Origin of the sequence: Paraburkholderia nemoris (assembly GCF_905221015.1) — a bacterium.
GTDB classification, from domain to species: domain Bacteria; phylum Pseudomonadota; class Gammaproteobacteria; order Burkholderiales; family Burkholderiaceae; genus Paraburkholderia; species Paraburkholderia nemoris.
Genome location: NZ_CAJNBO010000003.1, coordinates 55,204 through 112,424, shown reverse-complemented (window position 1 = coordinate 112,424; position 57,221 = coordinate 55,204). Strand labels below are relative to the sequence as shown.

Sequence of the window (57,221 nt, the reverse complement as noted above, 5' to 3'; positions counted from 1 at the left end):
GGGAAGGGGATCGACAGGTCGAAAGTCGTGCCCTCGATTTTGGTGGCCCAGCCGGCCATGTAACGGAGCCATTGGACGCTGCCTGAAACTTCCAGCATCTTGGAGAAGGCTATTAGTTTTCCCTGGTTTAGCGTTTCTAATGTGGCTAGTTCGTCGGTGTGTTGTTCTACCAGGTCGGCTAGTTTTAGTAGCAGGCGCTCACGAGTGGCTGGCGGCATTCTGCGCCAGGTGTCTGACTCGAAGGCTGCTTTTGAGGTTTTTACTGCGTGGTCGATGTCGGGTTCTGATGCGTCTGGGAGGTGGGATAGTTCTTCGCCTGTTGCTGGGTTGTAGATGGGGAAGGTTTTGCCTGCGGCGCTTGGGGTTTTTTCGCCGTTGATGAACATGGTGGTTGGCAGCTTTGCTGGGATTTTCTGTTCGGGCATGGTTTGTCTCCGACGGGGTGATGGTGGTGGTGCTGTTTGGTTGGCGCTTTTGCGGTCTGTTTTGCTGTTTGCCTGCGGCGGTGCCTTTCCTTGTTTTGTTTGTGGTCTATTAGCGTTGCCCCTGTGCGGGGCGGCACCTACTTTTCTTTGCCGCCGCAAAGAAAAGTAGGCAAAAGAAAGCGGCTCAAAACCACGCCTGCTAAGTGGGCACTGTGGTTTGCTTCGGGTAGTGGTGCATCTGGAATCTGTGTTCTCCCACATTCGGCGTTCGTGACAAGGGAGTCATACTTCCCGACTTGCACCTTGTGCTCGTCGGAAGAGTCTGCCTGGCGGGAGTGATGGTTTAGATGCTTGCTGAGCACCTTTTTCTCGAACCAGTTGGTTGCTAATGTGCCGGCGCATATCAGGTTCGCAATCGCGCTTAGCGCATACAGCACGATGAATCCGTCGCCGAAAAAGTAGGGCGTTGTCGACAATGTTGCGCCCAATACCATCCCGATGTGGTGGGCGGCTCCAGGACAACCCGCGCTCAATGCGCCGCGCGATTTTCTCCGCAGTTTCATGAGCGCCGGAATCGTCAGGCAGTCGAGAATCAGAAATATCTTTGCTGCGAGTAGTGCCAGTGTTGGACTGTCGGCAGAAGCGAGGGCCCCAATTAACACCGCTCGTAGCACGTACAGCAAATTCAATATTCGGTTGTTGTTGCCGGATCGGTCGGCGATGAACGCCAGTGCGCAAACGGTACCCACAGAAAGCAAGATCTGCAACATCGGTTGTGTGCCACTCATGCCGCAAATCGCATACAACTGGAAACGCGCGAGACTGCCGCTCGATAAGCCCGCAAACAATGCGAGCAGCACCGTCGCGCCAGTCACGCGGATGGTTCTGGGCGACTGATCCGTGTTTTGATCCGCGTACTGATTTCGATCGAAATCCTCAGGAGGCAAGGCTTGCGCGCCAACAAGATGCTGTCCGTACAACAGCGCCACGCCACCCACCACCACAAACAACCCCGCTATCGCGGTTGAATGCTCCAATCCGGCCGCATACGCCGGTACGACGCCCATCGCACTCATCGTGGCAATCAACGTCACCGCCGTCGCAAGCGTGCTGTGTGTCCTGGATACCCGCGACATCAACAGCGGCACGATCACCATCGTTGCTAATGCCAACGCGCTCATCCACAACGCGCTGGCTCGTTGGCCAAGGCCGGCTTGTGTCACCAGCGTCGCGGCACCGCTTGCGAGCAGCACACACGCCGCACCACTCATGCTCGCCGTCAGCTCGCGTGCTGCGCCACCCATGCTCGCCATCAACGCACATGCTGCCCAACCCACGCTCGCCATTAATCCGCGTACCGTGCCCGCGCACGCGATCAGCCCGTGTACCGCAGCGCCCGCGCCCGCAATCAGCATGCGTGCCACGCCGCCTTCGCTCGAAGTCAGCCGGCGTACCACGCTGCACGCGATCGCGGGACGTACGTATGCCGTGTCGGTCACGCGTGCAGCACTGGGCTGCGCGTCGCGCGTCATCGAATCACCGCTTGCAGCAGCCATGATCCGCAAACTTTCCATCCTCGACGCTGTTCTGATCCCGCTCGGACGGTAAGTCCATCGTCGGGTTGGCGGAGAAGAAGTTGTTCGGCTTGAGCATGAAGCCGGCGTATTCCACCGGCATCACGGGGAAGTCCTCGGGTTTGCACACGTGCGTGTGGCCGAAGCTGTGCCACAAGACGATGTCCTCGTTCTCGATGTTGCGGTTCGCCTCAATGTAGCGCGGCAAGCCGTCACCGCCCGCGTGCTGGTTCGGATAGTCGCCGCTCGCGTAGCGCTCGGCCGGATCGAATGGCGTGACCCACACGTGACGTGTCGCAAAGCCGCCGCGTTGGCGGACCTTCGAGCGTTCGTCGGCGAGCATCAGCGGGGAGTCGTTCACGATCAGCTTGTAGCCAGGATTCGCGCCGACGGCGTTCTTCACGTTCGGGTTGGTCACTTTCCAGTAACGTCCGGTGCGGCCGTTTGCAAGGCGTGCGGCTTCGCTCTCGGTCTTGAATACGTGTTTGGTGGTGTCGAAGACGTTGCCGTACGGATTCGTTTCGCCCATCGGACGCGGCACGAATTCGTGTTCGGTCACCGTGTTGCGTTCGCCGTCCACCATCATGTGCATCCGTGCATTGAAGAAGTGCTGATGGGTCGGGCCGCCGAGGTTCTCGGTGATCATGCCGCCCCACGGATACGTGTCGCCGTCAGCCACCGCCGAGGTTTGTACGATGCCGGTCAGCTTGCATTCGAGCTGGACGGTGCCGTCCTGATACAGGTACCAGTAGAAGCCGTAGTCGTAGTTGCCGACTGTCGCGAAGAAAGAGATCACGAGGCGTCGCGAGCGGCGCATTTCGAAAACGCCGGTGCGAAACTCGTAGTGCTTCCACAAGGTGCCGTAGTCCTCTTCGTGCATGCATACGGCGTTCTTCATCATGAACGCATTGCCGAAATCGTCGGCGGAAGGAATGTCGAAATAACGGATTGTGCCAAGGCAATCGCAACCGAGTTCAAGCTGATTCGCCAGTTTGCCGAGGCCGTACTCACCGGCATCGAAGGCACTCTTCCAGTAGTGATTCGTGCTCGGGTCGGAGTAGGGCACGCACATCTCCGTTACGCTCGCACGGTAGATGATCGGCCGCGCGTTCTTGCCGTCGTCCCATGACAGCTGATGCAACACCAGGCCTTCGCGCGGCGTGAAGCCGACGCGGAAGCTCCAGTTCTGCCAGCTCACGTGCCAGCCGTCGATCTTGAAGCTCGGGCCCTCGGGTTGGCTGATCGACAGCGGTTTGAGCGTGTTGCGCGGCTCGCCGAGGCTCGGTGTGTCGTAGTTGTGCTTCGCGCGCGGAATCGGAATGATGCGGCCGTCGTCCACCAGTTCGATCACTCTCTTCTCGAGCAGATCGACCACCGCCACCACGCCTTCGATCGGATGCGCATAGCCGTTGTCGGTCACGGTTTCGCGGTAGTAACTCACGCAACGCACGAGGCGCCGGCCATTCTCGTTCTCGCGGTCGAAGCAGCCGGCGGAAAACGGATCGACCTGGACGCGCTCCAGATCCTTCTCAGTCAAACCGCGCTTCATGACCGCAACGCGCCATGCGTCGTCGCTCTTGACGATCTGCTCGGCGTTCATGAAGTCTTCGATCATGATCGGCGGCTGGCCATATGGCGCCTGATCGAACGGCAGCACGTTGCGCGAGGCGATTTTTTTCTCTCTCAGGTCCACATGGAATTCGGTGGTCGTGCCATTCGTGCGATCGATTGCGAGGACGAACGCCGTGCGCGAAAAATATTCGCCGGTCTTGAATGCGATCACTTCGGCCTTCGGCGGCTCGCGCAATTCGACCATCGGAAAGCGCACGTGCCCGTCGAGGTTTTCAGCGGCCTTCACGAGATCGCAGGCAAGCTGCATTTCGTCCGGACTCAGCGGATCGAGCGGATGAACGGGGGCGTGTGCGGTTTTCGTGGCATTCGTGTTCATAAGGTTCCCGTAAGGAGTGTGCTGGACCGGACTGCGTGCGAGGCTGCGTGAAACGCGTCGAACGCTGAGTCGATGGCAAATCGTAGGAACCCAATAATATTTTCGCGCTTGCTTATCGCGCCAAATGAACGATAAAGTGCGCCAGGAGGAAAGACACTGCAGCACATCAGCGAAGACTTGAGAGGAGACGCTCAGCATGAAAAAAGTCACGCTCAACGGTAGTTTCCCTATGATCCGCGCCGCGGTCATGGGGCCGGTTGTGCGCGCACTCGATGCATCAGGCGCTAATTGCGACGCGCTGCTCGAAGCGTTCGGCATGAGCCGCAAGCTCCTGTCGAATCCCTATGAAATCCTGCCGCTGACGCGTTACGTGACGGCCTTCGAGCGCGCGGCCGAAGTACTCGGCGAACCGTCGCTCGGCCTGCGTCTAGGCAGCGAATTGCAGGTGACGGAGCTCGGGCCGGCGGGTCTCGTGTTTCTATCGTCGCCGACCTTGAATGCGGCAGTGCGCAAGTTCTCGCTCGCGCTCGCGTCGTGGCAGAACACCACGACCTGCGAGTTGTTGCGCGATGGCGAATGGCCGGTATGGACCTATCAGATCGCCAATCCGCAGATCTGGCCGCGCCGGCAGGACGCGGAATACAGCCTCTCGACAATGTGCCATATGATCCGGGCCGTGCGAGGAGCCGCGTGGAATCCTGCCGAAGTGCATTTCGAACATGCCGCGCCAGCTGACCTCAAACCGTATGCACGCATTTTCCGCGTACCGGTGCGCTTTCAGCAGCCTTTCAATGGCGTGATCCTGCGTCCATCGGATCTCGATGCGCCGCTCAAAAGCGCCGACACGCAAATGGCGCGCATGATGGAGCGCCATGCCACCGATCTGATTGCGCGCGATGCGGTGCCCCACAGCATCGCTGACCAGGTTCGCGATCTGGTGACGCGGCGGCTCGCGCACGAAAAGCTGATCGTTGCCGACATTGCGAAAGATCTCGGGCTCTCGCATCGCTCATTGCAGCGGCACCTGGCCGAGGCGGGGACTTCCGTGCGGCAGATCGTGCGCGAAGAACGGCAGCGTAGTGTAGAAGGACTGCTTGAACGTGAAGGGCTCACCAATGCGGCGATCGCTCGCGCCGTGGGTTATGCCGACGCAACTGTGTTGTGGCGCGCCACGCGCAACTGGAAAAAACAATAGATGGTGATGGCGCTGCAATTGCTTTCATTCTGAAAGAACTTGAAGGCGCAATCCTCACACGAAAAAACTTCCGTTTCCTAACTATTCACGGCGAACCGCATTGCTTGAGACGCTCGCGAGCATTGGCGCAATTTATCGAAAATTTGGCGCAGTTCGCGAAGTCGTTTTATTTTTTAGCTACCTACCATGCGCTCACACCGAAACTTCGAACGTCGGTCAAGCGAGCGTCTGGACCAGTATTTCCAGGGTTTAGGCGAGTTCCAGACTAGCCAACAAAATAGAGGCAGCGATGAATGAACCCTACTCTCCGACCCGTCTGGTCGACGCGGAGAATCCCGTGGAACTGAAGGGCAATACGTTGGGCCTGTGGCAGATCGTGTTTCTTGTGATTTCCGCGGCCGCGCCGCTGACCGGCATGCTCGGTGCGGTGCCGCCCGCGATCAGCTTGGGCAATGGCGCCGGCATTCCGGGCGCGTTCGTGATTGCCGGCGTCGTGCTGCTGATCTTTAGCGTGGGCTTCGCGTCGATGAGCCGACATGTGGTGCGCGCCGGTGCGTTTTACGCGTACATCACCGCCGGACTTGGACGGCCATTGGGCATGGCCGGCGCACTCGTCGCGCTGATGTCGTACACCTTCATCCAGATCGCGCTATACGGGCTGTTTGGATTTTTCTGCACGGTGATTCTTTCTCCACTTCTGCACACGGCGATGCCCTGGTACGGCTATTCGCTGATCTGCGTGGCGGTGGTGCAATTCACCGGCATCCGCGGTATCGATCTGAATAGCCGGCTGCTCGGCGTGCTGATGTGTCTGGAACTGGGCATCCTGTTGCTGCTTGCGATTGCAATCGTCGTGCATGGTGGTGGCCCGAACGGCCTCACGCTCGCGCCGTTCACGCCGGAGCATGTGTTCAGCGGCCACCTGGGCATTGCGGTGATGTTCGCCTTTGCGTCGTTTATCGGTTTCGAAGCGACGGCGATTTACGGCAAGGAATGCCGGGACCCGAAAGTGACTGTGCCACGCGCGACGTACGTGTCGGTGATGCTGATTCTCGTATTCTTCGCTTTCGTCACGTGGACGATTGTTTGTGCGTATGGACTGAACGACGTGGTGGCAGTCGCGACGAAGCAGCCGGGCGATTTCTGGTTCATTCAATCCGGCAAGTATCTGGGCGGTGCGGTGACGACGGTGATGAGCTTCCTGTTGCTCAGCAGTATCTTCGCGAGCCTGTTGTCGTTTCATAACACGCTGGTGCGTTATATCCACGCGCTGAGCCTGGAGGGAATCCTGCCGCAAGCGTTGAACCGCGTGCACGAAAAATACCGTTCACCGTATGTGGCGAGCTATCTGCAAACGCTCTCCGTGTGCGTTCTGCTCGGACTCTTCATTGCGGCAGGCAGCGACGCGTTCAACATCGTGTTCAGCTGGAGTTCGGCGCTCGGCACGATCGGCATCGTGATGCTTCAGGCAGTGACGAGTTTTTCCGTCATCGCGTTCTTCCGCAAGACGCGCAAGGATACGCGCGTATGGCACTCGTTCGTTGCGCCTCTCGTCGGTGGCATCGGCCTGCTGTATATCGGCGTGATTCTGGTGCGCAATCTCGATGCGCTCAGCGGCTCCGATAGCCCGATCGTCAAGTCTTTCCCCTGGATCGTATTCGCGGTGGCGCTCTCCGGCGTCGTGATCGGTCTCATCTTGCGTAAGAAGCGACCGGATATCTACGCGCGCTTCGGGCAGTAATCGAACAGCGCGCAAGACACTCAGCGCGCGCTAGCTCACCACGTTCTAACGATCGACTGTTGCCGTTCATTCCTGAGCGGCGGCGGAGTGGTGTCGTTCGTTCGGGGCGTCCAGTTTGTTCTTGCTGATTTCACCACTCAACTTCCGGCTAAAAAATATGGCAGACACATTCGTCAAGCGCTCAGCGCTTGCGCTGGCCGCGTGCGGCCTCGCGATGGGCGCACATGCGCAATCTTCGGTGACGCTCTATGGCACGGTCGACGCCGGCGTCGTGTACACCACCAACCAGCAGACGACGCTCGCCGATGGCAGCACCAACGGCCACGCGAATTATCAGCTGGCGGGCGGCAATCTGGTGCCGTCGCGGTGGGGTTTGACAGGCGCTGAAGATATTGGTGGCGGCACCACGGTGAACTTCACGTTGGAGAACAGCTTTCTGATCGGCAACGGCGCGATGCTGCAATCGAACACGCTGTTCAACCGTAACGCATGGGTCGGTTTGAACAACGGCACGTACGGCGCGCTGACGTTCGGCCGTCAATACGATCCGTTCTCCGACTACATGGGGGCGTACGCATCGAGCAATAACTGGGCGACGCTGTACGGCTCGCATTTCGGCGACGTCGACAATCTCAACGAAGCGTTCAACTTCAACAACTCGATCAAATACATCAGCCCGAGCTTCGGTGGTTTGACGGTGGGTGGGTTGTTCAGCCTGGGTGGCGTGGCGGGGAATTTCTCGCAGAACAAGGGCTGGGCACTGGCGGCGAATTACGCGCAGGGGCCGTTGTCGCTGAGCGCGGGGTATCTCGAGTTGAATCAGCCGTTGCAGGCGGCCTTGGGCGGCACTACCGGGTATATCGGCGATTTCAGTTGCGCGAACGCCGACGCGTCGTATTGTCTGCTGCAGCAGGCGAGCAAGGTGAGGATTTTCGGAGCAGGGGGCTCGTATGCATTCGGCAAGGCGGGCGTGGCGCTCACCTATACGCATACGCGCCTATCACAGAGCCAGTATTTCGCGAGTGCGGCAAGGCCCGCTGGGGAAGATATTTCTTTCGACATTGCCGAGTTGAATACGACCTATATGGTCGCGCCGGATTTGCAGCTTGGTGTGGCCTATATTTTCAACGACGCCAAACCGAGCGGCAGCGCTTCGACCCGTGTGCACCAGATCAACCTTGGCGCGGTGTATAGCCTGTCGAAGCGGACGGCGGTTTATGCGGTGGCGATCGGGCAGAAATCGTCCGGCGCCGGGCTGGGGATCAATCCCTCGACGGGGCAGACGGAAAATCTGGCGCAGATTCCGAATATCGTCAATTCGGACACGGACAAACAACTCTCCGTGATCGTGGGTTTGCGGCACAATTTTTAATCTGCCTGCGCGGCGCTGGCAAACCGATCAACGGAGCCAACGCCGCGTCCCGACTCACTCAACGTGCCGCGTGGGAAAAAATTAATCTGCGAGGCGCTTGTCCGAAAGTGCGTTCTGGCAATCCGCCAGCACCTGCTTCACCAGTCGTGCCTGAGGGTCGAGCTCGTCTGTATCGAGAATTTCCTCGACCGCGTCCCGCGCCCAATCGGCCTCGACAAATTTCGCGTGCCGCTGCGCAATCTCCAGTGCGGTTGCGGACAACCTGGCGATACTCAACCAGTCTGCTTCCCGGGACCGATAGTCGAGCCACTTATGAGCGGCCTGCACGTGAAACGCCGCGTCAGGCCAGTCCTCATTCAGGTAATAAGCGCCCAGGCAGCCGCAGGTGAGCCAGCACAACAGCTCCAAACGGTCCCGTGGACTCAGATGATGGCGTACATCACTCATGGCGACGCTCGCTGCTGAAATTTGCGTTCCGGTGAGGGCGGCAAGCCGCCCTCCGCTTACGTTACACAATATCACGCAGAATTCACGAGCGGCAATGCCTGACTGACCCTGGCGACTCCGGCACCACAAACATCACGGGGTAACCCGCAGGCGACCTGACTCCGCTAGCGCGTAGCGACGATAAACAGCCGCGGGAACGGCAGCAGCACGGTGCCGTCAGCCTGGGCCGGATAAGCGCGCGCGATCGCATCCCGGTAGCGCGCGAGGAAGACGCCTTGCTCGCTGTCGTCGAGCTCGGCGAGGAACGGTCTCAGCGCGCTGCCTTTGAACCACTCGACCACCGCGTCCGCGCCGCCCGCGAGCGGGTGATGGTAGACGGTGCGCCACACGTCGACCCGGGCGCACAGTGGCTTGAGCAGCGCGTAGTACCAGTCGGCTCCGTAGCGCATGGTGCGCTCCACACCCCTCAGCTTGTTCGCCCAGGGGCCGTCCGCCGCGATTTCGCGCAGCAGGCGGTGCGCGGGTTCGTCGAGGTTGTCCGGCATCTGCACGGCCAGGTTGCCGCCCGGCGCAAGTTTTTTCACCAGCGACGGAAACAGCTGCTCGTGATTCGGTACCCACTGCAGCACGGCGTTGGCGAGAATGAGGTCATAGGGGCCGGGCGCAGCCCACGTTTCGATGTCGCTCACCTCGAACTGGAATTGCGGCAGGCGCTTGACGGCCGCCGCGATCATGTCGGCGGAACTGTCCATACCGCTGACCGTTGCGCCGGGCAGGCGGGCCGCCAGCGCTTCGGTGGAATTGCCGGGGCCGCAGCCGATGTCTACCGCCACTCGCACTTCCGTTGCCGGCACCGCCGCCAGCAGATCCCTGACCGGACGCGTGCGCTCGTTTTCGAACAACACGTACTGTTTTGCCTGCCAATTTGTCGATGAAGTCATCTCGTGCTCCTTTGTCCCGATTGCACCCAATTGCACCTGATTTCCGGACCGTTTTCGCTGACATCCAGCCACAGTGTGTGGTGTCAAATCGATCCAATGCGCTCATTCTGTGCGGCGACGAAGGCGGAGTAAAATGAATTTATCATTCCAATTCCTTCATTTTTCTAATGAAAATCGACACGCTCGGCGTACAGGCGTTCGTCGCGATTGCGGATCGCGGCAGTTTCCAAGGCGCCGCCGATTCGCTGCACGTCACGCAAACGGCCATTACGCAACGTCTGCGCAAGCTCGAAACGTACCTCGGCGTCACGCTGATCGAGCGGACCACGCGCTCCATGGCGCTGACGGAAATAGGGCGCAGTTTTCTGCCGCAAGCGCGCCGCTTGTTGGGCGAGCTCGCCGATGCGCTGGTGGAAATTCGTGAGACGGGTGTGGCCCGTCGTGGCGATGTGTCGATCGCCTGCGTGCCGACCGTGGGCGTGCAGTATCTGCCGCGCATTCTGCAGGCGTATGCCGCGCGTTATCCGCATAACCGCATCAAGATTCTCGATCACGCGTCGTCCGCGGTGGAGGAGGCGGTGCTGCGCCGGGAGGTGGAGTTCGGCATCAATATCTCCGGCGAGCATCATCCGGATCTTGCCAGCGTGCCGTTGACGGAAGACCGCTACGTGCTGATTTGCCATGAAGATCATCCGCTGGCGAAACGACGTCGCATCGCCTGGCAGCAGTTGCAATCGTATCCGCTGATTTTTGCCGGCGAGGTCAGCGGCAATCGCGCCTTGCTCGATGTCGCGCTGGAAAAGAGTGAACTGGCGCTACGCTCGTTTTATGAAGTGCAGCGCAGTTCGACTGCTGTGGGACTGGTCGCTCAGGGTGTGGGTGCGGCGGTCGTGCCGGCGCTGGCCATTCAGAAGGGCGCGTATCCGACGGTTCGTACCGTCGAGCTCACGAATCCGGTGGTTTCTCGCACGCTTGTCCTTGTGGCGCGTAAGACCGCTCAGTTGTCGCCGGCGGCGCAGGCGCTTTACGACATGATTCTGGAACAGGCGACGTTGAAAGCGTGATTCCTGCGCCAACCGTTACAAACACTGCGCCCGCAAACAACTCGCCGCATGACTCAGATCGTCCTCGATCGCGCGTCGCACGCCAGCCGCATCGCGCGCCTTCGCGGCGTTTAGCAAATCGTCGTGGGCGTCGTTGAGCGTAGCGGCGAACTGCGCATCGCCAAACAGCAGATTCGAAATCGGCCCAACTTGTAGCCACACCGTTTCGATCAACTCGAGCAACAGCGGCGAGCCGGCCGCGCGGTAGAGAATCAGGTGAAACGCTTCGTTGGCGTCGAGATAGCCCTTGGCGTCGGCCGTCCGCAAGGCCTGCACCATCTGCGCATTCAGTTTTTCCAGCGTTTCCAGATCGTGCTCGCTGAGATGCGGCACACCCAGCTCGGCGGCCTGGCCTTCGAGAATCAGGCGCACGCGCAGCACGTCGTCGAATTGCTCTTTCGACAGACGTGGCACCGTCACGCCGCAATTGGGCACGTTCACCAGCGCCGATTCGGCCGCAAGGCGCTGCAAGGCGGAACGCACCGGCATCTCGCCCACGCCGAGCTCGGCGGCGACGTGACGGATCTTGATGCGCTCGCCCGGCACGAAGCGCCCGATCGTCAGCCACTGCCGCAGCGTTTCGTAGGTCTGGTCCTGCAGCGTGTGATGGCGCGAAGTTTTCATAAAGCTCGACAGGTCAGTTCCGCGAGGCAGGCGTCAAATGTGGAAACCAGTCTGTCGACGTCGGCCGCCGACGTGTCGGGGCACACCAGGATCATGTTGTGAAACGGCGTGATCAGCACGCCGCGATTCAGTAAATACAGGTGCACGATGTGCTCCAGTTCCGAGTCAAGCTGGCGGCCGGCTTCGTCACCGTTGCGCGGCGGCGTCGGCGTGAACTGGAATTCGGTGCGGGCGCCGACGCGCGTCACGCACCACGCGAGGCCATGACGCGCGATCGCATCCTTCAGACCGGTTTCGATTCGTTCGGCGAGCGTGAACATGTGATCGTAGGCGGCGTCGGTCATCACCTCGGCGAGCGTCGCGCGGATCGCGCTCATTGCCAGCATGTTCGCCGTGAGGGTGGTGCCGATGCCGGAGTGACCGGGCGGTGCGCTGTGCTTGGCGTGCTGCGCGCGGGCCGCGAGCTCCGCGCTGAACCCATACACCGCGCACGGAAAGCCGCCGCCCACCGGTTTGCCGAGGATGAACAGATCGGGTTCAAGGCCGTACGCTCGCGTGTAACCGCCCGGCCCGCAACTGATGGTGTGGGTTTCGTCGATCGCGAGCAGCGTGCCGTAGCGCCGCATGAGCGCTTGCGCTTGCCGCCAGTAGTCCGGCTCGGGCAGCACCATGCCGATGTTGGTCATCGCGGGTTCGGCCAGCACGCAGGCGACTTCGCCATCTTTCAGCGCGTTTTCCAGCGCGGCCAGATCGTTGAATTCGATCACACGCGTGGTGCCCAGCAGGTCGTGCACCTGGCCGATCAGGCTGTCGCGCTGCTGCGGCTTGCCGTCGACGAGATCGACGAACACGTCGTCCACGGTGCCGTGATAGCAGCCGTTGAAGATCACGATCTGTTTGCGTCCGGTCGCCGCGCGTGCCCAGCGCAATGCAAAGCGGTTGGCGTCGCTCGCGGTCATCGCGAACTGCCAGTAGGGCAGGCCGAAACGGCGCGCGAGTTCTTCGCCGACCCACGCGGCGTCTTCGCCCGGCAACATGGTCGTCAGGCCGCGCTCAGCTTGGGCCGCCAGCGCGCGAGCTACCGGGGCAGGCGAGTGGCCGAACATCGCGCCGGTGTCGCCGAGGCAGAAGTCGGCGTAGCGATGACCGTCCACGTCGGTAAACGCGGCCCCGCGTGCTTCTTCGACATAGAGCGAGAAAGGCGTCGACCAGTCGTTCATCCAGTGCAGCGGCACGCCGAACAACAGGTGGCGCGCGGCGCGTTCGGACAGCGCGCGCGATCTCGGCATGGCGTCGGCAAACGCGCGGCGTTCGCGTTCGACGAGCGCTTCTGCGCGCTCCCAGTTGATGCCTTGGCGAGTATTCAAATCCAGCTTCTCCGATGACGTTTCCATAAACCGCCCGCAATCACACGAGCAGTTGCAGATGCTCGCGCTCCCACGCGGTAATGCCTTGCGAGAAGGTCTCGAACTCCTTTTCCTTCACCGCGCAATAGGCCTGCACGAACTTGTCGCCGAGCACGTCCGCGAGTTCGGTGCACTTCAGGAGCGCCTTGAGCGCATCTTCGAGACCGCGCGGCAATTCGTATTCAAGGTCGTAGGCGCTTTCGATCATCGGCGCCGAGGCTTCCTGCTGCTCCACCATGCCGAGATAGCCGCAGGCGAGGGTGGCCGCCATGGCCAGATACGGATTGACGTCGACGCCCGGCACGCGGTTTTCGAGCCGCCGTCCATCCGGTCCGGAATTCGGCACGCGGATGCCGCAGGTGCGGTTGTCGTAACCCCAGCGCACGTTGATCGGCGCGGCGGTGAAGCGCGACAGACGCCGGTAGGAGTTCACGTAAGGCGCGAACATCGGCATGGCTTGCGGCATGTACTTCTGCAAGCCGCCGATGTAGTTGAAAAACAGCGGGCTCGCTGTTCCATCGGGAAGCGAAAAGATGTTCTCGCCGGTTTGACTGTCGACGATGCTCTGATGAATATGCATCGCGCTGCCGGGTTCATGTTCCATCGGCTTGGCCATGAAAGTCGCGAAAATGCCGTGACGGAAGGCAGTTTCACGCACGGCGCGCTTGAACAGGAACACGCGGTCGGCGAGATCGAGCGCGTCGCCGTGCGAAAAATTGATCTCCATTTGCCCCGCACCCACTTCATGCACGAGCGTTTCGACGCCGAGATGCGTGGTCTCGCAGAAGCGCGACAGGTCCTGGAAGAACGGATCGAATTCGTTGACGGCGTCGATCGAGAACGACTGGCGGCCGGCTTCGCTGCGCCCCGCGCGGCCGAGCGGCGGGCGCAGCGGTTCATGCGGATTCTTGTTCTGCGCGATCAGGTAGAACTCCATCTCCGGTGCAACTACGGGGCGCCAGCCTTTTTCCTCATAGAGCTTCAGCACGCGCCGCAATACCGCGCGCGGGGAAATGCCGATCGGCTTGCCGTCGAGTCCGACACAATCGTGGATCACGACCGCGACCTGTTCGATGGCCCACGGTACGAGCCGCACCGTGTTTGGATCGGGGATGCAGACCATGTCGGGATCGCTCGGCCCGACAAAGCGCTCGAAATCCGCGAACTCGCCGTTGACGGTGATCATCAGCAGCGCGTTCGACATGTGCATCTTGCCTTCCGAGAGAAACAGGTTCTTCGGCACGATCTTGCCGCGCGCGACGCCCGTCATGTCCGGTATCACGCATTCCACTTCATGGATGCGGTGATGTTCCAGGAATTCACGCAGGTCGTCGCGTAGGTCGCTTTGCAAGGTTGACTCCAGTCGGTTGATGAAGACGGCGCGAAGCGCGGCTGCAAACCTCGCGCGGACGAGCCTGTTCGGAAAAGCTGGGCATTTTGCATCATGGGATTTGATCAAATCATCGCATGGATTTTCCCTTTTGTGAAATTTGATCAAATATCATCGGAGGATCGAGGGAACCTGAGAATCACCCATGACCGATGCACCGTGGTCGCCACGCCCGTCGCCGGCCCAATGCGTTGCGACCTTGCATACGATTGCCGCCGCCGTCTCCTTGCTGGCGCGGCAGGGGATTGGCGCGGACGTGTTGCTGGCGGGAAGCGGGGTCAGCGAGGGCGATTTGCGTCAGCCGTCCGGGCTCGTCACGCACGCGCAGGAACTGATCGTGTTCGCCAACGCGCTGCAGGCTTGCGGCGATACGCGCATCGGCCTCGACATCGGCCGGGCGATGCATATCTCGAGCTATGGCATCCTCGGTTACGCGATGCTGGTGAGCCCCACGCTTGGCGACGCGCTGCAGTGCGCCCAGGACTTTCCCCTACTACTCGGAAGCTACTTCAAGGTTTCGCTGCGCCGCAATGCAGATGAAGCGGCGATCGTCGCGGCCGATTATCGCTACCGGCCGGATCTCGCCGTGATCAATACGGACATGTGTCTCGCGTCGATGTGGGCGGTGGTCTGCGACGTGCTCTCAGCGCGGCGCGCGCCATCCGCGCTCGAGGTGACGTTCAGCGCACCTGCTCATGCGGACGCCTACGAAGAGCGGATCGGCCGCCGCGCCACCTTCGACGCTGTCGAAAACGCGCTGATTTTTCCGGCCAGCTGGCTCGACGAACCGTTGCCCCTTGCCGAGCCGGTGAGCTACCTGATGTCGCGTCAGCAATGCGCGCAACTCGAGCGCGAATGGGCCACCGCGCCGGGCAACGACGTCACGGCGCGCAGCCTGCGCCTGCTGTATTCCGACCCACGCCGCTACGGTTCGCTGCGCTCGCTCGCCGATGCGCTGTGCGTGTCGGAGCGCACGCTCAGACGGCGTCTCGCCGGCAGCGGCTCCGCCTTCCAGGCGCTGCTCGACCGCGTGCGCCACGATCTCGCGCTCGACTACCTGGTGCGTACGCGGCTGTCGATGTCGGATATTGCCGAGCGGCTCGGCTATAGCGAAACGGCCGGGTTCCGGCACGCGTTTCGCCGCTGGACCGGCCGTTGTCCGAGCGACTACCGCTGCGCGTAGCCTGCGGTTCTGTCCTGAGTTCTTGTGAGCGGAAGGTGTTCGCAGCGCAACTACGTGCTGTCGTCGAGCTACGCTCCAACGTCATGTCGCCCGGCCAGATTGGCCACATTTATCCCCTCGTTGACCGTTTCCCCGTTATCGCCCAGCCGCGTTCCTCGGGCAGAATTTTCCCAGACGAACATAGAGGAGACACGAGATGCGAGCAGTCAGCGTGGCGGCAATCCAGTTGGCCGTGCCGGGATGGGATCGCGAGGCGAATCTCGCGCAAGCAGAGCGCCTCGTGCGCGAAGCGGCGGCGCAGGGCGCGCAGGTGATCCTGCTGCCTGAGCTTTTTGAGCTGCCGTACTTCTGCACCGAACAGGATTCGAAGCACTTCCGCCATGCGCTGCCGTTCGATGGCCATCCCGCCATCACGCGCTTTGCCCGCGTCGCGGCGGAGTTCAACGTAGTGCTGCCGATCAGCTTCTTCGAGCGGGCCGGCAACGTCTTCTACAACACGGTGGCGATGATCGACGCCGATGGAAGCGTACTCGGCCGCTACCGCAAAACCCATATTCCTGACGGCCCAGGCTACAGTGAGAAGTACTACTTCACGCCTGGCGACACGGGTTTCCGCGTCTGGCCGACGCGTTACGGTGCGCTCGGCGTCGGTATCTGCTGGGATCAGTGGTTTCCGGAAACGGCCCGCGCGATGACACTCCTCGGCGCTGAACTGCTGTTCTATCCGACCGCGATCGGCAGCGAACCGCAAGACGCCGCCCTCGACAGCAGCGCGCACTGGCAACGCGTGATGCAGGGCCACGCAGGCGCGAACCTCGTGCCGCTGATCGCCGCGAACCGCACCGGCTGCGAGCAGGGCCGCGACTTTCCACAGCGCTATTACGGCTCGTCGTTTATCGCCGATCAATACGGCGAGCAGGTGCGGAAAGCCGGGCGCGACGAACCCGCGATCCTGCTGCATCGTTTCGATCTGGATGCGGTCGCGGAGACACGTCATGCGTGGGGCGTGTTTCGCGACCGGCGCCCGGCCTGCTACGGCATCCTCGCGACGAGCGATGGCGAGCACCGTACCCAGGAGCAGGTATCTTGAGTGTCGTATTCACGGGCGTGGCCAACCTCGACGCGTTAAACGACATATCAAGCGACGGATTCGAGCAGCAAGCATCCAGAGGAGACATTGCATGTTGACTGTGTATAGCGATCGGCACCGGCTGCATCATGGCCATGCCGAATTGATCGACGGCGAAATGAAGCCTTGCTTCGAGATGCCGAGCCGTGCCGATTTCATCCTGGAACGGGTGCGCGAAACGAAGCTCGGCGACGTGATTGCGCCAGCATCGTTCGGGCTCGATCCCGTGCATCGTATTCATGACAAAGGCTTCATTGCGTTTCTTGCCAGCGCATGGGACCAATGGAGCGCGCTCGGCCGCAAGCACGACGCATTGCCGCTCATCTGGCCAGTGCGCGGCTTGCGCCAGGACCGCGTGCCGGAAGATATCGACGGCAAGCTCGGCTACTACTCGATGGATGCAGGTGTGCCGATCACCGCGGGCACGTGGGCTGCCGTGAGCGATGCAGTGGATGTCGCGCTGACCGGCGCGCGCCATGTGAGGGACGGCGCACGCCGCGCATTCTCGTTGTGCCGACCGCCCGGGCATCATGCCGCAGCGGACTATATGGGCGGTTACTGCTACATCAACAACGCGGCCGTAGCGGCGCAATCATTCCTCGACGCGGGCGCGAAACGCGTGGCGGTTCTCGATGTCGACTATCACCACGGCAACGGCACGCAGAGCATTTTCTATCACCGCTCGGATGTGTTGTTCGCGTCGTTGCATGGCGATCCGCGCACCGAGTATCCGTTCTTTCTCGGGCACGCCGACGAAACCGGCGCGGGTGCGGGCCTCGGCTACAACGCGAACTTTCCGCTGCAACCGGGTACGTCGTGGGCCGACTATGCAGTGGCGCTCGACGCGGCTTGCGCGCGTGTCGCTGATTACGCGCCGGATGCGCTGGTGGTGTCGCTCGGTGTCGATACTTTCGAAGAAGACCCGATTTCGCAGTTCAAGCTGCGCAGCGCTGACTATCTGCGCATTGGCGAGGCGATCGGACGATTGGGGAAACCGACGCTGTTCGTGATGGAAGGCGGTTACGCGGTCGCGGCGATCGGGGTCAACGCGGTGAATGTGCTGACGGGTTTTGAGTCGGTTTGAATGACTCTCTGTCGTGACGCAAGCTGGCCCAGCGCACAACGTGCAAAGTGTCTATGTCCGCTTTATCGCGCTATCGATACGCTACGATTCGAGCCGGAGTCCCGGTGAATCCATCTATAGCGATTGAATGAGCGGCCCCGATCCTATGCTTCAGATACTAGGCAAAGCTTCATCCATCAACGTGCGCAAAGTACTGTGGACGTGTGCCGAACTCGGCCTGCCGTTCGAACGGGAGGACTGGGGTTCCGGATTCAAGGCGACTGATGTGCCCGAATTTGTCGCTTTGAATCCTAATGCCATGGTTCCGGTGATCAAGGACGGTGAGTTTGTGCTGTGGGAATCCAACTCGATCATCCGTTACCTGGCCGGCCGTTACAACGGCGAATTCCTCTACCCAAGCGATCCTTGCGAGCGCGCGAAGTGCGATCAATGGATCGACTGGCAAGCGAGCGAGCTCAATCGCGCATGGAGTTACGCGTTTCTTGCGTTGGTCCGGCAGTCGCCGGCTCATCAGGATGGTCAGCAGATCGACCTGTCGTGCGCGAACTGGGCGCGGCATATTGCAATCGTCGACAGGCAACTGGAGAGAACGGGCGCCTTCATCGCTGGTCCTGCATTCTCGCTCGCGGACATTCCGATCGCGCTTTCTATTAACCGCTGGCTTGAAACGCCGCTGCGGCACGCCGATTTTCCCGCGCTGACGGCGTACATGGAGCGGCTTGCCACGCGCCCCGGCTACCTGGCGTACTGTCGCAACGGAACGCCATGAGCGGCACATACGAGCGACATGCCGCGCACGCCTATGGTGGTGTGGCGCAAGCGCGGCAGGCAGCGCCGTTAGTCAAGGTGCCAACGACGGTTGCCTGAAGCAGCGTCTCGGTATCGATGCGCTTTACGCCCGTGCGTCAGCGTGGCGCAGCCTGAACAGCCCCACGACGCGCGACAGGCCGTGCGCCTGCTCATTCAGCGTCGCGGAGGCGGCGGTCGATTGCTCCACGAGCGCGGCGTTCTGCTGCGTCGCCTGGTCCATCTCGGCAACGCTGCGATCGATCTGGCTGATGCCGGCGCTCTGTTCGTTCATCGCGCCGTCGATTTCCGCAATGACGCGATTCACGCGATCGATCCCCGCAACGATTTCGTGCATCGCCGCACCGGCGGCCTGAACACGCTGCGCGCCCGTGCCGACGCTGGTCTCGGATGCCTGAATCAGGTCCTTGATTTCGCGTGCGGCGGTCGCGCTGCGCTGCGCCAGCGTGCGCACTTCGCCCGCGACCACGGCGAACCCGCGGCCATTCTCACCGGCCCGTGCCGCTTCGACGGCCGCATTGAGCGCAAGGATGTTGGTCTGGAACGCGATGCCGTCGATTACGCCGATGATTTCGGTAATGCGCGCAGAGGACCTGGCGATATCGTCCATCGTGCTGACTGCGCTCGTCACGACTTCACCGCCGCGCGCTGCCGCCTGGCTCGCCGAGGTGGCCAGCCGCGTGGCCTCCACGGCGGATTCGGCCGACTGCTTGACGCTCGCGGTCAACTGCGTGAGGGCAGCCGAGGTGTTCTGCAGATTGCAGGCGGACGTTTCCGTGCGCTGCGACAGATCGCGGTTGCCCATTTCGATTTCGCTGGTCGCGGTCTTCATGTTCTCCACGCCGGCTCGCACTTCCAGTAGCACCGTGCCGATCTTGTCGACGAACGCGTTGAACGAGGCGGAAATCTGCGCCACTTCGTCGTTGCCGACCACCGGCAGGCGATGCGTGAGATCGCCGCTACCCGAGCCGATGGTATCCATGGCATCGCGCACCTGCGAGAGGCTGCGGAACGACTGCGAGGTGAAGAACGCGGCAATGCCCACTGCCGCCAGCGTCAGCAGCACCATCGCCACACCGAGCGCTTGCAGAACGTTGGCCAGACCTGCCGTGGCTTCCGCCTTGTCGAGTGCGATCACCAGATACCAGTCGGTGCCGTGCACCGGTTGCGCCTTGAGCAGTTTCGCAACACCGCCCAGATCGACTTCCATCGGTGCACCGGCTTGCGCGAGCGACGCCAGTGCGTCCGGCGTCAGCGCGGCGGAGATGTCGGTCGCCGGCTTGAGAATCAACTTTGCGTCCGGATGCGCGATAACCTGACCGTCGCGCGCGACTACGAACGCCAGGCTCGCGGGCGTTGGATGCACCGCGGCGACCACTTCGCGCACGCCGTCGAGCGGCACGGCGCCGCTCAGCGCGCCGGTCGCTTCGCCGTTGCGGATCATCGGCGCGGAAAACGAGACGTAGGGGAGGCCCGTCGACACGTCGCCGTACGGCTTCGTGACGATTAGCGTGCCGGCCGCGACGGCCGCCTTGTACCAGGGGCGCGCGGTCGGGTCGTAGTCCTTGGGCGTGGTGCTGCTGGTCGAGAAAAAGGTTTTGTCGGTCCACCCGACGGTCGTGATCGGAAAGCCGTCCGCAGCACTCATATGCTTGACCAAACCTTGCGGATCGCCGTGCTCGACCTCTTCAGCGGTGACCTTCACTGCCTGCGCTTTGGCTGCCACCCACTTGTCGATGGCCAGCGCATTGGCGCCGGCGATAGCGCTCAGGTTCTCCGCGATGGTCGCCATCGTGTTGGCGCGCACCGTGGTGTAGGCAGTGGCGCCCGAGAGCGCGAGTGCGCCGATAACGGTAGCAGACGAAATGATCAGGATACGGGTTCGGAGTGACGAAATCATGGTTTCCGTGAAGGATGGAAGGGTGTTGCACGAATCGGAACGCCTGCTGCGACATCTCGGCACGACCTGAGCCGAACCACGGTTTTAGGTCTACCTTCACGAACTACGGCGGAAAAAAGCAGAACTTGAGGCGGAGTAAGCGGCGTGGATCGCGCTTTCCCATCCAGGCAAACAGGCGAGCGTTGCCCAGCCGCCGCGACGCTGACGTCGCGGGGCCTAATCACAGGGGATTGCTTACAGGAATATTGGCGGAATGCTTACGAAATTCTAAGCGTCGGACGCTTGTGCGTGCCACGCTCGGACTCGCCTACAATGGCCGTTTTTGCGACACAGATTGAAGGTTTAAAGATGCGGGTATCGAAATTTGCACTGGCTTTGCTGACGGCCTGTTTTACTCTCAACGCAAGCGCCGAAATGACGGCCGCGCAATACAAGCTCTGGGCCCATACCGACAACAACTCGGTCTACGCGGCGTATATCACCGGCACGATCAATGCGCTGGGGTGGGCGAACGGGGATCTGGTGTCGAAGAAGCGTCCGCCGCTGTTCTGCCCGCCGCAGAACCTCGCTATCGGCAATCAGAATGTCTATCCGTTGCTCGATCAGTTTTTTACCAACCATCCGAGCATCTCGGACGACTTTCCAATCGGGCTCGCCATTCTGCGCACGCTTCAGGGGGCGTTTCCCTGCTGATACGCCGGATGATCACGGCGACGACGCTATCTTGAACGGGTCCACTGCCCATACCGATAACGCACGGCTTGCGGGGCCGTAAAGACCCCGCAAGCAAACCTCACATCTGCACAAGCCCAGGAATCTGCACGTCCGGATTAACGTCGGCTTCATAGTCCACGCCGGCGATTTCGAATCCGAACAGGCGCAGGAAGTCAGTCTTGTAGCCGCTGAAGTCGGTGAGCTCGTAAATATTGTCGTTGGTCACCTGGGTCCAGAGTTCCTGGACGCGGGCTTGCACTTCGGGATCGAGCTCCTTGTAGTCCGCGCGCAGACGGCCTTCTTCGTCGATGTGCGGCGTCGTGCCGTACATGCTGTCCTTGTAGAGCCCGTAGACCTGCTCGATGCAGCCTTCGTGCGTGCCTTTCGCCTTCATCACCTTGAAGAGCAGCGACAGGTACAGCGGCATCATCGGGATCGCGGAGCTCGCCTGCGTTACTACTGCCTTGAGAACCGAAACGCGCGCATCGCCGCCCTTGGCCGCAAGTTTCTCGCGGATGCCGAGCACCTTCTCGTCGAGATCTTTCTTGGCCGCGCCGATCGAGCCGTTCCAGTAGATGTCGTGCGTGATCTTTTCGCCGAGATAGGTGAACGCGGTCGTCTTCGCGCCGTCGGCGAGCACGTTGGCTTCGAGGAGGGCGTCGATCCACATCTGCCAGTCTTCGCCGCCCATCACCGCGACGGTGTTGTCGATTTCGGCTTGCGTAGCGGGTTCGAGGACGGTTTCCTTGATGACTTCCTTGTCGGTGTCGATGCCGCGCAGGTTGACGGCCTTGCCGACCGGCTTCAGGGTCGAGGTGAACACTTCGCCGGTCTTCGGATGCGTGCGCTTGGGCGCGGCGAGACTGTAGACGACCAGGTCGACCTGACCGAGATCGCGCTTGATGACTTCGATGGTGCGTTGCTTGACTTCGTCGGAGAAGGCGTCGCCGTTGATGCTGGTCGCGTACAGGCCTTTTTCCGTGGCGAATTTCTCGAAGGCGGCGGTGTTGTACCAGCCTGCGGTGCCGGCCTTGGTTTCGCTGCCGGCGCGCTCGAAGAACACGCCGAGCGTGGCGGCGTCCGAGCCGAACGCGGCGCTGATGCGGGCGGCGAGGCCGTAGCCCGTGGAGGCGCCGATCACGAGCACTTTTTTCGGGCCATTGGCGATGGGGCCGCGTGCCTTGACGTATTCGATCTGTTCTTTGACGTTGGCTTCGCAGCCAACCGGATGGGTCGATACACAGATGAAGCCACGCACGCGCGGTTTGATGATCATGAAGCACCTCTTGTCAGAATTGCCGACATTATAGTGGGCTTGGGTTTCTGCCTGTGCGCGGCGCTTGGGTTTGTCCATTTGCCGCGCAAAAATCGGCCTTCGCCCAGCATCTTGGTAGGATTCAGCCTTTCCCAGCAGACGGTAGCAAGTGTGAAGCGCCTGATCACCTCATTCTTACAGACCCTTGAAAAAGGGCTAACCCGGGCGAACCAGCCCATCGTGCGGGGCCTCTGGCATCTGCGCCATCCCACGCTGCGCGGCGTGGCATGGGCCTGTGCCGCAAGCCCGGTGCTGCTGGTTCTGTATGTGCTGATCCTGATTCCGTTCACGCCCAGCATCGGCGACATCCGCAAGGCGAAAATCGAGCAGCCGGCGCAGATTCTCTCGGCGGACGGCAAACTGCTGGCCGAATTCAAGCCCTCGAACCGCGAGTGGGTGAAGCTCAACGACATCTCGCCGAACGTGGTGAATGCGCTGATCGCCACGGAAGACCACCGCTTCTACCAGCATTTCGGGCTGGATTGGCGCCGCACGGCGTCCGCCGCGCTGCATACGTTTTCCGGCGACCGCCAGGGTGGTTCGACCATCACCCAGCAACTCGCCCGCAACCTTTATCCCGACGAGATCGGCCGCGCGCCCACGCTGACCCGCAAGATCAAGGAGGCGATTACGGCCTTCAAGATCGAGGCGCTCTACACGAAGGACGAGATCCTCGAGACCTACCTCAACACGGTGCCGTTCCTCTACAACGCGTACGGCATCGAGATGGCGGCGCGAACCTATTTCGACAAATCGGCCGGCGACCTGAACGTGCTCGAAAGCGCGACGCTTACCGGCATGCTCAAGGGCAATAGCTATTACAACCCGGTGCTCAACCCAGAACGCGCCTTACAACGGCGCAACACGGTGCTGGCGCAAATGGTCAAGTACGGCAAGCTCACGCCCGCGGCCTATGCAACGCTGTCGCGCCGCCCTTTGCGCATCGATTTCGAGCGGCAAACCGAGCCGCCCGGACCCGCGCCGCACTTCGCACAGCAACTGCGCAAATGGCTCGCGGCATGGGCTGATCGCAACGACTACAACATCTATTCCGATGGCCTGGTGGTGCGCACCACCATCGATTCACGCTTGCAGACCATGGCCACTCAGGCCGTGACTTTGCAGGGCAACCAGTTGCAGGGCATCGCGAATTCGGCGTGGGGCACGCGCGCGGGTTGTGCGAACGGCCGTGACCTGCTGCAGACTTTCCTGCGTGAAACGCCCGACTATCGTGCCGCAAAAGACGCGGGCCTGTCGGATGACGACGCGATGAAGCGCGTCTCGTCCGACCGCGACCTGGTGAAGAGCGTGTGCGAGTCCAAGACCCGGGTGCAGGCGGACTTCCTCGCCATGGACCCGCGCAACGGCCAGATCAAGGCATGGGTCGGCAGCCGTGACTTCAGCCAGGACCCGTTCGACCACGTCCAGCAGGCGCGGCGCCAGCCGGGTTCGACCTTCAAGCCGTTCGTCTACGCCGCGGCCTTCGAAGACGGCGCCAAACCCAGCGATACGTTTATCGACAAGCCCGTCGAGATTCCACTGGCGGGCGGCGAAGTCTGGCGTCCGAGCGACGAGGACGAGCCGAGCGAGCGGGCGATCAGCCTGCGCGACGGCCTCGCTTATTCGCGCAACCGGATTACCGCCCAGTTGATGGAAACTGTCGGTCCGAACAAGGTCGCGAAACTGGCGCGCGCCATGGGCGTGCGCGACAGCGAACTCGACCCGGTGCCGTCGCTCGCGCTCGGCACGAGCCCGGTGACGCTGAAGGAGATGGTCTCGGCCTACGGCACGATCGCCAACCTCGGCGGTTACGTGGAGCCGGTAATGGTCACGCGTATCGAAGACCGTAACGGCGAAGTGCTGGCCGAGTTCGCGCCGGCATCGCCCAAACAGGAGTTGCCGGCCGACGCCGCGCGTACCCTCGTCGATGTGATGCGCGACGTGGTGAGCCGGGGTACGGGTTCGAGCATTCGCAGCCGCTTCGGCGTGCGTGGAGATGTCGCGGGCAAGACGGGTACCACGCAGGGCAATGCGGACGGCTGGTTCATCCTGATCCAGCCGCAACTCGTGGCCGGGGCGTGGGTCGGCTTCAACGACAGCCGGGTGACTTTGCGCAGCGACTATTGGGGCCAGGGGGCGCACAGCGCATTGCCGATCGTCGGCGACTTTTTCCAGCGCGCGCAACGCTCGAAGCTGGTGGACAGCCGCGTCAAGTTCGCGACCGATGTGGAGCCGGGCTGGTTTGCCGAACGCTCGGGCAGGCTGCGCGAGTGGTTCCAGCATCTGTTTGCGGCGTCGCCTGCGAAGACGGACGCGACGGCTGTCACACGCAATACGACGCGCCATGCGCCTGCTGTTGCGACTGCGCCGGCATCCGCTGCATCGGCGGCTGCGGCATCCACCGCGTCCACCGCCGCCGCTGATGTCGAACCGCGTGCGCTGCCGCCTCAGCCGCCGCTCCTGCAAGCACCGGCATCAGCGACCGCGCCTGCAAACAGGGCAGTCGACGGTGAAGTGCATGGCAACGGCGAGCCGGCTCTAGCGCCTACGCCCACGCCGGACGATGTGCTGCCGCCGGACGCAGGCGGCGCGGCAAACTCATTCCCGAGCGTGCCGGCCAGCGCGCCGGGGAGCGCATCGCCCTGAGGTTCGACCATGCCGGGCCGCATAGCTAAGTCCGCGCTCCGCAGACGCAGTTACGACGGCCTGGCAACTTTCTCCCTGCCTGCCACGCCGGAGTCCGGAAGACTGCACGACGCCTCGAGCGATGTGTCGTGATGCAGCAGAAGCACGGCCGCCACGCCGACGAGTCCCGCGCCCGACAGACAAAGCAGACCGGCGCCGAAGCCGCCGGTGCTGTCCTTGATCCAGCCCATCGCGTAAGGACCGAAAAATCCCGCCAGATTGCCAAGAGAATTGACCGCGGCGATACCGCCCGCCGCCGCCGCGCCCGAGAGGAACGCAGCCGGCAAGGTCCAGATCACCGGCAGGCAGCCGAAGATGCCGAAGCCGGCAATCGACAACGCGATCATCTTCTGCACCGGATTGTCGAGCCCGGCCGCCGCCGCAATGCCGCCGGCCGCGACCAGTAATGCAATCGCCACATGCCATTTGCGTTCGAGCTTGCGGTCCGAATGGCGTCCCCAATAGATCATGCTGACCACGCCGACAATGTAAGGCAAGGACGTCACGAAACCGGTCTGCAGGTTGGTGAGACCGAAGGACTTGACGATCTGCGGCAGAAAGAAACTGAGGCCATAGTTGGTTGCGTTCGCACCGAAATAGATCAGCGCGACGGCGAGCACGCGCGGATTGAACAGCGCTTCCTTCACGCTGTACGTGCGCACAGCCTCACGATGCTCGCGCTCCTGAGCCTGGCGGGCGACCAGCCAGTCGCGTTCGTCCTTGGCAAGCCAGGTGGCGTCCGCTGGTTTGTCGGTCAGATAGAACAGCACACCGAACGAGAGCACCAGCGCGGGCAGCGCCTCGATCAGATAGACCCATTGCCAGCCGGCTAGTCCGCCGCGTCCGTCCATCGAGAGCAGGGCGCCGGAAATCGGGCCGCCGATCACCGTGGACAGCGGAATGGCCGCCATGAAATAGCCGACCACGCGGGCGCGATAGGCGGCGGGAAACCATAGCGTCAGCAGAAAGATGATGCCGGGGAAGAAACCTGCTTCGGCCACGCCCAGCAGAATGCGCAAGCCATAAAACACGTGCGCGGGCGAGAGGCCGGTGAAGCGGGCGATGTCCGGGATATAGGCCATCGCGCCGGCAAGAATCCCCCATGTGAACATGATCCGGGCGATCCAGCGTCGCGCGCCGAATTTCTCGAGCAGAAGATTGGAGGGGACTTCGAAGAAAAAATACGCGATGAAGAAAATGCCCGCGCCGAAGCCGAATGCACTCGCGGACAGGCCGAGCGCCTTGTTCATCTGCAGTGCAGCAAAACCGACGTTGACGCGGTCGAGATAGGCAATGAAATAGCAGACGATCAGGAACGGCACGAGCCGAACCGTCACGCGGGTTATGGTGCGTGCTTCGATATCCATCGACGTCTCCTCCGGTTCAGCGTCCGGTCTGTTTGCTTGATGTGCATACAGACTAGTCGGTGGAGCGCGATTCCGAAAGTGTTTTGCCGCCGGGGGGAGCGCCCGCCGCCGGGCGAGGCTCTTGCGTCACCCGGCGGCGATTCGCCTTAGAACCGATGCGTCATACCCACCGTTGCGAGAATCTGCTTGGTTCCGGGTGCGGTCACGGTCACGCCCGGCCAGCTCACCGTGGCGGTGCCGTTGTTCTTCATGTAGCCCGCCCGCATGTAGAAACTCGTACGTTGGGAGATCGAATGGTCGGCGCCCACTTCGATGCTCGACGTATTGTCATGCGCGCCGCGCACGCTGCGCTGAACGCCGGCAATCGTAATCGTATCGGCCGGGGTTGCCTGAATCGTCGCGCCCAATTCCGCAATGCTCAGCGAATGGGCGGTGCCCAGGTGCGCGGCCAGCGAGCCGGGCGCCGGGTCCTGCGGGCGGTTGTAGGAATAGTTGAACTGCAAGTTCACGATACCGATCCGGTAGGCGAGCGCGCCGATGAAGTGCTCGGTGCCCAGCAGGCTCAGCGAAGTGGGCAGGCCGGCGATGGTTTCCTGGCCCGGATGCTGGTTCACGTAGGCAAGACCCGCGTAGAAACCGTAGCCCGAGTAAGTGGCCCCGACGTTCAGCATGTTGCCGGTCGTGGCCGGTATAGGCTGGCTCACCGTGGCGGAGAACGCATACATGCCATACAACTTCAGGCCCTTCATATCCGGCGATTGATACATGATCGAATTGCTGGCGCGGCCGGAATCGTATTGCGTCGACAGCGTGTTGCGGTCGACTGCGAGGACGTTGGCCGAGAACGGCGACAACACTTCGTTCGCGCGAAACGGGTCGGACGGATAGATGACCCGGAAACTCGGCTCGTACTGACGTCCCATGGTCACCGAACCGTATTGGTCGTGGCTCAGGCCGACCCATGCCTGACGATAGAAGAGCGCCGAGGTGTCGGCGAATAAGCCGCCGTTGTTCACGTTAAAGCCGGTTTCGACGTTGAACTGCGCCTTCAGGCCGCCGCCCAGGTCTTCAGTGCCCTTCAGGCCGAACAGGGAGCCCGTCGAGCCGCCGCTCTTTTCGGCATACGAATGCACGCCACCGTTGTCCAGATACTGGATGTTCGCGTCGACGACGCCGTACAAGGTCACGCTCGACTCGGCGGCCGCGGCGCCACCAGCGGCAAGAATCAGCGTGGCTCCGCAAACACCGTGGTTGATAAAACGCATGCATGTCTCCTCTTTTTATATCCGCCTGTTGCGGACTCGATTGCACAGTCTTGCTGCGGGGTTAACGCGGGTAGGGTTCTGCGACCCGAATCCTGCGCGCCGCAAAATGGAATGACCGTGCTAATTTCGGTCAACTGGCGGAATAAAGCCAGTGCATTGTTCGTATGAGGAGAGTGCAGGAACTGCATGAAACAGAAGGGCGCGGAAACAGGGCTGAGGCCCGCGGCGATGCGATGTTCGTCTGTTATGCCGCGGACTTGCGGAGTCCCTTCCTGGCTTGCGCTACGGGCGATTGTTCAGGCGTGTGCAACAGTGTTTTCGGGTGACGAGGCTGATCTGGCGCGCCTGATTGCGCATAATTTCGAGATTGGAAAAATGGTTAAAAAATGTGGGCGAATATGTTCAACCATGTGTCAGATTCCGTGCTCGATCAGGAGCGAGCGTCCGAAATGCCGCAGAGCGGAAGCTTGTTGTCGAACCGGGGGCGGGCGCTCATCGCGGCAGTGGTCGCGTGCGCGAGCCTCGTGGGCTGCGCATCGACGACCGATGTCGTCACGACCGACAAACCCGGAACTTACACGGTAGCGGCGAGCGCGACCGGCGGGAAGATGGCCTGGGCGCGCGCGCATGAACACGCAATCGGCGAGGCGCGCGACTACTGCGAGCGTCGCGGCATGCAAAGCAGTGTCACGACTGAAACGGTGAGCGGCGTGGCGATGATGACCGCGCACGCGTCGTCAGTGAATTTTGAGTGTCATCCGAAGTTCTAGGCGGGCGCGGCTGCATCTCACGTTACGCGTTCATTGCTTGTCGAACGTCACCAGCTTTTTATCCTTTGTGTCCGCTACAAAAATGGCCAGCAGCTTGGCGGGTTCGGTATCGCTCGCGTTTTCGCTGACCGTGTGATGCACGCCGGGCTTCTCGGTCCAGGATTCGCCCGCATGAAACACGTGCTCCTGGCCATTGTTGATACGACTGCGGATCGCACCCGACAGGACGTAGCCGACCACAAAAGCCTGCCCGTGCCGATGCGGTAGCGACTTGCCGCCGGGCGGATAGTCGACGACAAGCGCCGTCATCGTTTTGCCTGGAACGTTGGCGATCGCCTCCGTGAACGCGGGCGTAATCGTCTCGTGTACTGCGGCCGTATCCGCGGCGAATACGGTTGGCGAGATGCCCGCGAGGGAAAGACCGGCGAGAGCCACCATCGCCGTCAGCGTACGAGTTTTCATGTGATTACTCCTGGCTGAGCGCCATGACATCGTTGTCCTGTTCCAATGCTGAAGCTGACTCCGGCTTCGACGGGTTGGCCCAGTTCGCCGCCACTGCGGAGAGCTCGGTGCGCGCGCGTTCGAGTGCTGCGATCCGCGAGGCCTGATCCGAAAACTGCAACGGCTGCGCGTCGACAAAGGTCGGGTCCGCGACGCCGAGAAATCCGAACGCGGCCTTAAGCGCCGGCGTCAGCGCATCCATCGACGAGTAGGGTCCGGCGCGCAAGTCAGCACCACGACTCGTGATGAACAGCACCTTTTGCCGCGCAAGCTGGCCTTCTATGTGCCCGTCGGCTGTGTGCACGTAGGTCAGCCCGGTGCGCGTGATGCTGTCGATAAACGCCTTGAACACGGAGGGCATCGACCAGTTGTACATGGGCATGGCAAAGACCAGCGCGTCGGCGTCGAGCAGGCGCTTGCACAGCGCATCCGATGCCGCCAGCGTCGCTTTCATGGCGGGCGTGCGCTCATCCGACGGCGTGTAGGTCGCGATGGCGAATGCTTCGTTCACATGCGGCGGCGTATCGACGGTGACGTCGAGGTAGTCGACCTCGATGTCCAGACCTTCTTCACGCAGGCGCTCCAGAAAATGTTGGCTCAACGCGCGCGAGTTGGATCGCTCGCGTTTGGCGCTCGCGTCCACGTGCATGATTTTCATGACTTCGTTCCTTCGGGGTTATGCAGAAAGGGGGCGCAGGGCGTAGCGACAGCGCGCTCAAGCCGGCATCTTGCGAAACGCGATCGCAAAGCGATTCCACGCGTTGATGGCGGAGATCAGCAGCGTCAGGTCGACCAGTTCCTCGTCGCTGAAGTGCGGGCGTACGGCTTGCCACACGGCGTCGGGTACGTGTTCTTGCGACACCAGCGTGAGCGCTTCGGTCCATTCGAGCGCCGCGCGTTCACGGTCGGTGAAGAAGGGCGTTTCACGCCACACCACGACGGTGGCGAGACGCCGTTCGGATTCACCGCCTTTGCGGGCGTCGGTGGTGTGCATGTCGACGCAGAACGCGCAGCCGTTGATTTGCGAGGCGCGCAGACGGACCAGTTCGGTGAGCGATTTTTCGAGGGCCGATTTGCCGATGCGTTCTTCGACGCCGAGCATCGCCTTGATGGCAGCGGGGTTGGCTTTATAGAAGTCGAGACGTTGTTCCATGATTCACTCCTTGAGGGTTGGACCCACTTCGTGGGCCGATGAGTGAAGATTAGGCGTTCGACTGGTGTTATTAAATGACCGATTTTATGTATTTTTAGGTAGCCACTTTATCGGTGTGCCGTGGGTGGCAATGTCCTCGGACTTGTTCGCCCGCGTGGTGGTCTTCGCGATGGGCCAACCGGGCGATGCCGGCCTGAACGAAATCCTGTTCAGGCCGAGCCGTCAGGCGCGTTGAGCCGGGCGGTTCTGAGGGATCCGACTCAGATGTCTTCCGCGTAGTCGATACCCGTCAGCACGCCCAGATGAGCAACGGTGGTGAAATGCGCCTCCTGCTTCAGATCGATGTCCAGCTCGCGCACGTTGCCGCCCAGATCGGTCACGAATGCGCGGCGCCCCCGTGAGTCCAGAGACACGCCAATCCCTTCCTTCAGCTCGCGGGCGAGCACCTGGCGATCAACCAGTCCGGACGCCGTGATTTTGGCGCGATTCAGCGTGTTGCCGTCATGCGTATCGTCGCCACGATCCGTCCAGTAAAGCATGGTGTCGCGGTGATCGATATCGAGATCGATCGGCTCGGGCAGATCGGCCAGCAAACATTCGATATCCGGGCGCCGATCGGGTGTCGCGCCAGGCGGCAGCTCGAGGCCCGCCCTGAAGATGCGGCCCTCGCCGGCATCCGGCGCGCCCTTTTGCGTCCAGTAGACATGCCCGTTTTCCTTATCGAGGACGATGCCTACGCAATGGCGCTTCGCGTCGCGCGTATCCTCCGGGAAATTCCCGGTGCGGACGAGTTCCGTGACCTCCGAGCCGTCCAGCCGCGCGCGCATGACTCGCATGCCTTCGCGATCGCACCAGTACAGGTGACCACCTTCCTTATCCAGCACGATTTCCTTGGGCGTTCCGGCCTTACCGGAAGGCACCAGCACACGATGCCCGGTTCCGTCGAGCTTCGCGCTTTCGATCGTGCCGTCGTTCGGGGGAACGGCGCCGGAAGCCGGATCGCCGTCGACCAGATGGATGCCGGTTCCCATATTGGTCCAGTAGACCGTCTGGTTTTCAGCATCGACCTTGATGCCGTCGGGCGTGCGCGTGAGGTTCGCGAGAACGACCTCGTGTGAACCGTCCGGCGACAGAGCGATGATCGCCGGTGGACGTGCCTGCAGGACATACAGCGTACCGCCATTGTTCGTAGCCACAGTAAGTACCCTCCATCAGGTCTTTACAACCGTTGTCGTACTGGCGGAGTCGATCCTCAGACTCGCCGCTGTTGAAGCGTTGCCGACAAGACTACCTCAGGTTGTGCGAGAACTTCGTGACGATTGTTGCTCCGGGGGAAAGGGTAGCGAGTGTAGATGAATCCCTCACGCGTTCACAGCCAGTGGAATAGAAGTGTCAATGCGTAGCGAGACGAATGCCAATCCAACGCGCATCTTCCCGGCACGAGTTTCATAATGCTGCTAGATTTTCGCTACCTGCACTCTTGATCGAGAGTCCCATGACCGACAGACCGAGCTCCAACGTTTCCGTTACGCGTTCGCTGGCCCTGATCGCACTTGTCGTTGCCGTGGTAGTGCTTGCCTTCGCTTACACCGCAGGCTGGCTTTCTCCAGACCGCCTGACCCCCGCAAAAATCGTCAATGGCCTGGCGCCTCCAGGCGGACCCGCTTTGGGTTTCCGGCGTAACCACGCCAAAGGCATCTGTTTTACCGGCACATTCGAGTCGAATGGAGCCGCAGCGGCGCTGTCAAAGGCACAGATGTTTGCGTCTGGTTCGTATCAGGTCACAGGACGTTTCAATCTGGCCACGCCGGATGCGAAAGCCACAGACGCCACCGTACGCGTTCGCGGCCTCAGCCTGCGTATCGTCACACCCGATGGAAACGAGTGGCGCTCGGCGATGATCGATGCACCGTTCTTCCCCGTTGCGACGCCCCAGGGCTTCTATGCCTTGTTGCAAGCTTCGGCGCGAAAAGATGACCCCGATGCGATGAAGAATTTCATCGGCGCCCACCCTGAGTTTGCGAGATTCGGTGCGTGGGCAACCAGCGCACCCTGGACGGCGTCTTATGCGCAAGAGCGGTATAACAGCCTCAACAGCTTTATCTTCACGAACGCCGCAGGACAGGATCAGGTCGTGCGCTGGTCCTTTGTGCCGGAAGCGAAACCGGAAAACGTCTCTCCGGACGATCTTAAACAGCGCAGCCCCGACTTCCTTGCTTCGGACATTACGCAGCGGGTGAGCAGCGCTCCGCAACGCTGGACGATGATCGTCACCGTCGCCAATCCGGGTGACCCGACCGCCGATCCGAGCAAAGCCTGGCCCGATGATCGCCGCAAAGTGGAGGCCGGCACGCTGGTGGTCAACGCCATCGAACCCGAAGCCAATGGGCCGTGCCGCGACCTCAATTTCGATCCGACAGTGCTTCCTTCGGGTATTCGCGTCTCGGACGATCCGTTCCCCGCTGCGCGCTCGGCTGCGTACTCGGTATCGTTCAACCGTCGGACCGCCGAGGACAAAGACTATCCGCATACGCCAACCGAAGGGGTCAAGCCATGACATCGAGTCACAAGCGCTTCACGCCAGTACAGCGCGCTTTGCACTGGATCATGGCGATCTGCATTCTGTCGATGCTGTTCATCGGTGTCGGCATGGTATCGACCGTTCGGCCCGACTATCTCACGCTGGTTTCGATTCACAAACCGTTGGGCATGCTGATTCTCGTGCTCGCGGTGATCCGGCTGATAGTCAGGCTTGTTCGAGGTGCGCCGCCACTGCCATTAGATATGCCTGAGCCGATGAAGCTTGCGGCTTATCTCTCGCACGTGGCTTTCTATGCGTTGATGATTGCACTTCCGCTACTTGGCTGGGGCATGCTGTCTGCGGCGGACTATCCGATCGTGGTGGCCGGCATTCGATTGCCGTCGGTTTTACCTCACAGCAACGAACTGCACACGCTGCTCTGGAACGCACACAGATTTCTCGCGCTGTGTTTCTTTGCGCTGATCGTTCTTCATATCGCAGCCGCGCTATTTCATGCGCTGGTCAGGCGTGATGGCGTTTTTCAGGCAATGGCGTCGTGGCGCAAAGGGTAGAGGTTTAAGCGGAAGAAGGCGTATGTCAAATCTGAAGGCGGCGAGCCTCAACGAGCGCTCGCCTTATCATCGGCTGTGCTATTGGCCTCCTAACGGAGCAACCATTAAACAGAATGTCTCTCTTTTCTGCACGCGGCTGCGAAGCGCGAGCAGTCCGAATGCCGATAGCAGGAGGACGCCCGCAAGCAGGAGGAGCGCGTAGTCGAGAGAATGGGTCACGCTTTTGATCCATCCGATACAAGCCGGACTCGCGAAACCGCCGAGCAATCCAATCGTGTTAATGAGCGCAAGGCCTCCCGGAGCAGTTCTGGAACCCGTAGGCTCCATAGATACAGCCGGTTGCAAGCGAAATAAGAACCATCGACAACGCAAAACTGCCGTGTGACCAGACCGTCATCGTTAGCAATATTGCGGCGAGTATGGCGGGGAAGGCGCTGTAGCGGATGCGCTCCCCACGAGCATCTGAAAGTCTTCCCAAGCCATACATGAAAACGACTGCAACAAGATACGGAATGGCGCCGTACCAACCGATGTTCTGAAGCGTACCCGCTCCGGCGAGGGAGAAAGCGCGCGACCGCGCTATGTCAATTCCGTGGCACCACGTTTGCCGTTACGACTGCGACGTGCGCGATGCCCGCATGGCCGATCTTGGCGAGCAGATTCGCAACAGCGCCGAATGGTTGGCTTTGATCGGAACGCAGATTCACCACGGTCCGGTCATCCCGCGCTGCAATGCGCCTGAGCGTCGGCTCCAGCTGGTCCGCGGCGATGTCGCGGCCGTCGATCGTGAGCTTGCCGTGTGCATCGAGGCTGACTGTCACCGCGTGATCACGCGCTTCGGGCGCGTTGGCTGCAACCTTCGGCAGATCGATATGCAGCGTTCTGGTCAACATCGGCGCCATGACGAGCAGAATCACGACGAGTACCAGCATGACGTCGACAAGTGGCGTGATGTTGATTTCAGCGAGCGGTTGATCCGTGTCTTTTACGTTCGAACGGGAAATCATGTGAGTACCTCCGCTCGATGAGCGCCGGTCACCGCGCGAAAACCGTTGCGTTGCGCAACGTTGACGAGATCCGCGGCATAGTCTTCGAGATCGGCAATCGAGATGTGAACGCGGCGCACGAAGAGGTTGTAGGCCAGTGCCGCGGGGATGGCGACGGCGATCCCGATTCCCGTCGCAGTCAGTGCTTGCCCGACCGGGCCGGCGACCCCTTCGATCCCGCTCGCGCTGCCCACAGCGACCGCGTGCAGCGCATGGATGATGCCGAACACCGTGCCGAACAGGCCGATAAACGGCGCGGTACTGGCAATCGATGCAAGCAGCGTCAAGCCGCGCTCAAGCACGCGCCTTTCTCTCTGGATCTGCTGGTTCAGGAAGCGATCGAGCAGTTCGTGGCGGTCCCAGGCCACGAATTCCGCATTGGCCACTGCCGTCTCCACAGGGGTGGCGCCCGACCACGCGGCGAAGCCGGCGCGCGCCACGCGCGCCTTCGGACACTCCGAAGCGTGCGACGGGCTGCCTGGCATGCCCGACGGATCGCGCTCGGCGGCGCTCCAGAAAAGTGCCGTGAAGCGCCGGTTCTCAGATGCAAGATGCCAGTACGCGCAGCCTTTGTACAGAATCAGCCACCACGTCAGCAACGAACAGGCCGCGAGCAAGCAAAGCGAAGCGTCGACAATGAGCTGTGTGGCGAAGTCAGAGATGTTCATAGTCAGGTTCCAAGTTTGAATTCGATGGGTACCTGGACCCATCCATCGACTGCCTGAACGCCACGGCGAGCCGGCGCAAAACGCCAGTTGGTGACGGCTTCGAGTGCCGCGTCATCGAGCGACTCGTGGCCGCTCGACGACGCGAGTCCGACGTGGTCTGGCCGGCCGCTGGCCAGTACATGAACCTTGAGCATGACGGTGCCTTGCCAGCCGCGTTGTTGAGCCACGCCAGGGTAGGTCGGCGCAGGATTGTGCAGGTAAGCGGCGCCGAAGCTGGGTTCGGTGAGCGGTTCGGACGTCGGCTGGGACTCCGGTGATGTTGAGGTCGATGCATTGCGTGGTTCGGGACCGGCGTCTGTGGCTATCGGTTGTGGAGTCGTAGCGGCGGGCGCAGGCTGCGGTTTCGATACGTTGTTCGGCGCGATCTTCGCGAGCGGTTTCGATCGCGAAGCCTGAGTAGTGTTTCGCGGGGTAGCCATGTCTCTTGCACGGCGCGTCGAGGTCGAGGGCGCCGGCACGGGCGATGTCATAGCCGATGGCAGGTTGGCGGCGCGGTCTGCTGATTGCGTTGAAATCGCTGCCGGCGGCGGCACGGCAGCCCTTACGTCGAATTGCAGGTCGAGCACATGCGGCGCCGTGTATTCCTGCTTTTCCACTGACACACGCCATAGCTTGAGCGCCACCGTGCAATGGACGGCAAGCACGACTAGCGCAATGGCATGCGCGCGTGCTCCCCCGAGGTCGTTGAAAGCGCCCGTGGTGTACGGCGGCAGTCGGCTCGCTGCGACGCGCATCGGCGGGTTCGCCGCCGCGGCGCATTGCAGGCTACGCAGCCTGCGTCGCGCCGCGTTTGCACCTTTCAGCGTTGAAGTGATCATGCGCGCCACCCCCAGATTCTGATTGCCATTCGGATCGCAACATGCGTGCCGGTCGTGGGGACGCGCGTGCGGCGTTTGTTTGGATCGGGCGCGCTCCGAGGGTGTGCCTTAGGTGCCCCCGTTCGGAACACCGCCTGTACCAAATCGACACAGGTGTCACGTGAGCGAAGACAAACGCGGTACAGCGTTCGACATGGCATCGCATTGCGTCGATGTCCGGCATCGATGTTGCTTTGAAGTGGGTACATCGGAAACCGCGATCAAAGAACGTACCGCGTACGGCCATGAAGCCGATGCGCGTCAGGACGGAGGAGACACATGAAGTCGCATCGCGACGATTGGCGACGCACGCGCATCGCCGCCGCCATAGCGGGCATGCTTGCTATGGCCCACGGTACCTGCGCAGTGGCGCAAGACGAACCCGCGCCGTCGCCTTCCCAGCTGATGCCGGTCGTAACGGTGGTGGGTACGGCGCCGCTTACCGGACTCGGCATGGCGCTCAATGAGGTGCCTGCCGCCGTGCAGATCGCCGAGGCGAAGGACATCGAGGCGCAACACCCGAATTCCATCACGGCCTACCTGGAGCAGAACATCACCAGCGTGACGCTCAATTCGAGTCAGGGCAATCCGTATCAGCCGGACGTCAACTATCGGGGCTTCACCGCTTCGCCGCTTCTTGGCACACCGCAAGGCCTGTCGGTGTTCCAGGACGGCGTGCGGATCAATGAGCCGTTCGGTGACGTAGTCAACTGGGACCTGCTCGCACAATCGGCGATCGAGCGCATCGAGGTGATGCCCGGCTCCAATCCGCTATTCGGTTTGAACACACTCGGCGGCGCGATCGCAATCACCACAAAAAATGGCCGCGACAACTCCGGTGGCAGCGTTGAAGTGGAGGGCGGCTCGTTCGGACGCAGGAGTGTGGTCCTCACGCAAGGCGGCCAATTGGGACACTTCGACTATTTCGTCACCGCCAACGACGAAGCCGATCAGGGTTGGGCCGACCACAATCCCAGCCGCGTGAAGCAACTGTTCGGCAAGATGGGCTATACGGACGCGCGCACCACCGTCGAACTGAGCCTCACCGCGGCCGACAATCAGTTGCAGGGTACCCAGACCATTCCGCGCTCGTTTCTCGACAATCCACGCCAGGCCTACACGTATCCCGATGAGAACCAGAATCGCGCGATCATGCTGACTTTGTCAGGCAAGCATGACTTCAGCGATGCGTTGCAGCTCTCCGGCGATGCGTACTACCGGCACTACAACAACGACAATCTGAGTAGCAACGTCAATGGAGACTACGGCTCTATCGATCCGGCGACGGGCGCGATCGACACGGTCCCTGCGCAAAACTCGCACTCCGTGATCTCGCAGGACAGTTATGGATTCGCACTGCAATTGAGCGTCACCGGCAAAGTCGCGGGGATGGACAACCAGTTGACGGCAGGTGTCAGCGGCGATTTTGCCAGCACTGGCTTCACGCAGTACACGCAGAATGCCCAATTCGCCTCGGATCGCCAGACCGTCGGGACCAGCGGCTTCAGTCTGGAAACCGATGCATCGACGCGTAACAGCAATCTTGGTGTATTCGTGACCGATACGCTTTCGTTGACCAGCACGATTGCGCTGACGGCCTCCGCGCGCTACAACCACGCTAGCGTCGACATCGAGGATCGCAGCGGCATGCAGCCCCTGTTGAATGGCTCGCACAGTTTTTCGCGGATCAATCCGGCGCTCGGCGTGACCTATAACCCGGTCTCCTGGCTGACGGCTTATGCCAATTACAGCGAGGGCACGCGTACGCCGACCGCTATTGAGCTGGCCTGCGCCGATCCGGCTGCGCCCTGTTCGCTGCCAAACGATTTTATTGCCGACCCCGCGTTAAAACCGGTCGTGTCGCGCACGTTTGAGGCGGGCGCGCGGGGAACGCTATCGTCGGCAATTCACTGGAGCGCGGCATTGTTCCGCACCGATCTTCACGATGACATTGCGTTTGTCAGCAGTAATGGGGCAGCGACGTCGACCGGATACTTCCAGAACGTCGGCACTACACGACGACAAGGATTCGAAATCAACGCACGTACTCAGACAGGCCCGCTTACTGTGAACGCAGGCTATACCTATCTGCGCGCAACCTATCAAAGCAGCTTTGTCGAGCAAAGCGCGAGCAACTCGAGCTCCAACAGTCAAGGCAACATTACGGTGCACCCGGGCGACCGTATTCCTGGCATTCCAGAGAACACGCTGAAGCTGCGTCTGGATTATGCGGCGACCGCGAAATGGAATGTGGGTGCAAACATACTGTATCGAAGCTCAATATTTTCCCGCGGTGATGAGAATAATCAGGACAGCAATGGGCGTATCGCGGGCTACGCAATCGTCGATCTCGACACGACCTATCAGGTCACGAAGCAACTGCAGCTGTTCGCGCACGTGAACAATCTGTTCGACAAACGCTACGCCGACTTTGGCATCCTCGGGCAGAATTTCTTCAATGGTCCCGGCCATTCGTTCTCGCCCAATGCCGTGACCAATGAACAGTTTCTCGGTGTGGGCGCGCCGCGTGGCGTGTGGGTTGGTTTGCGCTATGCGTGGAAGTAAAGCGGGGGCGGTGGGAGGGGAAAAATCATGCGACTGGAGCGGGCCTCACCCCGCTCCAGATCCGTACGTAGTGGGTTAGAAGAAACCCAGCGGCTGCTCGCTATAGCTCACGAGCAGATTCTTGGTCTGCTGATAGTGGTCAAGCATCATCTTGTGAGTCTCGCGGCCAATGCCGGACTGTTTGTAGCCGCCGAATGCCGCATGCGCCGGATAGGCGTGATAGCAATTCGTCCACACGCGGCCGGCCTGGATTTCCCGGCCGAAGCGATAGGCACGCGTACCGTCGCGAGTCCATACACCGGCGCCGAGACCGTACAGCGTATCGTTGGCGATTTCGAGCGCTTCTTCTTCGTTCTTGAACGTCGTCACGGAAACGACCGGTCCGAAGATTTCTTCCTGGAAGATGCGCATTTTGTTGTGGCCGCGGAAAACGGTCGGCTTCACGTAATAGCCTTTGCTCAGTTCGCCGCCGAGCGTATTGCGTTCACCGCCGATCAGACACTCGGCGCCTTCCTGCTTGCCGAGATCGACGTATGAGAGGATTTTTTCGAGTTGTTCCTCCGAGGCCTGGGCACCGATCATTGTCTTCGTGTCGAGCGGATGCCCCTGCTTGATTGCGGCGACGCGCTTCAGGGCGCGCTCCATGAAGCGGTCGTAGATTTTCTCATCGATCAGTACGCGCGACGGGCACGTGCAGACTTCGCCTTGATTCAGCGCGAACATCGCGAAACCTTCGAGCGCCTTGTCGAAGTAGCCGTCGTCGCGATCCATCACGTCGGCGAAGAAAATGTTCGGACTCTTGCCACCGAGTTCGAGCGTCACGGGAATGATGTTCTGGCTCGCGTACTGCATGATCAGACGACCCGTGGATGTCTCACCCGTGAAGGCGATCTTCGCGATACGCTTGCTCGACGCGAGCGGTTTGCCGGCTTCGAGGCCAAAACCGTTGACCACGTTCAGCACACCCGGCGGCAGCAGGTCCTGGATCAGTTCCATCAACACCAGGATCGACGCAGGTGTTTGCTCGGCTGGTTTGAGCACGATGCAGTTTCCCGCGGCCAGCGCGGGCGCGATCTTCCACACCGCCATCAGGATCGGGAAATTCCACGGAATGATCTGACCGACCACACCGAGCGGTTCGTGGAAATGATAAGCGACGGTATCGGCATCGATCTCGGAGAGCGTCCCTTCCTGTGCGCGAATGCAACCGGCGAAATAGCGGAAGTGGTCAATCGCGAGCGGGATGTCGGCGGCGAGCGTTTCGCGGATCGGCTTGCCATTGTCGATCGATTCGGCAAACGCGATGCGCGAGAGGTTTTGCTCCATGCGATCCGCAATGCGGTTCAGGATCGTCGCGCGCACGGCCGGCGCGGTATCGGCCCAGGCTTTGCGGGCGCGGTGGGCAGCATCGAGGGCGAGCTCGATATCTTCTTCCGTTGAGCGCGGGATCGATGTGAAGGGTTCGCCGGTGATGGGCGATACGTTGTCGAAGTATTCGCCGCGTACCGGCGGAATCCATTGGCCGCCGATGAAATTGGCGTACTGCCGCGCGTACGGAAATTCGACATCGAGAAACTGCATATCTGCGTGATTCATACCTGACTCCTCCAATTGATTGTGTGGCTGGTGTCGATGGAGAAGGCCTGCGTTGGCTCGACGTGTCCGCCGTGCTGACGCTCTTCATCGTGGGGAGCATCCAGCGAGAAGCGTGCCATTGACTCTCATCTCCCTTGCGATAGGCGTGCGGGGCACTGAGGCGCTGGGCACGGCGTGTACGTGACGATGCATGGAGTGTCCCTCTGCGTTGTTCGATCCACCGGCATGGCAACTGTCATTTTTAGCAACACATCGCCGGGTGACTGCGCCAACGTGCAACACCCATGTTGTGCCGTGACGGCCGCTTCCCTGCGAAGCCGCGTGCGCTCTTCGTGAGCCATCGTCGCTCGCAGCCGCACGGCGGCGAATGGCACGCGACTTGCCTTGAATGGGTCGCAGGCAGTCTGCGATCACTAGACGATGGCGCCGCCGCATGGCCTCGCGTCGACAATTCAACAGGAGACAAGGATGAAAGCACGTTTAGCTTCGGCGAAGCGGACCACGGCGCTTGCAATGAGCGTGGCCGCGGCCGTCAGTCTGGTATTCGCGTCGGCCGCAGCGGCCGACGACTACCCAGCCGTCACCTATGAGCGTTTGACAGCCGCGCAAAGCGATCCCGGCTGGCTCACCTATTACCGCACCTATAACGGCCAGGCGCATTCACCGCTCAAGCAACTCGACACCACCAACGTCAAGAATCTCAAACAGGTCTGGAGCTACAAGTTTCCGGCGGATCTGCAGCAGGGTTTCGAAGCCACGCCGATCGTCAATGGCCGCTACCTGTACGTGACCACGCCGAAGGACAATGTCTATGCGTTCGATGCTGTCACCGGCAAGCAACTGTGGAAGTTCGAGCCGAAGCTCGGTGCCGAATCGTTCAAGACTGCGTGTTGCGACGTGATCAACCGCGGTGTGGCGTTGTATGGCAAGAACGTCTATGTCGCAATGCTGAGCGGCGACGTTGTCGCGCTGGACGCGCAGACAGGAGCACTTGTCTGGCGCAAGCAGATGTTCGAGCCGGGTCTGGGTTACGCGTTCTCGCTTGCGCCACTCGCGCTCGACGGCGCGCTGGTGGTGGGCAGCGCAGGCGGCGAATACGGCGCACGGGGATTTATCGCGGCCTTGAATCCGAATGACGGCAACGTGCTGTGGAAGCGCTTTACGGTGCCGGCAGCCGGCGAGAAGGGCGGCGATACATGGCCGAACGGCATGCAGGAGCATGGCGGCGCACCGGCCTGGCTGACGGGTACCTATGACGCCGCATCAAAAACGCTTTACTGGGGTGTCGGCAATCCGGGCCCGTGGCTCGCTGATCTGCGGCCGGGCGACAATCTGTACTCCGACTCGCTGCTCGCACTCGATCCGAAAACCGGCAACCTCAAATGGCATTACCAGTACACGAAGCATGACACGTGGGATTACGACGGCGTCAATACACCGGTGCTTGCCACGATCAAGTACGAGAACAAAGAGTACGACGCCATCATTCATGCGGACCGCAATGGCTTTTTCCACGCAATCGACCGTGGCACCGGCAAGCTGATCTACGCAAAACCTTTCGTTACGGCATCGTCGGTGACCGGCTATACGGCAGATGGCGTACCAATCCAGGATGCGTCGAAATATCCTAAGGCCGGCACGACGATCGAAACCTGCCCGAGTTTCCTTGGCGGCAAGAACTGGTGGTCGGTCTCATACGACCCGGACAAACATATCGCTGTCGTGCCGGCTTTGCATGCGTGCATGTCGCTGTCCGGCAAGTCGGTGAACTATATGGAAGGGTTGCCGTATCTCGGCGAAGGGTTCGAAATCAAACCGGAACCGGGCAGCAAGGGTTATGGCGAACTGCAGGCGATCGATGTCAATACCGGCAAGAAAATCTGGAGTCACTGGAGCAAGCTGCCGTGGAATGGCGGCGTAGCGACCACCGCAGGCGGGCTCGCCTTTAGCGGCTCGCTCGACGGCCACCTGTATGCGTTCGATGTGACAACGGGCAAGGTGCTGTGGCAAAGCCCGAAACTCGCGAGCGGGATCGTCGCTCAACCGTCGGTATTCGAGGTCAACGGTCAGGAGTACGTTGCCATTCTCGCCGGTTACGGCGGCGCGAACCCGATCTGGGGTGGGCCGATGGCGAAAGCCGCAGAGAAGGTTCCACGCGGCGGCACGCTGTACGTGTTTGCGCTCAACCACGGCTGATGTTCACGTGGCTGCCGCGACACTTTGGCCGGGCCGACATGGCGCGACCATCTAGCCGCGGCGGCCAGGCCCTTTCCGGAAGCAAGATCATGAAGACTCGACTTAACTGGTTCGCTTTTGCCGGTGTTCTGTTGGCCACTGGCTCTCTCACACCGGGACTCGCCAGTGCGGGTACGGGCGTGCGCGTTTGCACGTTTCCCGGCAGTCCATCGGTCGCACTCGACGAAGCGGTGGCGCGCGAAGCGCTTCGCACGGCGGGGATTGCGCTGTCGCTTGCCCCCGGGGGATTTGACGGCAGTGACGACGACGGCATTTCGCTGAAGGAACTCAATAAGGCGCTCGCGCGTAAATGCGATGTGATCGCTGGCTTTCCGCGTTCGACTGTCGCCGATGGTTCAGGCAGCAAGCTGACCTTCTCGCGCGGCTATCTGCACTCCGGCTACGTCAGCGTGACCACGCGTGAATCGTCCACGCAGTCGGGCGCCGCGGAAGTCGTTGCGGCAACGTATGCGAGCCCAGCGCAATTGATCGCCGTGCAGCAACCCAATGTCAAGCTCGACCTGGAGAACACGGCGGCACTGACGGTCGACGCCGTGGCGAGCGGGCATGCGCAACGCGCGATTGTCTGGTACCCCGCGGTCGTGGCGTATGGGATGACGCACCCCGAGCGGCACTTCCGGATTGCGAGTACTGTCTCGCCGTATGCCGACTGGCAACTGGTGTTCGCGTTCGGGAAGAACGGCGCGGCATTGCAGCCGCGCATCGACGCCGCGCTGGCGAAAATGGCCTCGGACGGCCGGCTGGCAGCCTTGACCCGCAAATGGATGCTCCCCGAGACAGCTCAGGCCACCGGACCATCCGCGGCCACGTTTGCCTATCGTGATGGCCCCGGCCGTAACGATGCGGCGTGGCGCTTGATGTCGGCGGCCGATCACGGCTCGCAGCAGGGACGCTTCATCAAGGTCGATGCGAGCGCGGCAGGCGATGTCCCCGGTTTCGACCGCGCGCAGGTGGCGCACGGCAAAGCGCTGTACTCGAGTGCATGCGCGAAATGCCACGGACCGAACCTGCAAGGATTGAATGCGCCCGCGTTGCGCGGTCCGGCGTTCGCGCCGGCGGCAAATGCGAAGCTGACCATCGGCGGTGTGTACGGGTACATGGCCAACAATATGCCGGCTGACCGTCCCGGCAAGATGAAACCGCAGGAATATGCTGACATCATGGCGTTCCTGCTGAATTCGAACGGCTATAGTGCCGGCGCCACCAAGTTGACGGATGACAATGCCAAGGCGTCGAAGACGCCGCTCAACGCGGGCACGTCGCAATAGTTTCGATCGCTTTAAGGGCCTTTGATTGACGCCCAAAACAAAGCCCGGTGATCCCCGTGAATAACGGGGAATCACCGGGCTTTCTTTCTGGCGGCCGCCGCCTCATTCAGAATCATCCCAAACGCAACGAGTTATCTCTGCTGCGGAAAATCAGCGGCTGGACCTGGTCGTCATGTGCCGGCCGCCGCGCCAGCGTCACCACCCGCTCAATCTGCCCGTGATGCGCCGACTTTGCGCAAACCGGGTCCGCAGCCGCGGCGTCTCCGGTCAGCAGATATGCCTGGCAGCGGCAGCCTCCATGATCGGTTTCGCGCTCGTCGCAGCTCCGGCACGGCTCGCGCATCCAGCCATCACCACGAAACGCATTGAACGCGTGGCTGTGGTACCAGATATCCGCCAACGAAGCGTCCTGCACGTGGGGCAGATCCAGACCCGGCAGCGAGCGTGCCGCATGGCATGGCAGCGCGGTGCCGTCCGGCGCGATACCGAGAAACACGGAACCCCACCCGTTCATGCAGGCCTTGGGCCGTACCTCGAAATAATCAGGGACCACGAACAGGATCTTGCAACGATCGCCGACGCGTTCGCGGTACCGGTTGACTGTCGCCTCGGCCTCCATCAACTGTTCGCTGGTCGGCATCAACTGGTCGCGATTGAGCATCGCCCAACCGTAGTACTGTGTGTTCGCCAGTTCGAGGTAGTCGGCGCCCATCTCGAGCGCCATGTCGATGATCTGCCCGACGTGCGGCAGGTTATAGCGATGCAGCACGCAATTGAGCACCATCGGATAGCCGTATGCCTTGATCAGGCGCGCCACGCGATGTTTCAACTCGAAGGTCTTCGTGCTGGACACGAAATCGTTCAGCTCACGCGTCGAGTCCTGGAAGGAGAGCTGGATATGGTCCAGCCCCGCCTCTTTCAGACGGGCGATGCGTGTCTCGTTGAGCCCGACGCCTGAGGTAATCAAATTCGTATAGAAGCCCAATCCACGCGCATGCTCGACCAGCGTTTCGAGATCGTCACGCACGAGTGGCTCACCGCCGGAGAAGCCAATCTGCGCTGCGCCCATGCGGCGCGCCTGCGTGATCACGTCGCGCCAGGTGTCGGTATCGAGCTCTGCACCGTGACTGGCGAAGTCGACGGGGTTGTAGCAGAACGCGCAGTGCAACGGGCAGCGGTATGTGAGTTCCGCCAGCAACCACAATGGCGGGGAAGGGCGAGTGCCTGGAAAGTCGATCGTCGTATCCATGTCAATCCAGCCAGCCGCGTTGCCGCGCATGGTCGATAAAGCGGTATACATCGGCGGCAAGATTCGACACGCTGAACAGGTCTTCCAGTTCGTCAATGATGTCGTCCAGTTCCCGGGTTCCGTCGCAGCGCGCGAGAATTTCGCCTGCACTCGGATTGAGTTTGACCATGCCTTCCGGATACAACAATACGTAGGCATCTTGCACGTCTTCCCATTGCAGACGAAACATCGCGCGCAGATGCGGGCGCAGGTTGACGTAGTGATCGGGGTGCGGGGCGTTCATACCGGGTACGCCTTTTCGATGGCATCGAGCATCGACCAGAGAATGTCTAGCTTGAAGCGCAGGATGTTGAGGGCACGCTGTTGGGCGTCGGGGGTCTTGAAGTGACTGAGCGTGACCTCGAGACCATGCTCGACATCGCGCTGGGCAAGTGGAATACGGCTGCGGAAGTACTGCAATCCCTGCGCGTCGATCCATGGATACAGGTCGGGCCAGCCGGCCAGACGGTCGCGGTGAATCTGCGGCGCGAACATCTCCGTGAGCGAAGAGCAGACCGCCTCCTGCCACGGCGCCCTACGGGCGAAATTGACATAGGCGTCCACTGCGAAGCGCACGCCGGGCTGCACGTGCTCAAGCGACCACAATGCCTTGCGCTCGATGCCGACCGCGTCGGCGAGATGCGCCCATGCTTCAATACCGCCGGGGTTGTCGCCGTAGCCGTCGTGGTCGTGCAGCCGCTCGATCCAGAGGCGGCGCGTCTGTCGGTCCTCGCAATTGGACAGAATCGCTGCATCTTTCAGGGGGATGTTGATCTGGTAATAGAAGCGGTTGGCAACCCAGCCACGAATCTGCTCAGGCGAACACTGGCCACTATTCATCCGTAGATTGAACGGATGATGAATATGATAGTGCGCGCCGAGCGCGCGCAGACGCGCTTCGAATTCGTCCGGCGACCAGGGGGCGGCGTGGGTAACAGCGGTAGGCAGCGGGGCGTTCATGGCTATACCTGGAATTGCATTCCGTCGCGTGCCACTTCGATACCGCGTGCGCGTATCACGGCATGTTCGGGGGAATACGGGTCGAGAATCGGATTGGTGTTGTTGATGTGAATCAGCACCTTGCGCGTCGCACTGGGCAGCGCGTCCAGCAACTGAACCATCCCTGACAAGCCGCGATGGCCGCACTGTGGCAGATGGCCCATATCGGCCGCGAGGTGGGTCGACAGGCCCAGGTCGATCATCTCGGTCGCGGACCAGAACGTGCCGTCGACCAGAACGAGTTGCGCAGAACGCATCGCGGCGAACACAGGTTCCGGCGCGTGCGCGAGCCCCGGTGCATAGAAAACGCGTGCACCGGTAGCAAGGTTCTCGATCAGCAGTGCGATATTGTCGCCAGGCGCGGCCTGGGCGCGGCGCGGCGAGTAGGGCGGTGCCTTGCTCTCGATCGGTAATGCGGTGAAGCGGATACCTTCCACAGGCGCAATCGTGAAGGGTTGATCGAGCACGATCTCATGACGTTCGACGCCGCAGTAATGGTCGAGCAGCGGAACCAGCGGCAAACCCGTGGAGAGATCGGCGAACACCGGTGCGCAGGCATACAGCGGCAGGGGCGTAGTGCGTTCACGCAGCATCAGCAGACCGGTGACGTGATCGATCTGCGCGTCAATCAGCACGACCGCGGCAATGCCACTGTCACGAATCGAGCGGGCGGGTTGCAGTTCCGGATTCGCGCGCAACTGTGCGAGCAGATCCGGCGAGGCATTGATCAGAATCCAGTCGACGCCGTTCTCGCTCACCGCAATCGAAGATTGGGTGCGCGGCAACACGTCGCCAGTCTGGTAACGGGCCCGGTTACAGTTCATACAGTTGCAGTTCCATTGCGGCAGTCCGCCGCCTGCACCCGAACCTAGAATTTTGATCTTCATGAGCCATGCTCCGGGCGCCGCCGCGCACACTGACATGCTGCGATGGGCGGGCGGCGCTTCATCGTTGCTTCAGCGATTGGCGATGTACATCGTGATTTCAAAACCGAAGCGCAGATCGGTATAGGCGGGGGTGGTCCATTGCATGGTTGTCTCCTGGGATACGACATGTGATTGAGAAACCGCATTGAGGAAGCGGTCATATTGATCAAATGCAAGGTCTATGCCGGGCGTGTCACGTGCTGCGATCGGTACGGCCGACGCACGATTGGCGTTTTGCGTCCTGAACGAAAGCGTCGTTGGACACCGACTCACGTTTTGCTGAGGGAAACTGACTAACTAGTCCGGCGCCTGAAACAGCGCGCTGTTCAGTTCGAGGACACCGCTGTTGCAAATTGGAGCACCTGTGCCGCAGGCGGTCAGACGGCGTCGTCGGCGTTGTCCACACCCTGCGGCGGCAGTTTGCGGTAGATCGTATTGCGCGAGACGCCGAGTGCGCGGGCGGCAGCCGACACGTTGCCGCCATGCTGCGCAACCGCCTTGGCGATGGCGTTGGCGGCGACGTCCTCCAGCCGCCCGCTTGATAGCGGTAAGGTTTCCGTGATGCTCGCAGGCGCGGCGGCAGTGCCGCGGACGTCGTCGAAGAAATCGTCGGGCAAATGCTCGCGCCGGAGCTGACCGTCCGCATCGACCATGGCGGCAGCGGTTCGCAGAAGATTGCTGAGCTGGCGAAAATTGCCGGGCCACGCGCATTGCTCGAACAGCGCCATCACCTCGTCGGCGACGCTCAGTCGCGGCCCATCCGCGCTTTCGGATGATGCGGATTGCAGCATCTTCTGGATCACGGCGGACAGATCCGTGCGCTCGCGCAGCGGCGGCAATTTCACCACCAGTCCGTTCAGGCGATAATACAGGTCCTCACGAAACCGGTTCTGCACGATCATGTCGCGCAGGTCGCGGTGAGTTGCGCAAATGATGGCGATATCGACCGGTATCGACTTCGAGGAACCCAGCGGATTGATGAGGCGCTCCTGCAGCACGCGCAGCAAGCGCACTTGCAGCGGATAGGGCATGTCGCCGATTTCGTCGAGAAATAGCGTGCCGCCGTTGGCCTGAAGCAATTTGCCGACGGCGCCTTTGCGCCGCGCACCGGTGAAGGCGCCTTCTTCATAGCCGAACAACTCGGATTCGATCAGCGTTTCCGGTATCGACGCGCAGTTAACCGCAACGAAGGCCCCCGAGCGGCGCGGCGAGTCGTTGTGGATCGCCTGGGCCAGCAGTTCCTTGCCGGTACCGGTCTCACCGGTGATCAGGATCGGGATGTCCTTGCCGATTACCTTGCGGACTTTGGCGATGACCGCCGCGATCTGCGGGTCCCCGGTGTCCAGATAGCTGAGTCTCGAAAGCACGCTCGCGGCGGGGGGAGGGGACGCCATGCGTTGTGAGGGTCGTGACTCGCGATGCTCCTCCGGCGGCCAGGCATCATTGGTGCGCGTAGCACGCCGGAATTCGACGTGGGCGCATACCACTGCGCCGTTGCTCAGGTTCAGCGACAGATGCTGGTCCCGGCTGACGCGCAGACGGTCGATCAGTTGCGCGCTGGTGAGGCCGAATAGCGAGGACAGGGTATGCGCGCGCAAGCTGGTGAGCGGCAATCCCAGTTGAAATTGCGCACTACGATTGGCCGACAGGAAACGGCCATCGCAGGTAAACGCGACGATGCCTTCCATCAAGGTGCCGAGAAATTCGGGCCGGCCGTGAAAGGCAATTTGCAGTGTCTCGCGAAAGGTATTGGTAAACAGATGATTCTCAATCATCTGGACGGACATCTTTGCCAGCGCCAGGGTGTGCTGGTGATAGCTGCGGTGGTCGCCGGTGACGTCGAGCACGCCGATCAGATCGCCGTACGGATCCAGGATCGGCACGCTGGAACAGGTGAGAAAGCGATTGGCAGCCAGATAGTGCTGTTCGCCATGCACGACTGTCGGACAGCGCTCGGCGAGCGCTGTGCCGATTGCGTTGGTGCCTTGCCGGTCTTCCGCCCAGTTCGCGCCCGGACGCAGCGCGACTTTCTCGGCGCGCCGGAGAAAATCGTCGTCGCCGATCGAGTGAAGAATCAGCCCTTCGGCGTCGGTCAGCACAATCATGCTCTGCGTGTTGACGATCTGCTCGTGCAGCGTTTCCATCACGGGCGTGGCATGCGCACACAGGACGCGGCTTTGCTCGAGTTTCAAGGTGAGTTCGGCCGCCGGCAGCACGTCGTAATCCGGCCGCATCGCGGCGCTCAAGCCGAACGTTTCGGAGCGCTCGTGGGATTTCTGAATCGACGGCGTGAGCCAGCCGGCCTCACGAGTCGCCATTGGCGTTACGGCGTGACCGACATCATCGCGCATTGTCTCCTCCTGCTGGTCAGCCCCGGTCGCTTCGCCGGGGTCGTGCGGGTACAACTGTGGGTACAGCAATAAGCAAATCCTGCGCCATGTCGGCGGTAATCGCGCGCCGACAGAGTCTCATCGCCTTTGTTTCGCCGTGACGGGACGCTCGGATCGAGCCGGTTAGCCGCAGCCGCGCTGGCGATGCGCGATTACGCATATTCATCCTGATACGCGTAAGCGGCTTGATTTGAATCAATGCTGGTGAAATACGCATCCGCGAAGCGTCGGGTTCGCGATCAGGTACACAAGCGACAGCGCGTACGCCATTGATACAAATCAATCCGGGCGCGAGGGGAAACGCAGATGATGAATTTGTGACCATCTTCAGCCTGGGTGGTGCGCGTCTTCGTGTCGTTCCCGGCAGCGCAGTTGATTCGCCATGAGGAGCGAATTCGTAATCGACTAACCGGAGAGGGTGGTCATGTACAAAAATATCCTGGTGGCACTGGATGGCAGCAACGCGTCGAAAGGTGCGCTAAAGGAAGCTATCCGCATGGCGAAGCTGGTCGACGGCACGATGACGATGGTGTACGTGCTCGACCGTTTCGCGATGTTTGCCTATTCAGCCAATTACGACCAGTTTGCGATGGTCGAGGCACTACGAGCTGAAGGCGACCGAATCCTGGCGAATGCGCTTAAAGACGCGACGGAGGGCGACGTGGCGTGCAAGGTCACTATCGCCGAGACGGACAACATCAGCGAAGACGTCGCCAGCTGCTTGCTGCGTTACGTACAGGGGCACGACGTGGACCTTGTCGTGATGGGTACCCACGGACGTCGCGGAATACAACGCATGAAGCTAGGTAGCGTCGCTGAGCGATTCCTTCGATTCTCGAACTGCCCGGTGCTGCTGGTCCGTGATACGGTCGTTGCAACTTGAGCGACCAGGAGTTGCCGCCGCGCAGGCGCGTCAGTTCTGACGGAGTGTGCGCATTAAGGATTTCGTAAGTCGGTAAGCGACGTGTGTGCATGAGGCGACAGTCTCGCCGCTGCGAAGAACAACAGTAGACACCCCACGGGATACTATGCGGATATTCGCTCACGAGGCACGCATTTCCCACGAGGACTCCTTCATGCGCTTTCCGTCAAGACGTGCTTTCGCATCCGTCATTTTGCTCATCGCTACGCAGGCTGTTTTTGCTCAAACTCCGAAAACCGTCTTCCTTGAGGACCTGACCTGGACCGAACTGCGCGACCAGATTCAGACAGGCAAGACCACCATTATCATCCCCATCGGCGGAACCGAGCAAAGCGGCCCCGACGTCGCACTCGGCAAACACAATGCACGCGTCAAGGTGCTGTCGCAGCGGATTGCCGAAGGCCTCGGCAACGCGATCGTCGCGCCGGTCATCGCCTACGTGCCGGAGGGCGGCTACGCTCCGCCGACCTCGCACATGCGTTTTCCGGGCACGATCACCGTGCCGGACGACGTGTTCGAAAAGACGCTCGAATCCGCCGCGAACAGCTTCAAGGTTCACGGCTTCACCAACGTCGTCTTTCTCGGCGACCACGGCGGCTACCAGAACGATGTCAGGCATGTCGTAGCCCAGCTCAACAAGAGCTGGGCCGGCTCGAGCGCGCGCGCATTCGTGCCGCCGGCGTACTACGGCACGAGCTCGGACGGCTACGCGCAGATCCTGCGGCAGCACGGCGTGAGCGATGCCGAGATCGGCACGCATGCGGGACTCGCGGATACCTCGCTGCTGCTGGCGGTAGCACCGCAAATGGTGCGGCTCGATCATCTGCGAACCGGTCCGAAACTGGGACCGGCCGACGGCGTCTATGGCGGCGACCCGCGGCACTCGAGCGTCGAACTCGGTCAACTGGGCATTGACGCGATTGTGTCGCGGACCATCGATGCCATCAAGAAAGAGACCGCAAGCCGCTGAGGTATCCGAGAGACTCCCGACGTCGTCTCCGATCACTCAATCACTCGATAACGGAATTCGCCATGCAATTGTGTGCTCCCCGCTTTTCGCGCGTTGCAACGGCCGTCGCCGTCGCGCTGGCCGGTTTCTGTGCCGCCGGCACTGCCTCGGCTGCATCAGTCACCACGGTGGCCGGCATGCCGCCTGTGGTGCACCCCGATAACCTGTACAGCGAAGCGGGCGCCGGGCATATGAGCGCCGCGGTCGCCGGCGCGCTACCGCGCGTCTATGTGCCGAACCTGCGTTCGAACGACGTCTACGTGATCGATTCGGCCACGCTGAAGGTGGTCGACAGGTTTCACGTCGGATTCAGTCCACAGCACGTCGTCCCTGCATGGGATCTGCAGACGCTGTGGGTGGCCAACAACGCCGAAGGCCGCCCCGACGGCAGCCTGACCCCGATCGATCCGAAGACCGGCCATCCCGGCAAGGCGATCATGGTCGACGATCCGTACAACATGTACTTCACACCGGACGGCAAAGAGGCGATCGTGGTGGCCGAAGCACACGCGCGACTGGACTTTCGCGATGCGCACACGATGGCGCTGAAATCGAGTCTTGAAGCGCCCCAGTGCAAAGGCATCAATCACGCCGATTTCTCGATCGACGGCAAGTACGCGCTCTTTACCTGCGAGTTCGGCGGCAAGCTGGCCAAGATCGATCTCGTCAACCGCAAGGTCGTGGACTACCTCGAACTCGATCGGAAGGGCATGCCGCAGGACATCCGCATCGCGCCAGACGGCAAGGTGTTCTATGTCGCCGACATGATGGCCGACGGTGTCTACGTGATCGACGGCGACAGCTTCACGAAGCTTGGCTTCATCAAGACCGGCGTTGGTACGCACGGCCTGTACCCGAGCCGCGACGGCACCCGGCTCTATGTGTCCAACCGTGGCTCCAATCGCGTGCACGGGCCGAAACATGGCAAGGGCAGCGTCTCGGTGATCGACTTCGCAACGCGCAAGGTCGTCGCGAACTGGCCGATTCCGGGCGGCGGCAGTCCCGACATGGGTAATGTCAGCGCGGATGGCACGATGCTGTGGCTGTCCGGTCGCTTCGATGACGTTGTCTACGCGATCGATACGACGACCGGCTCGGTCAAATCCATTCCGGTTGGCGCGGAACCGCACGGGCTTACCGTCTGGCCGCAACCGGGGCGTTATTCACTTGGGCACACCGGAAATATGCGTTGACCAGTAACTGGCAATCGGGCCGCGCCCCCTATCGATCAATGCGGCGCGACGTAGCGGCATTGCGAAAAAATATGCTATCGGCGCTGCGCGAGCATATCGTCGACGACCGGAACAGCGGCGAGAGTAAGCAGCACGATAGCAAGGGGAATGGTCGCCATAAACCCCAAGTGCTTGAAGCCTATGGCGCCTGCCAGGCCGCCCGAGAGGAACGACAATAATAGTGATCCGAGAAGTCGCAGTTTCTGGCGATCTGCACGGACTGCGCCACCGGTTGTTGCTCCGACGTCTCCAAGGTTCCAGTAAAAAAACTTGCCGAGTTCGATGCCGATATCGGTCACGAGACCGGTGACGTGCGTCGTGCGGATCTCCGCCTTTGAGATCTTTGTGATCATCGCGTTCTGCAGACCCATCACATAGCACAGAAGACAAACGGTCACCGGCACGAAGAGCAGGCGATGGGTCTCGAGATTCGTGCCGATCAGGCCAAAGCAGAGGAGCAGCGTAGCCTCGAGCATCAACGGCATCGCATAGAGGCTGTGCATTTGCCGGCGACGCCCCCAGTTGATCAGAATTGCAGAGGTGGCGGCCCCGAAAAGGAACGACAACAGCGAACTCAATCCCGCAACGACTGCATTGATTTCGCCGAGCGTGAGGTTGTCAGCGAGTGACGACACAATGCCGGACATGTGAGAGGTGTACTGTCCCACCGCGAGGAATCCGCCGGCGTTGGCCGCACCGGCGACGAAGGCTAGCGATCGTCCGAGGCGGAGATTCGCCGCGTCGCTGCGCTCAGGTTTCGTGAATCCTCGAAGATAGTTGATTGGCATGCCAATTTTTATCCGTGTGAGCGGCGGCACGCCGGCCGCCGCTTGTTTCAGGCCCCGCGCAGTCCCTCGGTGACCGTCACGGTCACATCGATTTCCTGAGCGACGGTTCCCACCGGCAGCACCGTGCGTCCGTGTGCCTCGTTAATGATTTCCGCCGCGGACAGATAGAACGCCAGCAGCGCCGTCACCAGGCCGAGGTAACCTCCGGCATGGCGCAGCCATTCAAGGCCGGTCCATTCGCTCGCCGCAAGCACGAAGAAAGTCACCCACAACGATAGAAACACCAGTTGCAACGCGCGCGGCGCACGCCATGTGGCGACCCACATATAAAGCGTGAACACGCCCCACAGGAACAGATACCACCCGATGAACGCCGCAGGCACAGTACCGTGCAGGAACAGCACGAAGAGGGCGAACGACCACCAGAACGCACCATAGCTCAGAAAGGCCGTCGCGCCAAATGTATTGCCGCGCGGTATTTCCATGAGTCCGGCTAGCATCTGCGCTGTGCCGCCGTAAGCGAAAGCGACGGCGAGCACCATACCCATCGCAGTGCCGCTGAACCAGCCGGCATTAATCATACTGAGCAGCCAGGTCGTCAGGGCAAAACCGGCCAGGCCGAGTGCAGCCGGATTAGGGGCTTTGATATTCATGATGAATTCCTCATTCAGAAAGAGGTAGAGGTCGATTGCGCGGCCGTCCTTAAGACAAGCGCCGCGCATCGGCCACAACAGGATCAAGCGTCTGAACGCCGGAGCGCCGGAGAGGCGCACCGCCGGACCGCCGGACCGCCGGACCGTTCAGATCGAATCGGCGAACTGTGAAATCACGGCGGGGTTTTCGACGGTCGACGTGTCTTGTGTAATCGATTCGCCTTTCGCGACTGAGCGCAACAAGCGGCGCACGACCTTGCCGGAGCGCGTCTTGGGCATGGCGTCGCCGAACCGGATGTCCTTCGGTTTCGCGATCGGACCGATTTCCTTGGCGACCCAGGCGCGCAATTCGTCCGCTATGCGCTTAGCCTCAGCACCGGTTGGCCGCGCCGTTTTCAGAACGACGAAGGCGACGATGGCCTCACCGAACGTTTCATCCGGACGCCCGACGACTGCCGCTTCGGCGACGAGCGGATTGGCCGCCAGCGCCGATTCGATTTCCATCGTGCCCATCCGGTGTCCGGACACGTTCAGGACGTCATCGATACGACCTGTGATCGTGAAGTAGCCCGTGTCCCGGTCACGAATCGCGCCGTCGCCGGCGAGGTACAGCTTGCCGCCGAGTTCCTCGGGGTAGTAACCGTTGCGAAAGCGCTCAGGATTGCCCCAGATCGTGCGGATCATCGAAGGCCACGGCTTGCGGATGACGAGCACGCCGCCTTGACCGTTGGCCACTTCATGGCCGGTTTCGTCGACGATCGCCGCGTCGATGCCCGGCATCGGCAGCGTGCACGATCCCGGCATGAGCGGGGTGGCGCCCGGCAGCGGCGAGATCATGTGGCCGCCCGTTTCCGTTTGCCAGAACGTGTCGAGCACCGGACAGCGGCCGCCGCCGACATGTTCGGCATACCAGTTCCATGCGCTGGGGTTGATCGGTTCGCCGACCGTGCCGAGAATGCGCAGGCTGCTCAGGTCGAAACTGCCTGGATGCACGGCGGCGTTGGCGTCGGCGCTTTTGATGAGAGACCGGATGGCGGTCGGCGCCGTGTAGAAGATGCTGACCTTGTGGCGCTGGATCATGTCCCAGAAGCGGCCCGCATTCGGATAGGTGGGGACGCCCTCGAAGATCACCTGGGTCGCCCCTACTGCGGTAGGGCCATAGCAGATGTACGTGTGACCGGTGATCCAGCCGATGTCGGCGGTACACCAGAAGACATCGGCCGGCTTGATGTCGAAGGTCCATTTCATCGTTACGGCGGCCCACAGCAGATAGCCGCCGGTGCTGTGCTGCACGCCTTTGGGCGCGCCGGTCGACCCGGACGTGTACAGCACGAACAGCGGGTGTTCCGCACTGACCCATTCCGGTTCGCAGGTATCGGGTTGGTCCTGTTCGAGTTCATGCAGCCATGCGTCGCGTCCTGCGATCCAGGGAATCCGGCCGCCGGTACGGCGATAGATGACGACCGTTTTAACGGCTTCGGTGCCGCCCATCGCAAGGGCTTCGTCGACGATAGTCTTGAGCGGCAGGGTCTTGCCGCCGCGCACCTGTTCGTCGGCGGTAATCACGGCCACCGCGCCGACATCGACCATCCGTTCATGCAGCGATTTCGCGGAGAAGCCGCCGAACACGACGGAGTGCGGCGCGCCGATGCGCGCACACGCCAGCATGGCGGCGACGCCTTCCACCGACATCGGCATGTAGATCACTACCCGGTCGCCTTTCTTCACGCCGCGCGCGTGCAACGCGTTGGCGAGTCTGCACACACGGTGATAGAGCGCCTGATACGTGATGTGCGTGACTTTGCCGTCGTCTGCCTCGAACACGATAGCCGTTTTGTCGGCAAGACCGTTGGTGAGGTTGCGATCGAGGCAGTTATATGAAGCGTTCAGCTCACCGTCTTCAAACCACTGATAGAAGGGCGCGTTCGTATCGTTCAGCACTTTCGTGAACGGTCGGCGCCACTCGAGATGCTCTCTCGCAAGACGCGCCCAGAACGCGGGATAGTCGCGTTCGGCCTCGGCCACGAGCGCATGGTAAGCCGCCATGCCGTCGATGGTTGCGTGCCTGAGCGCTGGGATCTGCGGCGCCGTGGAGTTGGGTTGATTAAGTTCGACGGTAGACATGCATAGTCTCCTCATAGGGGTTATGGCGGCGACCACGCATCGACAGCGTGGTCACTTGAGATGGCTCTTGATGGCCATGATGCGTACACCGATGCGTCTGGGGGGCTGGCGCGAGAACGGCGACGGCTGCCAGGCAGATACGACGGAACGGGGGCCGGTGATGATTCAGCGTGGGTGTGTGTAAGGACTATGACGGTCTGGCCGACGATGCACTTGATTCACATCAAGAGGTGAGCTGCACCGAGTGCTGGTCGCCTTTCTGCTGATGGATGAACCATCAACGTTGCAAGGCGCTTGCATCACCTGCACGTGATGCGGAGCTTCCAGACCTTGATGCAAATCAATCGCAATACTTCGATTGGGTCGATGATGAATGTGTCATTGACGGCTCGCGAACTGCCACGTCGATTTGAAACGACGCGCATTGAGCCGAGAGGGAGGAATCATGGTCCGGACAGAATCCAGAATCATCTTTGCGACCGTTGCCGTCTTTATCGCGTTAGCAGGCCTCGCGGGATTAATCCGTGGGCTGTTGTTCGATAGCACGGACTTCATTCGTTTCGGCGCGGCCGGGCTTGTTGCCGGCGTTGCCTGTTTCGTCCTGCTGCTTAACCCTTCAGCGGGCGACGATTCCTAGCACGCCGCCGGGAGGTGTGCGGATGCGATGGCGCCGTATGTGGCGCTGGGAGGAGGTTGGGATGGCGCGCGATGAGCCGGGATGATGCGGTAATGCGGGTAATATGCGTTGATCGCTTCAGGCTTTGGCCGTGCCGCACGCCGGAGTCGGCGTATTCGACGACGCCGCGCGCGCAACTGGTTCGAGTCGCAAAGCGCCCCAGCCGAGCGGTGCAAACACGTGACCGCCCGCAAGTTCGACCTGCTCCACAAATGACTCAAGCGTGACGCCTGCCATGATGTGAATCGGTGCATTGCTGACAAAGCTTTGCGTATGCAGCCATGGCACCTCGCCGCGGTTGATTTCGTTGACGCTGCGTTCCTTGCTGTCGTAGCCGCGATCGGGCGTGTAGAGCGGGCCATCGAAAGCGACGGTCAGGATCTGCTCGGGACTGTCGGTATAAGGGGCTGCGGCGTGCTGTTGATAAGGCACGCGTTCCCAGCCGTCCCCCCATTGCTGGTCGAGCGGCAAACGCGTGAAATAGGCCCATGGCGCGCGTACGAAGCAGAGTCCGTACGCATGACGCACGCCGTCCAGATTAGCAGTCATTCCCACGGTAGCTCCTCATCCTGTTGGTCGTATCGACAATGCTTACGGGTTGTCGTCGGCGGCGAATATACCGTCTTCGGGTTCGGTGTTCTCGTTGTCGATACATTGCACGTGCCAGTGGCCGGTTATCAGCGATCTGCCGGCGTCGGCGCACCATTGTGCGTGTCCGGTTTCACCCTCGAATGGTCCAGATGCGGTGTTCAGATCGAGTCCTTCG

51 protein-coding genes (2 of these 51 only partly in view) are annotated in these 57,221 nt (G+C 61.3%); 20 read left to right on the top strand and 31 right to left on the bottom strand.

The window, feature by feature from the left end; all coding sequences use genetic code 11:
- The 3 genes from styD to KHO33_RS05265 all read right to left on the bottom strand — a co-directional run.
- Positions 1–425: the beginning of a phenylacetaldehyde dehydrogenase StyD gene (gene styD, locus KHO33_RS05275; RefSeq protein ID WP_054037551.1), read on the bottom strand. 1,054 nt of this gene lie to the left of the window's left edge; only the first 425 of its 1,479 coding nucleotides appear in the window; its start codon is at positions 423–425; its stop codon lies off the left edge, out of view.
- 137 nt (positions 426–562) lie between these two features.
- On the bottom strand, positions 563–1,849 hold the full coding sequence (locus KHO33_RS05270) for a hypothetical protein (protein WP_200564556.1): 1,287 nt from the start codon (positions 1,847–1,849) through the stop codon (positions 563–565).
- A gap of 112 nt (positions 1,850–1,961) precedes the next feature.
- Positions 1,962–3,947 carry a primary-amine oxidase gene (locus KHO33_RS05265; RefSeq protein WP_054037548.1) on the bottom strand — a complete coding sequence of 662 codons (1,986 nt, stop codon included), beginning with the start codon at positions 3,945–3,947 and terminating at the stop codon, positions 1,962–1,964.
- A gap of 196 nt (positions 3,948–4,143) precedes the next feature.
- Here KHO33_RS05265 and KHO33_RS05260 point away from each other — a divergent pair, with 196 nt between their 5' ends.
- The 3 genes from KHO33_RS05260 to KHO33_RS05250 all read left to right on the top strand — a co-directional run bounded on the left by KHO33_RS05260 (position 4,144) and on the right by KHO33_RS05250 (position 8,255).
- Complete coding sequence (locus KHO33_RS05260) at positions 4,144–5,142, top strand: AraC family transcriptional regulator (protein ID WP_054037545.1); 999 nt, start codon at positions 4,144–4,146, stop codon at positions 5,140–5,142.
- Positions 5,143–5,431: 289 nt separating this feature from the next.
- On the top strand, positions 5,432–6,883 hold the full coding sequence (locus KHO33_RS05255) for an APC family permease (RefSeq protein ID WP_054037543.1): 1,452 nt from the start codon (positions 5,432–5,434) through the stop codon (positions 6,881–6,883).
- Between the two features lie 157 nt (positions 6,884–7,040).
- Positions 7,041–8,255, top strand: a complete 1,215-nt coding sequence (locus KHO33_RS05250; protein ID WP_200564557.1) for a porin — start codon at positions 7,041–7,043, stop codon at positions 8,253–8,255.
- 81 nt (positions 8,256–8,336) lie between these two features.
- Here KHO33_RS05250 and KHO33_RS05245 read toward each other — a convergent pair whose 3' ends face one another.
- Together KHO33_RS05245 and tam are read right to left on the bottom strand one after the other, a co-directional pair.
- Positions 8,337–8,702: a hypothetical protein gene (locus KHO33_RS05245; RefSeq protein ID WP_054037539.1), complete on the bottom strand. Its 366-nt coding sequence runs from the start codon at positions 8,700–8,702 to the stop codon at positions 8,337–8,339.
- A 164-nt stretch (positions 8,703–8,866) separates the two neighbouring features.
- Complete coding sequence (gene tam, locus KHO33_RS05240) at positions 8,867–9,643, bottom strand: trans-aconitate 2-methyltransferase (RefSeq protein WP_054037537.1); 777 nt, start codon at positions 9,641–9,643, stop codon at positions 8,867–8,869.
- Positions 9,644–9,810: 167 nt separating this feature from the next.
- Between tam and KHO33_RS05235 the strand changes: the two genes are divergently transcribed.
- Positions 9,811–10,707 carry a LysR family transcriptional regulator gene (locus KHO33_RS05235; RefSeq protein ID WP_054037535.1) on the top strand — a complete coding sequence of 299 codons (897 nt, stop codon included), beginning with the start codon at positions 9,811–9,813 and terminating at the stop codon, positions 10,705–10,707.
- Positions 10,708–10,722: 15 nt separating this feature from the next.
- On the opposite strand, the gene KHO33_RS05230 is transcribed toward KHO33_RS05235, so the two are convergent.
- The 3 genes from KHO33_RS05230 to KHO33_RS05220 are packed head-to-tail and all read right to left on the bottom strand — an operon-like array spanning position 10,723 to position 14,127.
- Positions 10,723–11,370: a GntR family transcriptional regulator gene (locus KHO33_RS05230; protein ID WP_200564558.1), complete on the bottom strand. Its 648-nt coding sequence runs from the start codon at positions 11,368–11,370 to the stop codon at positions 10,723–10,725.
- A complete protein-coding gene (locus tag KHO33_RS05225) occupies positions 11,367–12,764 on the bottom strand; it encodes an aspartate aminotransferase family protein (RefSeq protein ID WP_054037533.1) in 1,398 nt (465 codons plus the stop codon). The genes KHO33_RS05230 and KHO33_RS05225 overlap by 4 nt, the downstream gene beginning before the upstream one ends.
- A gap of 13 nt (positions 12,765–12,777) precedes the next feature.
- Positions 12,778–14,127 carry a glutamine synthetase family protein gene (locus KHO33_RS05220; RefSeq protein ID WP_054037531.1) on the bottom strand — a complete coding sequence of 450 codons (1,350 nt, stop codon included), beginning with the start codon at positions 14,125–14,127 and terminating at the stop codon, positions 12,778–12,780.
- A 184-nt stretch (positions 14,128–14,311) separates the two neighbouring features.
- Here KHO33_RS05220 and KHO33_RS05215 point away from each other — a divergent pair, with 184 nt between their 5' ends.
- The 4 genes from KHO33_RS05215 to KHO33_RS05200 all read left to right on the top strand — a co-directional run bounded on the left by KHO33_RS05215 (position 14,312) and on the right by KHO33_RS05200 (position 18,331).
- Positions 14,312–15,349 (top strand): AraC family transcriptional regulator, encoded by a 1,038-nt coding sequence (locus tag KHO33_RS05215; RefSeq protein ID WP_054037529.1) that lies wholly within the window; start codon positions 14,312–14,314, stop codon positions 15,347–15,349.
- Positions 15,350–15,545: 196 nt separating this feature from the next.
- On the top strand, positions 15,546–16,439 hold the full coding sequence (gene aguB, locus KHO33_RS05210; protein WP_200564559.1) for an N-carbamoylputrescine amidase: 894 nt from the start codon (positions 15,546–15,548) through the stop codon (positions 16,437–16,439).
- Positions 16,440–16,530: 91 nt separating this feature from the next.
- Complete coding sequence (locus tag KHO33_RS05205) at positions 16,531–17,562, top strand: histone deacetylase family protein (RefSeq protein ID WP_054037527.1); 1,032 nt, start codon at positions 16,531–16,533, stop codon at positions 17,560–17,562.
- Between the two features lie 145 nt (positions 17,563–17,707).
- The gene (locus KHO33_RS05200; protein ID WP_200564560.1) at positions 17,708–18,331 is read left to right on the top strand and encodes a glutathione S-transferase family protein; all 624 of its coding nucleotides are present in this window, start codon (positions 17,708–17,710) and stop codon (positions 18,329–18,331) included.
- A gap of 123 nt (positions 18,332–18,454) precedes the next feature.
- On the opposite strand, the gene KHO33_RS05195 is transcribed toward KHO33_RS05200, so the two are convergent.
- The gene (locus tag KHO33_RS05195) at positions 18,455–20,269 is read right to left on the bottom strand and encodes a methyl-accepting chemotaxis protein (protein WP_234480511.1); all 1,815 of its coding nucleotides are present in this window, start codon (positions 20,267–20,269) and stop codon (positions 18,455–18,457) included.
- Between the two features lie 348 nt (positions 20,270–20,617).
- Here KHO33_RS05195 and KHO33_RS05190 point away from each other — a divergent pair, with 348 nt between their 5' ends.
- Positions 20,618–20,962, top strand: a complete 345-nt coding sequence (locus KHO33_RS05190; RefSeq protein ID WP_054037525.1) for a hypothetical protein — start codon at positions 20,618–20,620, stop codon at positions 20,960–20,962.
- A 100-nt stretch (positions 20,963–21,062) separates the two neighbouring features.
- Here the strand turns inward: KHO33_RS05190 and fabV are convergent, their stop codons facing one another.
- Positions 21,063–22,259: an enoyl-ACP reductase FabV gene (gene fabV, locus KHO33_RS05185; protein WP_093633701.1), complete on the bottom strand. Its 1,197-nt coding sequence runs from the start codon at positions 22,257–22,259 to the stop codon at positions 21,063–21,065.
- Between the two features lie 150 nt (positions 22,260–22,409).
- Here fabV and KHO33_RS05180 point away from each other — a divergent pair, with 150 nt between their 5' ends.
- Positions 22,410–24,944: a penicillin-binding protein 1A gene (locus KHO33_RS05180; RefSeq protein WP_054037523.1), complete on the top strand. Its 2,535-nt coding sequence runs from the start codon at positions 22,410–22,412 to the stop codon at positions 24,942–24,944.
- A 50-nt stretch (positions 24,945–24,994) separates the two neighbouring features.
- Here the strand turns inward: KHO33_RS05180 and KHO33_RS05175 are convergent, their stop codons facing one another.
- Together KHO33_RS05175 and KHO33_RS05170 are read right to left on the bottom strand one after the other, a co-directional pair.
- Entirely contained in the window at positions 24,995–26,350 is a 1,356-nt protein-coding gene (locus KHO33_RS05175; protein WP_200564561.1) for an MFS transporter, read from the bottom strand.
- 146 nt (positions 26,351–26,496) lie between these two features.
- Positions 26,497–27,615, bottom strand: a complete 1,119-nt coding sequence (locus KHO33_RS05170; RefSeq protein WP_200564562.1) for a porin — start codon at positions 27,613–27,615, stop codon at positions 26,497–26,499.
- 449 nt (positions 27,616–28,064) lie between these two features.
- On the opposite strand from KHO33_RS05170, the gene KHO33_RS05165 reads away from it, so the two are divergent.
- Positions 28,065–28,385 (top strand): hypothetical protein, encoded by a 321-nt coding sequence (locus KHO33_RS05165; protein WP_234476927.1) that lies wholly within the window; start codon positions 28,065–28,067, stop codon positions 28,383–28,385.
- Between the two features lie 30 nt (positions 28,386–28,415).
- Here the strand turns inward: KHO33_RS05165 and KHO33_RS05160 are convergent, their stop codons facing one another.
- The 4 genes from KHO33_RS05160 to KHO33_RS05145 form a co-directional block, all read right to left on the bottom strand.
- Entirely contained in the window at positions 28,416–28,847 is a 432-nt protein-coding gene (locus KHO33_RS05160) for a cupin domain-containing protein (protein WP_054037521.1), read from the bottom strand.
- Positions 28,848–28,851: 4 nt separating this feature from the next.
- On the bottom strand, positions 28,852–29,544 hold the full coding sequence (locus KHO33_RS05155; RefSeq protein WP_054037519.1) for an FMN-dependent NADH-azoreductase: 693 nt from the start codon (positions 29,542–29,544) through the stop codon (positions 28,852–28,854).
- A 57-nt stretch (positions 29,545–29,601) separates the two neighbouring features.
- Positions 29,602–30,039 (bottom strand): carboxymuconolactone decarboxylase family protein, encoded by a 438-nt coding sequence (locus KHO33_RS05150; protein WP_054037517.1) that lies wholly within the window; start codon positions 30,037–30,039, stop codon positions 29,602–29,604.
- A gap of 260 nt (positions 30,040–30,299) precedes the next feature.
- Positions 30,300–31,235: a hypothetical protein gene (locus KHO33_RS05145; protein WP_054037515.1), complete on the bottom strand. Its 936-nt coding sequence runs from the start codon at positions 31,233–31,235 to the stop codon at positions 30,300–30,302.
- A gap of 299 nt (positions 31,236–31,534) precedes the next feature.
- On the opposite strand from KHO33_RS05145, the gene KHO33_RS05140 reads away from it, so the two are divergent.
- Both KHO33_RS05140 and KHO33_RS05135 read left to right on the top strand, forming a co-directional pair.
- Entirely contained in the window at positions 31,535–32,596 is a 1,062-nt protein-coding gene (locus tag KHO33_RS05140) for a catalase family peroxidase (RefSeq protein ID WP_054037513.1), read from the top strand.
- Entirely contained in the window at positions 32,593–33,132 is a 540-nt protein-coding gene (locus tag KHO33_RS05135; RefSeq protein ID WP_054037511.1) for a cytochrome b, read from the top strand. The genes KHO33_RS05140 and KHO33_RS05135 overlap by 4 nt, the downstream gene beginning before the upstream one ends.
- Before the next feature lie 584 nt (positions 33,133–33,716).
- Here the strand turns inward: KHO33_RS05135 and KHO33_RS05130 are convergent.
- From KHO33_RS05130 to KHO33_RS05120, 3 genes are read right to left on the bottom strand one after another with little or no spacing between them, the layout of a single operon-like run.
- Complete coding sequence (locus KHO33_RS05130) at positions 33,717–34,139, bottom strand: ExbD/TolR family protein (protein WP_054037507.1); 423 nt, start codon at positions 34,137–34,139, stop codon at positions 33,717–33,719.
- Positions 34,136–34,846, bottom strand: a complete 711-nt coding sequence (locus KHO33_RS42585; RefSeq protein ID WP_328822047.1) for a MotA/TolQ/ExbB proton channel family protein — start codon at positions 34,844–34,846, stop codon at positions 34,136–34,138. The genes KHO33_RS05130 and KHO33_RS42585 overlap by 4 nt, the downstream gene beginning before the upstream one ends.
- A gap of 2 nt (positions 34,847–34,848) precedes the next feature.
- Positions 34,849–35,724 (bottom strand): energy transducer TonB, encoded by an 876-nt coding sequence (locus tag KHO33_RS05120; RefSeq protein WP_234475163.1) that lies wholly within the window; start codon positions 35,722–35,724, stop codon positions 34,849–34,851.
- Positions 35,725–36,042: 318 nt separating this feature from the next.
- On the opposite strand from KHO33_RS05120, the gene KHO33_RS05115 reads away from it, so the two are divergent.
- The gene (locus KHO33_RS05115; RefSeq protein ID WP_200564563.1) at positions 36,043–38,328 is read left to right on the top strand and encodes a TonB-dependent receptor; all 2,286 of its coding nucleotides are present in this window, start codon (positions 36,043–36,045) and stop codon (positions 38,326–38,328) included.
- A 75-nt stretch (positions 38,329–38,403) separates the two neighbouring features.
- Here KHO33_RS05115 and adh read toward each other — a convergent pair whose 3' ends face one another.
- A complete protein-coding gene (gene adh, locus KHO33_RS05110) occupies positions 38,404–39,924 on the bottom strand; it encodes an aldehyde dehydrogenase (protein WP_054037497.1) in 1,521 nt (506 codons plus the stop codon).
- A 468-nt stretch (positions 39,925–40,392) separates the two neighbouring features.
- On the opposite strand from adh, the gene KHO33_RS05105 reads away from it, so the two are divergent.
- Together KHO33_RS05105 and KHO33_RS05100 are read left to right on the top strand one after the other, a co-directional pair.
- Positions 40,393–42,120, top strand: coding sequence for a methanol/ethanol family PQQ-dependent dehydrogenase (locus tag KHO33_RS05105; RefSeq protein WP_200564564.1), 1,728 nt, complete (start codon positions 40,393–40,395; stop codon positions 42,118–42,120).
- 89 nt (positions 42,121–42,209) lie between these two features.
- Positions 42,210–43,448, top strand: a complete 1,239-nt coding sequence (locus KHO33_RS05100) for a c-type cytochrome (RefSeq protein ID WP_200564565.1) — start codon at positions 42,210–42,212, stop codon at positions 43,446–43,448.
- 112 nt (positions 43,449–43,560) lie between these two features.
- Here KHO33_RS05100 and pqqE read toward each other — a convergent pair whose 3' ends face one another.
- From pqqE to KHO33_RS05070, 6 genes are all read right to left on the bottom strand, one after another.
- Entirely contained in the window at positions 43,561–44,697 is a 1,137-nt protein-coding gene (gene pqqE / locus KHO33_RS05095) for a pyrroloquinoline quinone biosynthesis protein PqqE (protein WP_054037621.1), read from the bottom strand.
- Between the two features lies 1 nt (position 44,698).
- Positions 44,699–44,980, bottom strand: coding sequence for a pyrroloquinoline quinone biosynthesis peptide chaperone PqqD (gene pqqD / locus KHO33_RS05090; protein ID WP_054037495.1), 282 nt, complete (start codon positions 44,978–44,980; stop codon positions 44,699–44,701).
- Complete coding sequence (gene pqqC / locus KHO33_RS05085) at positions 44,977–45,696, bottom strand: pyrroloquinoline-quinone synthase PqqC (RefSeq protein ID WP_054037492.1); 720 nt, start codon at positions 45,694–45,696, stop codon at positions 44,977–44,979. Before pqqC ends, pqqD begins: the two co-directional genes overlap by 4 nt.
- Before the next feature lie 2 nt (positions 45,697–45,698).
- Positions 45,699–46,622, bottom strand: coding sequence for a pyrroloquinoline quinone biosynthesis protein PqqB (gene pqqB / locus KHO33_RS05080; protein WP_054037619.1), 924 nt, complete (start codon positions 46,620–46,622; stop codon positions 45,699–45,701).
- A gap of 69 nt (positions 46,623–46,691) precedes the next feature.
- The gene (pqqA, locus tag KHO33_RS05075; protein ID WP_006410019.1) at positions 46,692–46,766 is read right to left on the bottom strand and encodes a pyrroloquinoline quinone precursor peptide PqqA; all 75 of its coding nucleotides are present in this window, start codon (positions 46,764–46,766) and stop codon (positions 46,692–46,694) included.
- 272 nt (positions 46,767–47,038) lie between these two features.
- The gene (locus KHO33_RS05070; RefSeq protein WP_200564566.1) at positions 47,039–49,012 is read right to left on the bottom strand and encodes a sigma-54-dependent Fis family transcriptional regulator; all 1,974 of its coding nucleotides are present in this window, start codon (positions 49,010–49,012) and stop codon (positions 47,039–47,041) included.
- Positions 49,013–49,475: 463 nt separating this feature from the next.
- Between KHO33_RS05070 and KHO33_RS05065 the strand changes: the two genes are divergently transcribed.
- The 3 genes from KHO33_RS05065 to KHO33_RS05055 all read left to right on the top strand — a co-directional run bounded on the left by KHO33_RS05065 (position 49,476) and on the right by KHO33_RS05055 (position 52,175).
- Positions 49,476–49,934: a universal stress protein gene (locus KHO33_RS05065; RefSeq protein ID WP_054037490.1), complete on the top strand. Its 459-nt coding sequence runs from the start codon at positions 49,476–49,478 to the stop codon at positions 49,932–49,934.
- A 193-nt stretch (positions 49,935–50,127) separates the two neighbouring features.
- Positions 50,128–50,943 (top strand): creatininase family protein, encoded by an 816-nt coding sequence (locus KHO33_RS05060; protein WP_200564567.1) that lies wholly within the window; start codon positions 50,128–50,130, stop codon positions 50,941–50,943.
- A gap of 62 nt (positions 50,944–51,005) precedes the next feature.
- Complete coding sequence (locus KHO33_RS05055) at positions 51,006–52,175, top strand: YncE family protein (protein WP_200564568.1); 1,170 nt, start codon at positions 51,006–51,008, stop codon at positions 52,173–52,175.
- 74 nt (positions 52,176–52,249) lie between these two features.
- On the opposite strand, the gene KHO33_RS05050 is transcribed toward KHO33_RS05055, so the two are convergent.
- The 3 genes from KHO33_RS05050 to acs all read right to left on the bottom strand — a co-directional run bounded on the left by KHO33_RS05050 (position 52,250) and on the right by acs (position 55,779).
- Complete coding sequence (locus KHO33_RS05050; protein ID WP_054037486.1) at positions 52,250–53,002, bottom strand: YoaK family protein; 753 nt, start codon at positions 53,000–53,002, stop codon at positions 52,250–52,252.
- Positions 53,003–53,049: 47 nt separating this feature from the next.
- A complete protein-coding gene (locus tag KHO33_RS05045) occupies positions 53,050–53,655 on the bottom strand; it encodes an acetate uptake transporter (RefSeq protein ID WP_054037617.1) in 606 nt (201 codons plus the stop codon).
- 147 nt (positions 53,656–53,802) lie between these two features.
- Positions 53,803–55,779 (bottom strand): acetate--CoA ligase, encoded by a 1,977-nt coding sequence (gene acs, locus KHO33_RS05040; RefSeq protein WP_054037484.1) that lies wholly within the window; start codon positions 55,777–55,779, stop codon positions 53,803–53,805.
- Between the two features lie 445 nt (positions 55,780–56,224).
- Between acs and KHO33_RS05035 the strand changes: the two genes are divergently transcribed.
- Complete coding sequence (locus tag KHO33_RS05035; RefSeq protein WP_054037481.1) at positions 56,225–56,416, top strand: DUF2964 family protein; 192 nt, start codon at positions 56,225–56,227, stop codon at positions 56,414–56,416.
- 117 nt (positions 56,417–56,533) lie between these two features.
- Here KHO33_RS05035 and KHO33_RS05030 read toward each other — a convergent pair whose 3' ends face one another.
- Together KHO33_RS05030 and KHO33_RS05025 are read right to left on the bottom strand one after the other, a co-directional pair.
- Entirely contained in the window at positions 56,534–57,010 is a 477-nt protein-coding gene (locus KHO33_RS05030; RefSeq protein ID WP_054037479.1) for a hypothetical protein, read from the bottom strand.
- Between the two features lie 36 nt (positions 57,011–57,046).
- A protein-coding gene (locus KHO33_RS05025; protein WP_200564569.1) for a DUF3564 domain-containing protein crosses the window boundary here: on the bottom strand, positions 57,047–57,221 show its 3' portion. The gene runs 200 nt beyond the window's last position; 175 of the gene's 375 nt are visible here — the last part of the coding sequence; its start codon lies beyond the right edge, outside the window — the gene reads right to left on this strand; its stop codon occupies positions 57,047–57,049.

Excerpts from the sequence above, each read along its gene's own strand:
- KHO33_RS05265 (WP_054037548.1), bottom strand. The coding sequence starts at position 3,947 with ATGAACACGAATGCCACGAAAACCGCACACGCCCCCGTTCATCCGCTC.
- KHO33_RS05260 (WP_054037545.1), top strand. The coding sequence starts at position 4,144 with ATGAAAAAAGTCACGCTCAACGGTAGTTTCCCTATGATCCGCGCCGCG.
- KHO33_RS05255 (WP_054037543.1), top strand. The coding sequence starts at position 5,432 with ATGAATGAACCCTACTCTCCGACCCGTCTGGTCGACGCGGAGAATCCC.
- KHO33_RS05250 (WP_200564557.1), top strand. The coding sequence starts at position 7,041 with ATGGCAGACACATTCGTCAAGCGCTCAGCGCTTGCGCTGGCCGCGTGC.
- KHO33_RS05245 (WP_054037539.1), bottom strand. The coding sequence starts at position 8,702 with ATGAGTGATGTACGCCATCATCTGAGTCCACGGGACCGTTTGGAGCTG.
- tam (WP_054037537.1), bottom strand. The coding sequence starts at position 9,643 with ATGACTTCATCGACAAATTGGCAGGCAAAACAGTACGTGTTGTTCGAA.
- KHO33_RS05235 (WP_054037535.1), top strand. The coding sequence starts at position 9,811 with ATGAAAATCGACACGCTCGGCGTACAGGCGTTCGTCGCGATTGCGGAT.
- KHO33_RS05230 (WP_200564558.1), bottom strand. The coding sequence starts at position 11,370 with ATGAAAACTTCGCGCCATCACACGCTGCAGGACCAGACCTACGAAACG.
- KHO33_RS05225 (WP_054037533.1), bottom strand. The coding sequence starts at position 12,764 with ATGGAAACGTCATCGGAGAAGCTGGATTTGAATACTCGCCAAGGCATC.
- KHO33_RS05215 (WP_054037529.1), top strand. The coding sequence starts at position 14,312 with ATGACCGATGCACCGTGGTCGCCACGCCCGTCGCCGGCCCAATGCGTT.
- aguB (WP_200564559.1), top strand. The coding sequence starts at position 15,546 with ATGCGAGCAGTCAGCGTGGCGGCAATCCAGTTGGCCGTGCCGGGATGG.
- KHO33_RS05205 (WP_054037527.1), top strand. The coding sequence starts at position 16,531 with ATGTTGACTGTGTATAGCGATCGGCACCGGCTGCATCATGGCCATGCC.
- KHO33_RS05200 (WP_200564560.1), top strand. The coding sequence starts at position 17,708 with ATGCTTCAGATACTAGGCAAAGCTTCATCCATCAACGTGCGCAAAGTA.
- KHO33_RS05195 (WP_234480511.1), bottom strand. The coding sequence starts at position 20,269 with ATGATTTCGTCACTCCGAACCCGTATCCTGATCATTTCGTCTGCTACC.
- KHO33_RS05190 (WP_054037525.1), top strand. The coding sequence starts at position 20,618 with ATGCGGGTATCGAAATTTGCACTGGCTTTGCTGACGGCCTGTTTTACT.
- fabV (WP_093633701.1), bottom strand. The coding sequence starts at position 22,259 with ATGATCATCAAACCGCGCGTGCGTGGCTTCATCTGTGTATCGACCCAT.
- KHO33_RS05175 (WP_200564561.1), bottom strand. The coding sequence starts at position 26,350 with ATGGATATCGAAGCACGCACCATAACCCGCGTGACGGTTCGGCTCGTG.
- KHO33_RS05170 (WP_200564562.1), bottom strand. The coding sequence starts at position 27,615 with ATGCGTTTTATCAACCACGGTGTTTGCGGAGCCACGCTGATTCTTGCC.
- KHO33_RS05165 (WP_234476927.1), top strand. The coding sequence starts at position 28,065 with ATGCCGCAGAGCGGAAGCTTGTTGTCGAACCGGGGGCGGGCGCTCATC.
- KHO33_RS05160 (WP_054037521.1), bottom strand. The coding sequence starts at position 28,847 with ATGAAAACTCGTACGCTGACGGCGATGGTGGCTCTCGCCGGTCTTTCC.
- KHO33_RS05155 (WP_054037519.1), bottom strand. The coding sequence starts at position 29,544 with ATGAAAATCATGCACGTGGACGCGAGCGCCAAACGCGAGCGATCCAAC.
- KHO33_RS05150 (WP_054037517.1), bottom strand. The coding sequence starts at position 30,039 with ATGGAACAACGTCTCGACTTCTATAAAGCCAACCCCGCTGCCATCAAG.
- KHO33_RS05140 (WP_054037513.1), top strand. The coding sequence starts at position 31,535 with ATGACCGACAGACCGAGCTCCAACGTTTCCGTTACGCGTTCGCTGGCC.
- KHO33_RS05135 (WP_054037511.1), top strand. The coding sequence starts at position 32,593 with ATGACATCGAGTCACAAGCGCTTCACGCCAGTACAGCGCGCTTTGCAC.
- KHO33_RS05130 (WP_054037507.1), bottom strand. The coding sequence starts at position 34,139 with ATGATTTCCCGTTCGAACGTAAAAGACACGGATCAACCGCTCGCTGAA.
- KHO33_RS42585 (WP_328822047.1), bottom strand. The coding sequence starts at position 34,846 with ATGAACATCTCTGACTTCGCCACACAGCTCATTGTCGACGCTTCGCTT.
- KHO33_RS05120 (WP_234475163.1), bottom strand. The coding sequence starts at position 35,724 with ATGATCACTTCAACGCTGAAAGGTGCAAACGCGGCGCGACGCAGGCTG.
- KHO33_RS05115 (WP_200564563.1), top strand. The coding sequence starts at position 36,043 with ATGAAGTCGCATCGCGACGATTGGCGACGCACGCGCATCGCCGCCGCC.
- adh (WP_054037497.1), bottom strand. The coding sequence starts at position 39,924 with ATGAATCACGCAGATATGCAGTTTCTCGATGTCGAATTTCCGTACGCG.
- KHO33_RS05105 (WP_200564564.1), top strand. The coding sequence starts at position 40,393 with ATGAAAGCACGTTTAGCTTCGGCGAAGCGGACCACGGCGCTTGCAATG.
- KHO33_RS05100 (WP_200564565.1), top strand. The coding sequence starts at position 42,210 with ATGAAGACTCGACTTAACTGGTTCGCTTTTGCCGGTGTTCTGTTGGCC.
- pqqE (WP_054037621.1), bottom strand. The coding sequence starts at position 44,697 with ATGGATACGACGATCGACTTTCCAGGCACTCGCCCTTCCCCGCCATTG.
- pqqD (WP_054037495.1), bottom strand. The coding sequence starts at position 44,980 with ATGAACGCCCCGCACCCCGATCACTACGTCAACCTGCGCCCGCATCTG.
- pqqC (WP_054037492.1), bottom strand. The coding sequence starts at position 45,696 with ATGAACGCCCCGCTGCCTACCGCTGTTACCCACGCCGCCCCCTGGTCG.
- pqqB (WP_054037619.1), bottom strand. The coding sequence starts at position 46,622 with ATGAAGATCAAAATTCTAGGTTCGGGTGCAGGCGGCGGACTGCCGCAA.
- KHO33_RS05070 (WP_200564566.1), bottom strand. The coding sequence starts at position 49,012 with ATGCGCGATGATGTCGGTCACGCCGTAACGCCAATGGCGACTCGTGAG.
- KHO33_RS05065 (WP_054037490.1), top strand. The coding sequence starts at position 49,476 with ATGTACAAAAATATCCTGGTGGCACTGGATGGCAGCAACGCGTCGAAA.
- KHO33_RS05060 (WP_200564567.1), top strand. The coding sequence starts at position 50,128 with ATGCGCTTTCCGTCAAGACGTGCTTTCGCATCCGTCATTTTGCTCATC.
- KHO33_RS05055 (WP_200564568.1), top strand. The coding sequence starts at position 51,006 with ATGCAATTGTGTGCTCCCCGCTTTTCGCGCGTTGCAACGGCCGTCGCC.
- KHO33_RS05050 (WP_054037486.1), bottom strand. The coding sequence starts at position 53,002 with ATGCCAATCAACTATCTTCGAGGATTCACGAAACCTGAGCGCAGCGAC.
- KHO33_RS05045 (WP_054037617.1), bottom strand. The coding sequence starts at position 53,655 with ATGAATATCAAAGCCCCTAATCCGGCTGCACTCGGCCTGGCCGGTTTT.
- acs (WP_054037484.1), bottom strand. The coding sequence starts at position 55,779 with ATGTCTACCGTCGAACTTAATCAACCCAACTCCACGGCGCCGCAGATC.
- KHO33_RS05035 (WP_054037481.1), top strand. The coding sequence starts at position 56,225 with ATGGTCCGGACAGAATCCAGAATCATCTTTGCGACCGTTGCCGTCTTT.